At 45.8% G+C, this 57,671-nt stretch carries 52 protein-coding genes (2 of these 52 cut by a window edge); 17 read left to right on the forward strand and 35 right to left on the reverse strand.

Features of this window, described 5'->3' with window-relative positions; all coding sequences use genetic code 11:
* The 4 genes from IEY18_RS14825 to IEY18_RS14840 all read right to left on the reverse strand — a co-directional run.
* Nucleotides 1-197, reverse strand: the 5' portion of a protein-coding gene (locus IEY18_RS14825; protein ID WP_188922219.1) for a DUF4870 domain-containing protein. The gene continues 169 nt to the left of window position 1, outside the view; only the first 197 of its 366 coding nucleotides appear in the window; its start codon is at nucleotides 195-197; its stop codon lies beyond the left edge, outside the window.
* 32 nt (nucleotides 198-229) lie between these two features.
* Nucleotides 230-931, reverse strand: a complete 702-nt coding sequence (locus IEY18_RS14830; protein WP_188922221.1) for an MOSC domain-containing protein — start codon at nucleotides 929-931, stop codon at nucleotides 230-232.
* A gap of 321 nt (nucleotides 932-1,252) precedes the next feature.
* A complete protein-coding gene (locus IEY18_RS14835; protein WP_188922223.1) occupies nucleotides 1,253-1,513 on the reverse strand; it encodes a hypothetical protein in 261 nt (86 codons plus the stop codon).
* A gap of 37 nt (nucleotides 1,514-1,550) precedes the next feature.
* Nucleotides 1,551-2,396 carry a PfkB family carbohydrate kinase gene (locus tag IEY18_RS14840; protein ID WP_188922225.1) on the reverse strand — a complete coding sequence of 282 codons (846 nt, stop codon included), beginning with the start codon at nucleotides 2,394-2,396 and terminating at the stop codon, nucleotides 1,551-1,553.
* Between the two features lie 110 nt (nucleotides 2,397-2,506).
* On the opposite strand from IEY18_RS14840, the gene IEY18_RS14845 reads away from it, so the two are divergent.
* The 5 genes from IEY18_RS14845 (at nucleotide 2,507) to IEY18_RS14865 (ending at nucleotide 7,968) form a co-directional block, all read left to right on the forward strand.
* Nucleotides 2,507-2,959 carry a GNAT family N-acetyltransferase gene (locus tag IEY18_RS14845; RefSeq protein ID WP_188922227.1) on the forward strand — a complete coding sequence of 151 codons (453 nt, stop codon included), beginning with the start codon at nucleotides 2,507-2,509 and terminating at the stop codon, nucleotides 2,957-2,959.
* Nucleotides 2,960-3,246: 287 nt separating this feature from the next.
* The gene (locus IEY18_RS14850; protein ID WP_229779961.1) at nucleotides 3,247-3,552 is read left to right on the forward strand and encodes an excalibur calcium-binding domain-containing protein; all 306 of its coding nucleotides are present in this window, start codon (nucleotides 3,247-3,249) and stop codon (nucleotides 3,550-3,552) included.
* Between the two features lie 635 nt (nucleotides 3,553-4,187).
* The gene (hypB, locus tag IEY18_RS14855) at nucleotides 4,188-4,859 is read left to right on the forward strand and encodes a hydrogenase nickel incorporation protein HypB (protein ID WP_188922229.1); all 672 of its coding nucleotides are present in this window, start codon (nucleotides 4,188-4,190) and stop codon (nucleotides 4,857-4,859) included.
* Nucleotides 4,860-4,882: 23 nt separating this feature from the next.
* Nucleotides 4,883-7,576 (forward strand): FAD-dependent oxidoreductase, encoded by a 2,694-nt coding sequence (locus IEY18_RS14860; RefSeq protein WP_229779962.1) that lies wholly within the window; start codon nucleotides 4,883-4,885, stop codon nucleotides 7,574-7,576.
* 50 nt (nucleotides 7,577-7,626) lie between these two features.
* Complete coding sequence (locus IEY18_RS14865) at nucleotides 7,627-7,968, forward strand: hydrogenase maturation nickel metallochaperone HypA/HybF (RefSeq protein ID WP_188922231.1); 342 nt, start codon at nucleotides 7,627-7,629, stop codon at nucleotides 7,966-7,968.
* Here IEY18_RS14865 and IEY18_RS14870 read toward each other — a convergent pair.
* The 11 genes from IEY18_RS14870 to IEY18_RS14920 all read right to left on the reverse strand — a co-directional run bounded on the left by IEY18_RS14870 (nucleotide 7,965) and on the right by IEY18_RS14920 (nucleotide 19,631).
* Nucleotides 7,965-8,480 carry a TlpA family protein disulfide reductase gene (locus IEY18_RS14870; protein WP_188922233.1) on the reverse strand — a complete coding sequence of 172 codons (516 nt, stop codon included), beginning with the start codon at nucleotides 8,478-8,480 and terminating at the stop codon, nucleotides 7,965-7,967. The two genes, IEY18_RS14865 and IEY18_RS14870, sit on opposite strands and share 4 nt — an antisense overlap.
* A gap of 8 nt (nucleotides 8,481-8,488) precedes the next feature.
* Nucleotides 8,489-9,052 (reverse strand): hypothetical protein, encoded by a 564-nt coding sequence (locus IEY18_RS14875; protein WP_188922235.1) that lies wholly within the window; start codon nucleotides 9,050-9,052, stop codon nucleotides 8,489-8,491.
* 171 nt (nucleotides 9,053-9,223) lie between these two features.
* Nucleotides 9,224-10,561, reverse strand: a complete 1,338-nt coding sequence (locus IEY18_RS14880; protein WP_188922237.1) for a coproporphyrinogen III oxidase family protein — start codon at nucleotides 10,559-10,561, stop codon at nucleotides 9,224-9,226.
* A gap of 538 nt (nucleotides 10,562-11,099) precedes the next feature.
* Complete coding sequence (locus tag IEY18_RS14885; protein WP_188922239.1) at nucleotides 11,100-12,101, reverse strand: formate dehydrogenase subunit gamma; 1,002 nt, start codon at nucleotides 12,099-12,101, stop codon at nucleotides 11,100-11,102.
* A gap of 46 nt (nucleotides 12,102-12,147) precedes the next feature.
* Nucleotides 12,148-12,744, reverse strand: coding sequence for a formate dehydrogenase FDH3 subunit beta (fdh3B, locus tag IEY18_RS14890; protein ID WP_188922241.1), 597 nt, complete (start codon nucleotides 12,742-12,744; stop codon nucleotides 12,148-12,150).
* 27 nt (nucleotides 12,745-12,771) lie between these two features.
* A complete protein-coding gene (locus IEY18_RS14895; protein WP_188922243.1) occupies nucleotides 12,772-15,621 on the reverse strand; it encodes a formate dehydrogenase subunit alpha in 2,850 nt (949 codons plus the stop codon).
* A 15-nt stretch (nucleotides 15,622-15,636) separates the two neighbouring features.
* The gene (locus tag IEY18_RS14900; protein WP_188922245.1) at nucleotides 15,637-15,834 is read right to left on the reverse strand and encodes a formate dehydrogenase; all 198 of its coding nucleotides are present in this window, start codon (nucleotides 15,832-15,834) and stop codon (nucleotides 15,637-15,639) included.
* 108 nt (nucleotides 15,835-15,942) lie between these two features.
* The gene (locus IEY18_RS14905) at nucleotides 15,943-16,590 is read right to left on the reverse strand and encodes a TorD/DmsD family molecular chaperone (RefSeq protein ID WP_188922247.1); all 648 of its coding nucleotides are present in this window, start codon (nucleotides 16,588-16,590) and stop codon (nucleotides 15,943-15,945) included.
* A gap of 10 nt (nucleotides 16,591-16,600) precedes the next feature.
* A complete protein-coding gene (locus IEY18_RS14910) occupies nucleotides 16,601-18,274 on the reverse strand; it encodes a 4Fe-4S binding protein (protein WP_373290762.1) in 1,674 nt (557 codons plus the stop codon).
* A gap of 266 nt (nucleotides 18,275-18,540) precedes the next feature.
* Nucleotides 18,541-19,173, reverse strand: coding sequence for a DUF3306 domain-containing protein (locus IEY18_RS14915; protein ID WP_188922251.1), 633 nt, complete (start codon nucleotides 19,171-19,173; stop codon nucleotides 18,541-18,543).
* A complete protein-coding gene (locus IEY18_RS14920; RefSeq protein WP_188922254.1) occupies nucleotides 19,170-19,631 on the reverse strand; it encodes a DUF3305 domain-containing protein in 462 nt (153 codons plus the stop codon). Before IEY18_RS14920 ends, IEY18_RS14915 begins: the two co-directional genes overlap by 4 nt.
* 290 nt (nucleotides 19,632-19,921) lie before the next feature.
* On the opposite strand from IEY18_RS14920, the gene IEY18_RS14925 reads away from it, so the two are divergent.
* A complete protein-coding gene (locus tag IEY18_RS14925; RefSeq protein WP_188922256.1) occupies nucleotides 19,922-20,767 on the forward strand; it encodes a formate dehydrogenase accessory sulfurtransferase FdhD in 846 nt (281 codons plus the stop codon).
* A 24-nt stretch (nucleotides 20,768-20,791) separates the two neighbouring features.
* Complete coding sequence (locus tag IEY18_RS14930) at nucleotides 20,792-21,697, forward strand: substrate-binding domain-containing protein (protein WP_188922258.1); 906 nt, start codon at nucleotides 20,792-20,794, stop codon at nucleotides 21,695-21,697.
* Nucleotides 21,698-21,733: 36 nt separating this feature from the next.
* Here IEY18_RS14930 and rlmF read toward each other — a convergent pair whose 3' ends face one another.
* Nucleotides 21,734-22,846, reverse strand: a complete 1,113-nt coding sequence (rlmF, locus tag IEY18_RS14935; RefSeq protein WP_373290757.1) for a 23S rRNA (adenine(1618)-N(6))-methyltransferase RlmF — start codon at nucleotides 22,844-22,846, stop codon at nucleotides 21,734-21,736.
* Nucleotides 22,847-22,939: 93 nt separating this feature from the next.
* Nucleotides 22,940-23,338, reverse strand: a complete 399-nt coding sequence (locus tag IEY18_RS14940) for a flagellar basal body-associated protein FliL (RefSeq protein ID WP_188922262.1) — start codon at nucleotides 23,336-23,338, stop codon at nucleotides 22,940-22,942.
* Between the two features lie 113 nt (nucleotides 23,339-23,451).
* Between IEY18_RS14940 and IEY18_RS14945 the strand changes: the two genes are divergently transcribed.
* Nucleotides 23,452-24,027 (forward strand): chorismate--pyruvate lyase family protein, encoded by a 576-nt coding sequence (locus tag IEY18_RS14945; protein ID WP_188922264.1) that lies wholly within the window; start codon nucleotides 23,452-23,454, stop codon nucleotides 24,025-24,027.
* A gap of 34 nt (nucleotides 24,028-24,061) precedes the next feature.
* On the opposite strand, the gene IEY18_RS14950 is transcribed toward IEY18_RS14945, so the two are convergent.
* The 5 genes from IEY18_RS14950 to IEY18_RS14970 form a co-directional block, all read right to left on the reverse strand.
* Nucleotides 24,062-25,138: a response regulator gene (locus IEY18_RS14950; protein WP_229779964.1), complete on the reverse strand. Its 1,077-nt coding sequence runs from the start codon at nucleotides 25,136-25,138 to the stop codon at nucleotides 24,062-24,064.
* Nucleotide 25,139: 1 nt separating this feature from the next.
* A complete protein-coding gene (locus tag IEY18_RS14955) occupies nucleotides 25,140-29,813 on the reverse strand; it encodes a transporter substrate-binding domain-containing protein (protein WP_188922272.1) in 4,674 nt (1,557 codons plus the stop codon).
* 218 nt (nucleotides 29,814-30,031) lie between these two features.
* Entirely contained in the window at nucleotides 30,032-33,082 is a 3,051-nt protein-coding gene (locus IEY18_RS14960; protein ID WP_188922274.1) for an immune inhibitor A domain-containing protein, read from the reverse strand.
* A 1-nt stretch (nucleotide 33,083) separates the two neighbouring features.
* Entirely contained in the window at nucleotides 33,084-33,389 is a 306-nt protein-coding gene (locus tag IEY18_RS14965; protein ID WP_188922276.1) for a hypothetical protein, read from the reverse strand.
* A gap of 223 nt (nucleotides 33,390-33,612) precedes the next feature.
* On the reverse strand, nucleotides 33,613-34,203 hold the full coding sequence (locus tag IEY18_RS14970) for a YhgN family NAAT transporter (protein ID WP_188922278.1): 591 nt from the start codon (nucleotides 34,201-34,203) through the stop codon (nucleotides 33,613-33,615).
* Nucleotides 34,204-34,472: 269 nt separating this feature from the next.
* On the opposite strand from IEY18_RS14970, the gene IEY18_RS14975 reads away from it, so the two are divergent.
* Both IEY18_RS14975 and IEY18_RS14980 read left to right on the forward strand, forming a co-directional pair.
* A complete protein-coding gene (locus tag IEY18_RS14975) occupies nucleotides 34,473-36,008 on the forward strand; it encodes a metal transporter (protein ID WP_188922280.1) in 1,536 nt (511 codons plus the stop codon).
* A 65-nt stretch (nucleotides 36,009-36,073) separates the two neighbouring features.
* The gene (locus tag IEY18_RS14980) at nucleotides 36,074-36,868 is read left to right on the forward strand and encodes an NRDE family protein (protein ID WP_188922282.1); all 795 of its coding nucleotides are present in this window, start codon (nucleotides 36,074-36,076) and stop codon (nucleotides 36,866-36,868) included.
* A gap of 67 nt (nucleotides 36,869-36,935) precedes the next feature.
* Here IEY18_RS14980 and IEY18_RS14985 read toward each other — a convergent pair whose 3' ends face one another.
* A complete protein-coding gene (locus IEY18_RS14985; protein ID WP_188922284.1) occupies nucleotides 36,936-37,355 on the reverse strand; it encodes a YybH family protein in 420 nt (139 codons plus the stop codon).
* A 143-nt stretch (nucleotides 37,356-37,498) separates the two neighbouring features.
* On the opposite strand from IEY18_RS14985, the gene IEY18_RS14990 reads away from it, so the two are divergent.
* Nucleotides 37,499-38,050 carry a lysophospholipid acyltransferase family protein gene (locus IEY18_RS14990; protein ID WP_188922286.1) on the forward strand — a complete coding sequence of 184 codons (552 nt, stop codon included), beginning with the start codon at nucleotides 37,499-37,501 and terminating at the stop codon, nucleotides 38,048-38,050.
* Here IEY18_RS14990 and IEY18_RS14995 read toward each other — a convergent pair.
* Complete coding sequence (locus IEY18_RS14995) at nucleotides 38,040-39,299, reverse strand: mechanosensitive ion channel family protein (protein ID WP_188922288.1); 1,260 nt, start codon at nucleotides 39,297-39,299, stop codon at nucleotides 38,040-38,042. The two genes, IEY18_RS14990 and IEY18_RS14995, sit on opposite strands and share 11 nt — an antisense overlap.
* A 211-nt stretch (nucleotides 39,300-39,510) precedes the next feature.
* On the opposite strand from IEY18_RS14995, the gene IEY18_RS15000 reads away from it, so the two are divergent.
* Nucleotides 39,511-40,167 carry a DUF3157 family protein gene (locus tag IEY18_RS15000; RefSeq protein WP_188922290.1) on the forward strand — a complete coding sequence of 219 codons (657 nt, stop codon included), beginning with the start codon at nucleotides 39,511-39,513 and terminating at the stop codon, nucleotides 40,165-40,167.
* Nucleotides 40,168-40,233: 66 nt separating this feature from the next.
* Here IEY18_RS15000 and IEY18_RS15005 read toward each other — a convergent pair whose 3' ends face one another.
* From IEY18_RS15005 to hutC, 6 genes are all read right to left on the reverse strand, one after another.
* The gene (locus IEY18_RS15005) at nucleotides 40,234-40,704 is read right to left on the reverse strand and encodes a PaaI family thioesterase (protein ID WP_188922292.1); all 471 of its coding nucleotides are present in this window, start codon (nucleotides 40,702-40,704) and stop codon (nucleotides 40,234-40,236) included.
* A 187-nt stretch (nucleotides 40,705-40,891) separates the two neighbouring features.
* Nucleotides 40,892-42,568 (reverse strand): methyl-accepting chemotaxis protein, encoded by a 1,677-nt coding sequence (locus tag IEY18_RS15010; RefSeq protein WP_188922294.1) that lies wholly within the window; start codon nucleotides 42,566-42,568, stop codon nucleotides 40,892-40,894.
* A gap of 43 nt (nucleotides 42,569-42,611) precedes the next feature.
* Nucleotides 42,612-43,508, reverse strand: coding sequence for a type IV pili methyl-accepting chemotaxis transducer N-terminal domain-containing protein (locus tag IEY18_RS15015; protein WP_188922296.1), 897 nt, complete (start codon nucleotides 43,506-43,508; stop codon nucleotides 42,612-42,614).
* A 336-nt stretch (nucleotides 43,509-43,844) separates the two neighbouring features.
* Nucleotides 43,845-45,383, reverse strand: a complete 1,539-nt coding sequence (hutH, locus tag IEY18_RS15020) for a histidine ammonia-lyase (RefSeq protein WP_188922298.1) — start codon at nucleotides 45,381-45,383, stop codon at nucleotides 43,845-43,847.
* Nucleotides 45,383-47,056, reverse strand: a complete 1,674-nt coding sequence (gene hutU, locus IEY18_RS15025) for a urocanate hydratase (RefSeq protein WP_188922300.1) — start codon at nucleotides 47,054-47,056, stop codon at nucleotides 45,383-45,385. The genes hutH and hutU overlap by 1 nt, the downstream gene beginning before the upstream one ends.
* A gap of 69 nt (nucleotides 47,057-47,125) precedes the next feature.
* A complete protein-coding gene (hutC, locus tag IEY18_RS15030) occupies nucleotides 47,126-47,827 on the reverse strand; it encodes a histidine utilization transcriptional repressor HutC (protein ID WP_188922302.1) in 702 nt (233 codons plus the stop codon).
* Between the two features lie 326 nt (nucleotides 47,828-48,153).
* On the opposite strand from hutC, the gene hutI reads away from it, so the two are divergent.
* The 3 genes from hutI (at nucleotide 48,154) to IEY18_RS15045 (ending at nucleotide 50,810) form a co-directional block, all read left to right on the forward strand.
* Entirely contained in the window at nucleotides 48,154-49,380 is a 1,227-nt protein-coding gene (gene hutI / locus IEY18_RS15035; RefSeq protein ID WP_188922374.1) for an imidazolonepropionase, read from the forward strand.
* A 143-nt stretch (nucleotides 49,381-49,523) separates the two neighbouring features.
* Nucleotides 49,524-50,204: an acireductone synthase gene (gene mtnC / locus IEY18_RS15040; protein WP_188922304.1), complete on the forward strand. Its 681-nt coding sequence runs from the start codon at nucleotides 49,524-49,526 to the stop codon at nucleotides 50,202-50,204.
* 171 nt (nucleotides 50,205-50,375) lie between these two features.
* Nucleotides 50,376-50,810, forward strand: coding sequence for an acyl-CoA thioesterase (locus IEY18_RS15045; RefSeq protein WP_188922306.1), 435 nt, complete (start codon nucleotides 50,376-50,378; stop codon nucleotides 50,808-50,810).
* A gap of 45 nt (nucleotides 50,811-50,855) precedes the next feature.
* Here the strand turns inward: IEY18_RS15045 and IEY18_RS15050 are convergent, their stop codons facing one another.
* From IEY18_RS15050 to IEY18_RS15070, 5 genes are all read right to left on the reverse strand, one after another.
* Nucleotides 50,856-51,257: an acyl-CoA thioesterase gene (locus IEY18_RS15050; protein WP_188922308.1), complete on the reverse strand. Its 402-nt coding sequence runs from the start codon at nucleotides 51,255-51,257 to the stop codon at nucleotides 50,856-50,858.
* 106 nt (nucleotides 51,258-51,363) lie between these two features.
* The gene (locus IEY18_RS15055; protein ID WP_188922310.1) at nucleotides 51,364-53,160 is read right to left on the reverse strand and encodes an AMP-dependent synthetase/ligase; all 1,797 of its coding nucleotides are present in this window, start codon (nucleotides 53,158-53,160) and stop codon (nucleotides 51,364-51,366) included.
* 156 nt (nucleotides 53,161-53,316) lie between these two features.
* Nucleotides 53,317-54,585 carry an ABC transporter permease gene (locus IEY18_RS15060; protein WP_188922311.1) on the reverse strand — a complete coding sequence of 423 codons (1,269 nt, stop codon included), beginning with the start codon at nucleotides 54,583-54,585 and terminating at the stop codon, nucleotides 53,317-53,319.
* Nucleotides 54,582-55,433, reverse strand: coding sequence for an ABC transporter ATP-binding protein (locus IEY18_RS15065; protein WP_188922313.1), 852 nt, complete (start codon nucleotides 55,431-55,433; stop codon nucleotides 54,582-54,584). The genes IEY18_RS15060 and IEY18_RS15065 overlap by 4 nt, the downstream gene beginning before the upstream one ends.
* Nucleotides 55,434-55,446: 13 nt before the next feature.
* Nucleotides 55,447-55,824 carry a GntR family transcriptional regulator gene (locus IEY18_RS15070; RefSeq protein WP_188922316.1) on the reverse strand — a complete coding sequence of 126 codons (378 nt, stop codon included), beginning with the start codon at nucleotides 55,822-55,824 and terminating at the stop codon, nucleotides 55,447-55,449.
* A gap of 91 nt (nucleotides 55,825-55,915) precedes the next feature.
* Here IEY18_RS15070 and IEY18_RS15075 point away from each other — a divergent pair, with 91 nt between their 5' ends.
* Both IEY18_RS15075 and IEY18_RS15080 read left to right on the forward strand, forming a co-directional pair.
* Nucleotides 55,916-57,493 carry an alpha/beta hydrolase gene (locus tag IEY18_RS15075; protein ID WP_188922318.1) on the forward strand — a complete coding sequence of 526 codons (1,578 nt, stop codon included), beginning with the start codon at nucleotides 55,916-55,918 and terminating at the stop codon, nucleotides 57,491-57,493.
* Nucleotides 57,490-57,671 carry the start of an ABC transporter ATP-binding protein gene (locus IEY18_RS15080; RefSeq protein ID WP_188922320.1) on the forward strand. 553 nt of this gene lie beyond the right edge of the window, so 182 of the gene's 735 nt are visible here — the first part of the coding sequence; the start codon lies at nucleotides 57,490-57,492; its stop codon lies beyond the right edge, outside the window. Before IEY18_RS15075 ends, IEY18_RS15080 begins: the two co-directional genes overlap by 4 nt.

A 57,671-nucleotide genomic window follows, 5' to 3' on the forward strand; every position in this document is an offset into this window, starting at 1 on the left:
CTAATTTTAAAGTTCAAACAATTTTTGCCACATGCGTTTACAAACGGCATTTCATCACGCTTCATGAGCCATACAATCAGCGGTCCCAATATATTTCCCATTGGGATCATATAGCCAGCAAAGCTTGCGCCATGCAAAATCATGGCGATATTCTTTTCATCTTGATTTAGCGAGCTATGCTCCGAGTATCCTTCCATTCCTACACCTTCAACCTTTCACTTCATCTGTGCTACGTCGCCATTTGACCGGTGAGACGCATTTGCCAATTTTCAATCGTGCCATGTTCAAGCCGACAAGCCAAACTCTGGCGCCAACTTTCAGCCAAACCATCAGCTTTCAGTAACCTTTGATATTGTGCCGCATCAAACGACTCTGAAAAATAAATCGCCATGGCCTCGGCAATACTAATGTCAGACGTTCGTTGTCGCCTAAGAATTCTATCACTGCGACGAATGGTGCCTGTTTCAAATACTCGATAAAACCAACCACATCTAGCACTCTGCTGCATCTTAAGCGCAAAACCCTCATGCCCAAATTGTAAATTCAATTTAAAACACGGTGCTCTAGGCTGAGTCACTTGCACAACGACTTCACCAATTTGCAAAACATCACCAATGTTCACTTGGTTTTCAAGCAAGCCAACCGTACTGATATTTTCTCCCATACTCGGAGAATCCTTCATGGACGACAGCATGCCCCATTCATGATATTGATTATAATGTTCTCGAGGAAAATGATGCAGCACTCGGTCTTCACCACCATGATGGCGACGATCGGCTTGCCAATCACCTTGAACTCTATCTTGCTTTACGACTAAAAAGGGTTGTGGCTGCTTTTGGTCAATTGCACTCTCTAGCCCATCGACAAATTTAGTATCGCTGCCTGCAAAAAGTCCTGAAATACGATTCACTATCTGAGTAGCTTCTGACATCGAAACAACCTTCCTTAGGTTCTTGAGCACATGTAGAAACTTCATACTAACAAAGCAAATCTAAATACCAAGTGAACAGTTCTCTTGTTCAACAATCAAACAGGCAAAAAAAACCTGCACAACAGAGGGCTGCTGGCAGGCGGAATCAGAGGACCTTGGGAGCTTACATAAAAAAACATAAAGACAGCTTTAGAATACCGAGACCATGTGACGCTTCGGTGACTTATCGATGACAAAAAGATGACAGGAAAATAAAGGACATATGAGTCACGGAGTTAAAAAGCTTTAGCTGCAGAGTTTTGAGGGCTGGCTGTATGCCGATTACGCCTCTTTAAAACAGCGTTGAATCATAAAACCACAAACAGCCGCCAGACCAAAGAACAGCAATGAAAACGCCAACGCACCCAATATAAATACAAACTGACCAGTCTTATCACTTACAACAATTTCATAGATACCGTAAAACATTCCAAAACCAGCCAAAGAAAAAAATAGCAAGCCAATTAACATTGAAAAGAATACAAATGGCTTTTGCAGGCGCCTAAATTGCAACCCCATTAAAATGGCTTCGATTAGGCCCATGATGCTTCCTTAGACAAATAGCTGCGGCACTATGGCTTTACTTCATTGGTTGCAGGTATTGCTTTAAATCTATACCCGGTATAGAGCTTTCGCTGGCTACAGCAAAACTTGACCACATTGAACCTTCTTGCATCGCTTGTACGATAGAGGCCCCCGAAGTTAATCCATGGATTACGCCTGCAGCATAAGCATCGCCAGCGCCTGTCGTATCGACAACGTTCGCAGCAACGGCATCCACTTGGTCATGGGACTGTGAAGTATAAACTGTTGCACCATTCTCACCGTCAGTGACAATAAAATATTGTAATGATTCTCCGGCAATCGACATGGCAAACTCCCACATCGAGAGCCCAGTTCGCTCATACATATCCGATAAAGAAGCAATCAACACATGACAGGGACGAGCTCGGTCATCTTTGGCAAGTTGAGCAACGACTAGGCTGTAAGGCAACGCTGTACGAGCCCAACTCACAGCCCCTTCATAAGAGGAATTGATATAAAGAGCATCCCATTGTTGCCAGTTTGGTGGTGCAGGTAATTCAAAAATAGGTCGCTCTGGTCGAATAATTGTTCGTTCGCCATCAGGAGTCATGACGAGCAACATCTCGCAGGTATTTCCAGGGCGTCGTTGGATCATATGGCAGTCGATACCCTGAGTTGAAGCCTCTGCAAGCAACCAATCTCCTATCTCATCACGACCCACTTGGCTAACCAGTGCGACGCGATGCCCTGCCCATACCAGGCCAATACCTGTGTTGGCGCCACCACCACCAAGGCGTTGACCACCGTCTTGATAGTGAAATCGGCCTCCGGTTCTCAATGCCTTATTTAACAAAAGAATTCGGTCACAGTTCAAATTTGCCAACAATAAAATATTCGCCATATTCTTCCCTAATATCAGCACCTTATTTTTATATCAACGCGCTGATGAATTGCTTAGTTCCTGCTATAATCACCGGGACAATGTATCAATATACACGACCCAATTGACTCATGATGCCACTAGATAACGACGCTCTTCGCCATATTCAATGGCATCCTTATCCCGATAGAAAAGAAATGAAGGCCTTTTATAAACGCCACATGCCTTACGCTCGAATGCTCAAAAAAGAAGCTGCTGCAGGCCTATACCAAGGCCATCAGCTCATTGCATGTGTTCGTTTTCGCCCTGTCGGAAAGTTCACACTCGTCACAGGCTTGTGTGTTCATCCCAACTTGCGAGGGCAAGGGGTCGCTACAGAGCTACTGCACCGCTGCCAAGGCTTTATGGCCTATCACCAGTTTTTTGTCTTTACCGACCCGTCACTGCAAAAATTCTATCAGAGTTTAGGGTTTCACCAATCGACGGAAACACCCAATGATATCCAACAATTATACTGTCGCTATCACTCACCGGACAGACCGCTAAAAATTTTATCTTATCAAGCACCAGCGCAATTTACTTGACTTCACAGCCTAAGTTTCGCCCACAATGTATAGCGGCTTAGAACCCAAATACTTATTTCCTCAACTTTTCAGCCACTTAAATTGACTAAAAAGTAGCAATTTGTCTTGTAGGATCACAAAATTAATCTTTCAAGAGTGTTAAGTTTATGTTTCTGAAATTAAAAGCAAATATTATCAAAATCTAATATCGGATACGCTTGCAAGCATGATGATGTATGGTCAACAGTATGGTAAGTAACTGTTAATCTGTGCAAAATAGGGCTCCGATATAACACAGGAAGTGAATTTTGAAAGATTTAATTATTCTCGCCATTTTAATTTTTGCCGGCTGGAGCTATTACCAAGATCACGTTGCCGAGCAACCACTAGAACTCAGTCAATTCATTCAATCTTCCATTGCAAAATCCGATATCGAGCCCGAATACGTCAGCTCACTGTCCTCTTCACACACTGAGTTTCAATGTGATGGCAGAAAATACTGTTCACAGATGACTTCGAAAAGGGAAGCCCTCTTTTTCCACCACAACTGTCCAGGAACGCTCATGGATGGCGATGCAGATGACCAACCCTGCGAGAACTCGAATAGATTCTAAGTTTTAAATGCTTTCTCTAATGGCGAAACGGCCACTGACGATGGCCATCCTCATATTGAAGTGAACTGAGTATCGCGAACGGCAAATATCAATAAAGCACTAGTGTGCACATCGCGGAATTACCGCACCCGTCCTCTCTCATAACGCCCAGCATGCCAATTAGGGCACCGTCACAAGTTTCAGCGCTTTCCACTTTCGCCTCAGCGTTCCGGTATCAATGATTAACTATCGTGTGAATCAAATGCACTTCATTCACAGAACAATTGCCGGCAATCATGATCGTGATGGCCTTATCTAGCCCCAAATCGCTGAATAATTTACCCATAACACAGTACTGGCTTAGAGGTCATACTGCACAGGCACATTAAACTGCTCATCGAACTCATATGGGCTGATTCACCAAACTCAATGCCATTTTTGCGACTTGAGTCACGACAAACTCAATCATAACCTCGTAAATTACAAATTAGAGCATAAACTCTAATTTGTAGATAAATACAACAATTCAAAAGACCGCCACACCAACGAAAATAATAAAGGCGTGTCTATTCCAGTCTCTGTGCCCCTCAGAATCGACTTCAGCGTCCAAAGAAACATATTCAAGGTTTAAAGATTTATAAATTAAGGGGTAACCAATGGAAAAATTTAAAGTACTGGAAATCAAAGAAAGTATATTTGATAACAACGACAAGCGAGCAGAGCTGCTCCGTGCTGAGTTAAAACAAGACAAGTTGTTCTTACTTAATCTAATGTCTTCACCTGGTTCAGGCAAAACAACCACACTGGTCAGCACCATCAATCATCTAAAGGATGATCTAAACATTGGCATTATGGAGGCAGATATTGATTCAGATGTCGATGCCCATACTATCGCAAACACCGGCACAAAAGTAATTCAACTCCATACTGGCGGGATGTGCCACCTCGATGCCGAGATGACAAAGCAAGGACTCAATGGTTTAGATGCTAAATCTCTTGATCTCGTGGTTCTAGAGAATGTTGGCAACCTCGTATGCCCTGCCGAGTTTGATACCGGTGCCGTTAAAAATGCCATGATCCTCAGCGTTCCCGAAGGGGATGATAAACCACTTAAATACCCCCTCATGTTTTCCATTGTAGACGTTTTACTGATAAACAAAATCGACACCATCGGCGTATTTGATTTTGATATTGCAGCTGTTGAAGCGCGAGCAAAAAAGCTTAACCCAAACATTCAAGTCATCCCGATTTCCGCGAGAACAGGAGAAGGTATCGAGCAATGGGCTGATTGGTTACACACCCAAGTTCACGCTTGGCAAAACCACTAGTCTAGGGAAAGCGAGGAATCCATATGAAAATGGTCAAAAGCAAGGTACTTGACTTTGCCAACAAGATTAGCCGCACAAAGCGCGGTTCTCGAAACGGCGTCACCAGTGACGACCCAGAATATAAAATACTCGAGCCGATCCTATCCGAAGAAATGGCAGAAGTCGCCTTATGCTTAGAGTTACGCAAACCCAAGTCTGCCCAGCAAGTTGCCTTATTGTGTGGCAAGCAAGAAGCTGAAACCGAAAAGCTTCTGTGGGAAATCGCCATGGTCGGTGCCGCATTTGTCAACGAAATCGATGGCGTCGACCAATACTGGATTGATGTTTGGGTTCCCGGTCATATGGAAATGATCGTCAACAATAAAGAGCTGATTCAAAAATATCCGCAACTTGGCGAAGCTTTTGATGCTTTTGGTAAGAAGAAAGGTCCTTTAGCTGCGGGGAATATTCCCGTTGGCTCTGGCCCAATGCGGATCATTCCCATCCAAACAGCCATCGATGGCGAAACCAAAAGTGCTTCGTATGAAGAAGTATCTAAATATCTGAATGACAATGATATCTTCTCCCTCTCAGACTGTGCTTGCCGCACATCGCGCGAGGCAATGGGTGAGGGGTGCGGCCACCTAAAAGAAGATATTTGTATTCAAATGGGGCACGCGGCTGAATACTATATTCGTACTGGGCGCGGCCGAAAAATAACTCGAGACGAGGCTTTTGAGGTCATTAAAAAAGCGGAAGATAATGGTCTCATGCACAGCATGCCCAACTTTGACGGCTCTGGAGAGACCCATGCCATTTGTAACTGCTGCGGCTGTGGATGCTTTGCTTTAAGACTCGCAAGTCAATGGCAAAATCCTGACATGATCCGTTCAAACTATGTTGTAAAAGTCGATGCTCAAGAGTGTGTTGCTTGTGGCGAGTGTGTTGAGGTTTGCCCAACCAATGCGCTACGACTTGGGCAAAAACTATGTACAGCACAACCAGAGAAACCGAAAAAACGCGATCTGCCTTACGATACGAAATGGGGCCCAGACAAATGGAACCCAGACTATCGAACAAATAAACAAGTCGTCGCAGAAGGCGGTTCAAGCCCTTGTAAAGCCGAATGCCCGGCCCATATCGGCATTCAGGGCTACATCAAATTGGCCTCGCAAGGAAAGTATCGAGATGCTTTGGAGCTCATCAAAAAAGAGAATCCTTTTCCAGCAGTCTGCGGGCGAATTTGTCCGAAAAAATGCGAATCCGACTGCACCCGGGGCGATATTGATAATCCAATTGCCATTGATGACATTAAGAAGTTTATTGCCCAGCAAGATCTCAATGCGGAGACACGCTATGTGCCAACAAAAAAGCACCAGTACGACAAAAAAATAGCCGTGATTGGGAGCGGCCCAGCGGGTTTAAGCTGTGCTTACTTCCTTGCGGTTGATGGTTATCAAGTTACTGTTTTTGAGAAGCAACCAGCCCTTGGCGGAATGCTCACACTGGGCATCCCCTCTTATCGACTTGAAAAAGACGTCATTCTCTCTGAAATTGAAGCCCTCAAGGAATTAGGCGTCGAATTTAGATTAGGTATTGAAGTCGGCCAAGACGTAACACTTGATGCACTTCGAAAAGACGGATATAGCGCTTTTTATATTGCAGTTGGCGCGCAGTCAGGACGCAGCCTCGGCCTTAAGGGAGAATCCTCAATAGGCGTCACCACGGGCGTGGATTTCCTCCGCCAAGTCAACTTGGGACAGCAAAGCGAGCTGTCAGGACAAGTTGTCGTAATTGGTGGTGGTAACGTCGCGATTGATGTGGCACGCACAGCAACGCGGGCCGGCGCAGACGATGTACAACTGTTTTGTCTTGAAAGTCGGGCGCACATGCCTGCACATAAAGAAGAAGTGGAGGAAGCATTAGCGGAAGATATTTCCATCCATAATGGCTGGGGTCCCAGACGTATCATTGAGGAAGATAGCAAAGTCACGGCTGTCGAGTTTGCACAATGCCTACGTGTACTCGATGAAGCGGGTAATTTCTCTCCCGAATTTGACGAGCAACATACGCAAGTTATTGCTGCAGACCATGTGATTTTATCGGTCGGCCAAGCAATGCGCTGGGGAAGGTTACTCACAGGCAGCAAGGTTAACCTCAACCCAAATCAAACTGTAATTGCCGACCCCATTACTTATCAAACGGGTGAACCCGACATATTTGTCGGCGGCGATGCTTACACCGGCCCTCGGTTTGCCATTGATGCGATTGCTCAAGGCAAAGAAGCTGCGATTTCAATTCATCGATTTGTGCAGCACGGTCAAAGCTTACTGTTGGGACGAATACAGCGCAACTACCAGTCTTTCGACCGGCAAGCGCTCAACTTAGATGGCTACGACAACAGTCCAAGGCAAGAGATTGCTGAAGTCGACGGCCAAGAGTCGAAGAAAACTTTCAGAGATTTACGCGGCACTTTAACCCAACAGCAAGTTCAGCAAGAAACCCTGCGCTGCTTAGACTGCGGTGTTGTGGTAGCGGACGAGTTTATGTGTGTGGGTTGTGGTGCATGTACAACCAAATGTCAGTTTGATGCGATTTCTTTGGTACGTGCCTATGATGCTGATGGCGCCGATTTGAAAAATGTCAAAGGGGTCATTATCAAGCATGCCTTGAAACGCAAAGTTCGTATTGCAATGAAAGCCCCAATCAAACGCATTAAAACCATGTTAGTCGATTGATCGCATGAGCATGGTGCAATGCACCATGCTCAATTTAAAGGAGCCTAATTGTGCATGAACTCGGCGTCGTCATAGAAGTTGTTAAAACAGTGAGTGAGTTTGCTAAAACTCACCAATTACAGAAAGTAGATACGATTGTACTGCAAATCGGTCAACTCTCTTCAATGATCCCAAAATACATTGAAGATTGTTATCCCGCAGCGGTTGATGGGACACCGCTTGAACACACCAAGCTAGCGATTGAGGTCATCCCAGCGGAAGCGATCTGCAAGCAATGCCACCAGATTTTCAATATTTTACAGCATCAATCCAAGTGCCCAGATTGCCAATGTGAAGACTGGGGAATGCTCAGTGGCAAAGAGTTTTTAATTAAAGAAGTGATTGCCTACTAATGTAAGCTATTCGAGTGAGCCAATAACTCATTCAATGTATCAGCAATCTCTCCGATTACACTTTCGCCATATCCAACACTCTGCATTGCAATACGTCCTTGCTGGTCAATTATTACTAAATGCGGGATACCTTCTACCTTATATTTCTTTCCTATACGCCCTTTGGGATCATGGCTTAAAGTCAGTTGCGTATCTTTAAAGACCTTTTTAATCTTGCGGTAGGTCTTTCGATCTTCGCGAAAATTAACCGCAATAACTCGAACTTTATCTAGACCGAGGTGATTTTGAATATTATCTAATATGGGTAGTTCTTTTAAACAGGGACTGCACCAAGACGCCCAAAAACTTACAACAATAACTTTTCCTTCTAGCTCTGACACATAAACCTTACCACCATTTGCGTCTTTGCCTAAATAATCAGGAGCCTCACTACCAATCTCCAATAGTGTTTCACTCGCATGAGCACTTATCGAAATTGCCAAAAAGATTAAAGCTACAATTTTTCTAATCATTTTTATCCTTAAATATTTATTCCGTTAGACTCGCACAAATAACCATTTGATAATGAAGAACTAAAGTGCTGTGCAGTCACTGAGGATGCCCCTTTCGCCTCTATAGTCGAACTCTTTAGGCTTTCGAACGTATGCCCTGACTCCAACAAAACATCCTGTGCCCAAAACACGCCTTGAACACTAAGTCCGAATAAGGCCAATATCACCAACCCAAAAACATAAACTCTGAACCTTGCCTTAGTGCCATAAACATATGCTGTTGGTCGCAATACCTTTTCACCAGGCGGCGGAAACTGCTGCGATTGATAAACCCGCCAACTGAGTGGCCCAAGCAAAATACTAAACACAATAACGGCTGACAAGGGCAAGCCAACAAATACTCCATATATCAATAACTCTGCGCCAGTTGCCCAACCATAGTCATGACAGTGAGCCACTTCGGCATAAAGAGTTAACCAAGGAAAAAACCAAGTTTCAGTGACAAAAAGTAATGGCAATGCCCAGCAAAGATGCTTCGCAATCAGCAACAGCTTTTCCTTCACGCTTAACATTGGGGCATATTCAGACTTCAATCCATCTTCCTTTTTGAGTGTGCTTACGCCCTAGAAGGCAACAAATTACGAACAAATCAGTGGCTGAGTGATTCACCATGTCACGGCAAAGTATTCAACTACGTCAGAATGAAAACGGCAATAAAAAAGGCCGAAATTCACATTTCGGCCTTTTCAAACATTCATCAGAATTTACATATCACAAGCTTGCAAAGGCTTACGCAATTGCGCACGGACATTGTCCATCCCTGAGTAAAACTCTTTCATCATCAACAGGCCCATCATTTTACCGTTGTCGGTAACGATTAAGTTATCTGGATCTGTTGGATCATTTTTCAATGCGCCGATGGCTTTCATTGAAGTCATTTCTTTGAATAATGCGGTATCTAAATTCACGCCAAATGTTTCACGGAAATATTTGCGCGAAAGGCGACCAGAGAACATGCCCAGCAAGAAGCGATATTGCATCACATCTTTCTTGCTGTAGTTCTTCTGTTGCTCAACACCCATTTTTCCAGCGGCAATTCTTTCATGGTATTTGCGAAGCGAAAACGTATTCACGTGAAGCGTATCGTTTAGGAAGCTAAACGATCCAGAGCCTACCCCTAAGTACTCATCATAGTCGATAACATACTCATCAAACCCTTCATCGTTAGCTTTACCAAATGCCCACGCAGAAAGCTGATTATACTGACCGTTCAGGCTATTTAGAATTTGACGATATTGGTTGGCCATATCCGCTTGATCTGCTGCTAACTTACCCTTCACGCTTTTGCGGGTTTGGTGAGTAATCATCAGTGGGTATGTGGTGATTTGACGCGGATCTAATCGCGATGCCATATCCAAATCATGCTGAATAATCTCTTCCGTTTGGCCACGGAAGCCAAAAATCAAATCAACGTTGATAATGGGAAACAGCTCTTTGGCCGCCATGATTTTGTCGAACGTTTGTTGACCACTACCAAACTTTTCAAGTCGGTCCGTCATTTTCAAAATGCCATCATCGAAACTTTGAACACCCACAGACATGCGGTCAACTAATCCCTCAAGCTGTTTAAATTCGGGGCTATCTAGGTGTTGAGGATCCGACTCACAAGAAACCTCTTTAATGCTTGGGAATAGCTTTTTGGCATACTCAATGGTTCGCGCGAGCTCATCTTCTAGGACTGTCGTCGTCCCGCCACCGATATACATGGATTCAAAGTCATAGCCTAAGGCTTTAACCATATCCATCTCTTTACGCAAAGACACAAAATAAGCGCGAGCTTTATCTTCTTTAAAAATAAAACGGTGGAAAGTGCAGTAAGAGCAGAGGGTATGACAGAAAGGTACATGGGCATACAACATGTACTTTTTGCCCTCTACCGGTGCAGGCATGGTATCGGCAGACAGAGTGTCGAGTCTTAGGTTCTTATCGACATAATATTGCATCACCCGTTCCATCGAGCTCAACATCCAAGTTGGCACCGTAATATTGGCTTCGTATCCGCCGGCAAACTTGGTGTCTAGAGTTTGGATAATTGATGACATAAGGGTTCCTATCTTAGGTAATTATTTATACTGCCTTTTACTGTATTAGTGAGTGCGAATATCTCCCTAACAGAGGTTGCAGACTAACTGCAATCTTTTTTTTAAACCGTGAACTGGTTACAAGTTACGCAGCGCTAATTAGCGAATGTTAATATTTGCTAGCTCAACCACACTTTAGTAAATGCCAAATTTGACGGATCGCTCACAAAACTATTCCAAATGGTTTTTATGGCAAAAGCCTTTTGTTAATTAATGACCACAAAACTCGAAAAAACAGGACTTTTGTTTAGTTTTAGGGCGATAAATACTACAAAACTTAGCATTTTGCCGTTTTTCACTGTTGAAGCCAGCAAATCAATAGCGAATAAAGATCAACCACTGGAATAGTTTGCAGGCTGGGTCACACTATTTGAGCACACCCTCAAGTTTAGACAATGCTAAACAAAGACGCTGTCTATGACTCCACAAATGCAAGCAAGGTCGCAAAAAAATACCCACCGATTTGGTGGGTATCTTCAGCTGGCGATGTCGTTACAAATTACTCTTTATAACGAATGGAGCCATTCTCTTTGATTTCATCGTACCAAAGGTTGTGGTGTTGTATCGCCCAGTTTTCATCACAATAACCAGACTTCATACATTCCATTCCCCCTTCACTCAATGCCGTAGCCATCCAAATATGCACGATAGTAAATGCAATAATGATGATGGCACTCGTAGCATGGATCAGCAATGCCGCCATCGACGCTTCTCTTGGTAAGTCGAGCCCCGGCAACACCAACATGGCACCGGAAATACAAATGAACAAACCAAATATAGTGAGCGTCCAAAACCACATTTTTTCACCCGCATTGGCAAATCCACTATCAGGATGTTTGCCTTTGAAGGGGCCAAAATTAATGTAACCACCAACAACAAGGAACCACTTTAAGTCGTAAAGCTTAAATGTCTGCAAAGGCATCCACTTCACAACACAAAGTACCCAAGATACAAAGAATACTGGACCAGACCAGTCGTGAATAAACTTACTCGCACCAATTAACGATGCCCAAAGTCCATCCCCAACATAGGGTTGTAACACATGCTTACCTAGCATAATGTTTAAACCAGTGACAATCAGCAACAGACAGGAAATCGCCAAAACCCAATGCAACTTCACATCTGATTTTGACCAACGTTCCACCATCTTGCCCGAATATCCATGACTCAGTTTCGACGGCCCGTTCACGAGGAAAAACACTAAAAACACGGCAAAAACACCCAAGACAGTAAAGCCCATCGCAGGTGTTAAATACTCGTTCTTAATCTCTTTTCCTTGGTTACCGGCAACATTGATGAGATTGCCACCTTCTAGACCTTGGTCAGTGCTATAACCGGATTCTCCGGCTTTCACTGCTCGCCAAAGGTCAGCGTCACTCATCTTCGCTGTTCCCTGCTGCTTACTGTTTTGCTCATCGACGGCCATCGTGGTTGGCGCAAGCCCCAACCCCATGACAAGTACGAGTAAGGTCAACAAACTACGCAGCGATTTAGTTAACATAGTCACTCCTTGTCGGGCTACAGCAATAGCTGTAGCCCTAGCTGCATTAGTTTATTTCGCCAGTTTTAGGGTTATAACCCCAAATGACATTCGGATTACCGCGAGCAGATACACGTTCACGATAGATATCCGAAACAATGCCTGCGTCCCCTGCTAACAAGGCTTTGGTTGAACAAAGCTCTGCACACATAGGTAGCTTACCTTCAGCAATACGATTCGAACCGTACTTCTGACGTTCCTCGCTTGAATGGTTTTCCTCAGGTCCACCGGCACAGAAAGTACATTTGTCCATTTTGCCGCGGCTACCGAAAGCTGTCTTTTTCGGGAATTGCGGTGCACCAAATGGACATGCATAGAAACAGTACCCACAACCGATACAGGTATCTTTATTGTGAAGCACAATGCCATCTTCTGTTCGATAGAAGCAATCAGCAGGACAAACGGCCATACACGGTGCATCTGTACAATGCATACACGCAACCGAAATTGAAGCTTCCCCAGGCTTACCATCATTAATGGTCACTACGCGGCGGCGCTGAATGCCCCACTCTAACGCAGAATCGTTTTCGTTCTTACAAGCTGTGACGCAACCGTTACACTCGATGCAGCGCTTGGTGTCACACAAAAATTTCATGACTGCCATAATGGCTTATCTCCTCATCAAGTGTGGTTAGGCTTTGCTGATCTGACACAAGCTAGACTTCGTCTCTTGCATCTGAGTCACAACATCATAGCCATAGGTCATCACCGTATTGGCTGACTCTCCCGTGACATATGGAACCGTTCCCTCTGGATAGTGCTTATCTAGTTTTTCACCTTCAAATACACCTGCAAAGTGGTACGGCATAAAGCACTCACCCTCGATTACACGTGGTGTAACCATAGCTTTGACAGTAATCTTGGCACCTTCTGGGCTATGGACATGAACGTCATCGCCATCTCTTAAGCCACGATCAGCTGCATCAGCAGGGTTGATCTCGATAAACATCTCTTGCTGTAACTCTGCAAGCCATGGATTCGAACGGGTCTCTTCACCACCGCCCTCATACTCAACCAAACGTCCAGTCGTAACTGCTAACGGGAAGTCTTTGGCAAAGTCTTTTTCTTGAATTGACTTATACAAGGTTGGAAGGCGAGCAACCATACGATCTTCATATGTTGGATATTTCGCCACAAGATCGCGGCGTGGTGTGTACAGTGGTTCACGGTGAATTGGGATATCATCTGGGAAATTCCAAACGATACAGCGCGCTTTCGCATTACCGTAAGGCATACAGCCATGCTTAATCGCAACACGTTGAATACCACCAGAGATATCTGTTTTCCAGTTTTTACCCTCAGCATGCTTTTTCTCTTCAGCCGTGAGTTCATCCCACCAGCCAAGTTGCTTTAACATCGTATGGGTAAACTCTGGGTAACCGTCTTGAATTTCAGCGCCAACTGAATACGAGCCTTCTGCCAAAATATTATTGCCATTGTGCTCAACACCATAACGCGCTCGGAAGTTACCGCCACCATTCTTCACTTCACGATCCGTGCGGTAAAGAATTTGTGAACCAGGATGCTTCATCTCTGGCGTACCCCAACAAGGCCAAGGTAAACCATAGGTTTCGCCTCGAGCTGGACCACCGGGTGCTTCAAGTGAATTGATATCAAAAGTGCCCCAGTTTTCTTGGTGCATCTTCAAACGTTCAGGGCTTTGACCTGTATAACCAATAGTCCACATGCCCTTGTTAAATTCACGGGTCATATCTTCAATCAACGGCTCAGTACCATTGACCTTGATATGCTTACAGAACTGGTCAGCAATTCCGACTTTCTTCGCAAGCAGGTACATGATTTCATGATCTGGCTTAGACTCAAATAAAGGCTCAATAACCTTCGTACGCCACTGAAGAGAGCGGTTTGATGCAGATACACTGCCATAGGTTTCAAACTGAGTTGCAGCGGGTAACAGATACACCCCATCTTTACGGGTATGCATGACGCCCGCCATTGTTGGGAAGGGGTCAACAACTACGACGGTATCCATCTTGTTTAGTGCTTCGCGCACCTCACGACCACGGGTTTCAGTGTTAACCGATTGCCCCCAGAAGAAAGCCATTCGAATATTGTCTTTCTGAGCTATTTTATCTTTGTCTTCTAGCACACCATCATGCCAACGAGAACAAGGGATACCCGTAGAGGTCATTGGATCTTGCCCTAGACGTTTCTCTTGGTCAAAACGAGCCTTCACCCACTCATAATCTAAATCCCACACATTACACCAGTGCTTCCACGAACCGGTCTTCAGACCATAGTAACCAGGCAATGTATCGAACAATAAGCCAAAGTCAGTTGCACCCTGCACGTTATCATGACCACGGAAGATGTTAGTACCACCACCCGATTTACCCATGTTGCCAAGCGCTAGCTGCAAAATACAATAAGCGCGGGTATTCGCGTTACCAATGTGGTGCTGCGTACCACCCATACACCAAACTACAGTGCCAGGACGATGTTCAGCGAGCATTTTCGCAACGCGATACATTTGTGCTTTCGGGATCCCGACTACATGCTCAACTTCTTCTGGGGTCCATTTCTTCACTTCTTCGCGAATACGCTCAAGGCCATAGACACGTTGACGAATGAAGGTTTCATCTTCCCAACCATTTTCAAAGATATGCCAGAGTAAGCCATAGATATAAGGGATATCCGTACCTGGACGAATATGTACATACTCATCTGCTTTGGCAGCCGTGCGAGTAAAGCGAGGGTCAACGACAATAATTTTTGCGCCACGCTCTTTACCTTCAAGAACATGTTGCATGGCAACAGGATGTGCTTCACTTGGGTTGGAACCAATGAACATCATTGCTTTCGCATTACGAATATCGTTAAACGAGTTAGTTTGCGCACCATAACCCCAAGTGTTAGCAACACCGGCTACAGTGGTAGAGTGACAAATACGAGCGGAGTGATCGACGTTATTCGTGCCCCACATCGCTGCAAGTTTACGGTACATGTAGGCTTGTTCATTCGAGAACTTTGCACTACCCATAAAGAATACAGAATCTGAGCTCGCTTCTTGGCGGATCTTTAACATCTGATCGCCAACTTCATTAATGGCTTGCTCCCAAGAAAGCTTCTTCCACTTGCCGCCTTCCAGCTTCATTGGATATTTAAGGCGCTTAGCACCATGGCCATGCTCACGAAGCGCTGCACCTTTTGCACAGTGACCACCAGCATTGAATGGATGATCAAACGCAGGTTCTTGACCGGTCCAAACACCATTTTGGACTTCAGCGTAAATACCACAACCTACAGAGCAGTGGGAACAAATCGTACGTTTGATTTCAGTTGGCGCATCATGGGCAACATCTTTTGCCTCTGCTTTGCGCATCATTCCTGTACCGAGCATGGATGCTGCAGCAATACCACCAGTTGTAATACCAGCAGATTTTAGGAATTGTCGTCGGTTTAGACCTAAGCTCGGCTTATCTGCCGTTACCGCTTGATCTGATTTGCGGGTTAATCGCATTAGATTCTCCTTGTATTACTTACCACGTAAAGTGGCATAGTAGTTACGGATATGGTCGGTCTCGCGGTAACCATCACCTTGATCTTCAGGCGCTTTTGCTGCCGGGGCTGCTGCGGCTTGACCACTCATCGTGGCAGCTGCACCTGCCGCGCTGCCAAGTGCCAGAGCTTTCAGTAGTTGACGGCGGCCCATGTCAGAAGCTTGCTTCTTCATAGTCTCTCCTTGTTTTGGGGATAACTCCCCACCTCAATTGTTTTATTGACACCTTTATTATTGGTATCAGGGCAATAAAACGGTTGCGTTACACCAATCCCCACGCAGCTATACTGCTTGAGGTTCGATTTCTTCATTTCCAGGACAGTTCACTGGAATATCCATGTTGAGTTGCTCAAATACATTCGCTTCCGCAGCAAAAAATGCGGCTGCAACCTGGGCAACGGCTTGATAAAACTGGGCGCTAGGTGCGCGCGCGAGCTCTTCACAATAACGGCTAATCCACCCACCGATATGACGTTGGTAAAATGCAAGTTGGCGATAGCTTGGTGCTTCTAGGATCAAGCTACTCATAACTTCACATAGTGCCGCAACGTGATCTTCTGGCTCCTTCACTTCATCTTGACGTTCAAACCCCATTTGCATTAAATCTTGCCGTAATGCAGCAAGAGGCGTATCCATCAACGAGCCTGCAAGGTACCAACTGGCGTATGGAAGGATTTCACCAGTGCCGACACCAATAAAAATATTTTGATATTCTTCAGCTAAATCTTCACCAGAACATTTTCCAGCAGCTTGCTTGACCGCAAGCCATGCCTTGGCAATCTCACTTTCATCAGTTACATCGATATCGAGCGATGTTAAAAATGACAGTAACTCGGCACTTGGGGCCGAGCGAAACATTGCGGCTAGCAACTGGTATATATCAGCTCGAAGCTGATCATTTTCTGAAATTTCTCTTTGATTTTGGGTCATAACAGATCTCTTAATCCAATTGCTTTTCTGGGTTATCTAAAATATCGGCAAACATATCTTTAACGCGGCAATCGCCACACATTTTTAAGCGTTCACTATTGGCATCAAATGCACTATGGCTACCAACCATCCCAAGCATTTTTTCTACCATAGACTTGGTTGCAAAGGGCTCACCACACTCAATACATTCAAACGGTTGCTCTTCATGCAAGATTTGTTGTTGCTGACGCGCCTGTGCATCGAAGTTCACTTGCGCAGTTAAGCTAATTACGGTTTCAGGGCATGCATTAGCGCATAAGCCACACTGCACACAATCCTGTTCAACAAACTTCAATGCTGGGAGGTCACCACCATCTTGCAGGGCTTGTGTTGGACAGATGGCGACACACGACATACACAAGGTGCACGACTCGGCATTTACATTCACTTTTCCGTAAGGAATATTGTTCATCAGCATTGTATTATCGACATTAGCCACCTGTTGATTCAGGTGATCGATAGCCGCATAAATGGTGGCTCGCTTACTACTGGGGGCGAATTCCGCACCACTAAAAACGGGCCAATCTCGACTCACACTTAACAGCGAATCGATGCCTGCTAACTCGTGAGGGGAGATAACGTTCAACCGCTGCTGTGGTTGGCCAATTTCTTCCAAAATCCGACTAACGAGTAGGGTCTCCCCGGCTAACATTTGATTCAATGTCGGTGGTGTTGCTGGGGTATTCAGGATCAAGACTTGACGCGCCCCCCATGCAAGTGAGCTGAGCCAATGTTCAGTGCTAGCAACTGTAATTTCTTCTAGGGCAACAGGAATAATGTCTCCGGCGAGCGCATCAGTAACTAATTCAGCCCCTAGGTTCTCATCATGAAATAACACGACGGGAGCAACATTGGTTTGAGCTCGGAACGTTGAGATGATTTTTTTCAGGTACTGGCCAAGTGCCGCTGGAGTTGGTGCATCATAACTTAGTGCACCAGTAGGACACGCATTGCTACAACTACCGGCGCCGTGGCAAAGGTAAGGGTCGATCTCAATTTTTTGCTCGATACTACTAATTGCATCGGCTGGGCAGAAGTTTAGACAGCGTGAACAGGCTTCAATACCATTACGGTTGTGGGCACAAACATCAGCATTCACCTTGATGTAACGCGGTTTTTCGAACTCACCAACAAGATCAGGAATTTGCGCAAGTGCGTCGGCTAATTTCTGCTGATCTTGACCGACATAAAAATAGCCTGGCGGCAACATTTCTAGGTTTAAGCACGGGGATTGGCTTAGATCTAGGATTAAGTCGAAATGCGGTTTACGAATGGCAAGAGTACTGAGTTCAGCGGCGCCCCCATCGACATCAACAACCACTTGAAACTGACCAAGGAATCCTTTAATTGAAAGCAAATGGCTATAGTAGCTCTCAACATCTGGAGCGGCCTCAACGACTTTTTGCAAGTGGGCTTCATCTTGGTTCGTAATCGCCTCATTTGCCAAAATCGAGCAGCTCGCCATTTGCTGTAATTTGTCTGCGGCCAACCGAGCTAAATCCTCAGGGCCAATGACTAATACATGGCCTTGCGTTTGATAGCTCACAGTTGGCGGAATCAAATTCTGTAGAATTTGCGTCCGTGCTAAAATTTGTTGGCGAACTAGCTTCAACTCGCCTTTAGGTTCATTGCTATTCTCGTTTATGTTCACACTCTATTCCTGAACAAAAATATTGCATCAAAAGTTTCAGCCCAGCCATGACGAACCATCGTTTGCTTCTCTGTCATGCTCTCAATCTGGGTTGAGCGGTAATACAAATTATTTCTGCTTGAACCCAACCCTTGTTGAGTAAAAGCAAATTATCTATCGATTTTTATTAACTTTTTTCTTTCGTTCGTATCTGCCGCAACGGTTATTCAACAGCAATTCACGTACCAAAAATATGGGATTCAGAACCCCCTTAAATACCGTTAAACAACAGGGTCATCTGCAACAGCTACTACATCTGGTTCATTTTGGCTCACGACCAAGCTCTCATCAGTCAAATTGTCCGACGAGACCAAGGTATCGTTTTGTTGAATTTCGGGTGATTGCACATCAACGTTTTCGGGCGACGATTCGCCCCCCTCAACAGACACGTCATTAGCAATTAAAGCCTCTTCCTCTTCTTCAGACTCATCTTTTGTAACATGGCGGAAAACTTTCTGTGCAAGCTCCGCCGAAACGTCATCGGCTAAAAGCGGTTGATTGGTATAGTCCAATGCATATTCCAATAAACCATCAATTTCGTTGTAGTGGGGTTGCTTCCACAAAGCTCTTAATGCGGCTGCTTTTTGTGTTGGGTCGACATGCTCTGCCATAAAGCTAGCAAAGCTTCCACCAACCTCGATTGACTCCGGGTCGGGTAATTCTTCAATGTCAGCCAATTGAGTCGGCTGCTCATCTGCATCGAGCTTGACGTCCGCTGGATTTTGCGAGCCCTCGATTTGTGCTGAGGTTTTCGCCTCTTCCAGCTGATCAACCTCAAGCGTTCGCTCTTCCTCAGCAACCGCTTCTTTGCGTTCACGCCAGCGACTCAAGAATCCTTTAGGAGAATCTGTCATGAGGGCTTTTCTCCACGAGCTTCCGCCAACTCTTTTCGACGGTTTACGTGCTTACGGCGATGTGCTGAAATTTCGACTTCGCCATGGCGCGTGATAAATGCTTCTATCCAACAAGCGATGGCGCTGGGTAAAAGAATACTGAGGACTGGTGTATCGGCTTCAAGGCAGCCCGCTGCGACATTTTGATCAGCAGAAACCAAAGATGGCACCCATGTGCCATCCTCTAGCTCATCACAAACGATGTACAGCATGGCATTGTCCATATCTAAATTGATTCGGTAACTACCACGTTCATCTTTATGCAGTTCTAATAATACGAGATGCGCGCCACTTGGCGGCTGGTTGGTTGCGGGAACAATTTGGTCAAGCTCCCAAGTATCGGATGTCCAACGCCCCATTTGCTTGGTCACTTTCTTTAATGACACATACATGGGCCACTGATTATCTGTATGTTGCATGGCATCTCCGTTTTCGGTCGCAAATCAGCCCACTGGCTTTCACGACTGCTAGCTCTAATTTCCATGAACAGCAATTTTGATGCCAGCACGATTTCAACCCAAAACTTTGAAGCTAGTCATCATAACAACTTCTATACTAGGACATTTTGTCCAACACGCAAGATATTGTTGGACAAAGCGGTTTGCGTTAGATCACATAAATCAGCAGATCACGTATTTCATCAGATAAACGCACCCAAGGCATAAAAGTTGCTATGATTTGATATCTTAAATATTTGCCGAATTTGCTGATGACGATATCAAACAAGAAATTATCCTTAATTAAAACGTCTGCAGAAGTGCCGCTCACGATTCAAGTTCAAGCGGTTGATGAAAAAGGTCACCTCGTTGACAAGTCGGTTGCCTGCGAAAGGCCACTAACGGTGTATTTAAACTGGCGACCCATCGTGACCTTAATGACGCTAGGCGCTAAGCCCGAAGCACTAGCGCTTGGCTACTTAAAAAACCAAGGGTTTATCAGTGATACAAATTTGCTAGAGTCGGTGATTGTTGATTGGGATGTTGAATCTGCGGCGGTCATTACCCAAGAGACCACTGAAGATTTAGAGAAGCAATTGTCAGAAAAGACAGTTACGACGGGCTGCGGTCAAGGAACAGTCTATGGTGGCTTTATGCAGGGGCTTGAATCTATTCAGCTACAATGCCCTCCCATCAAGCAAAGCACTTTATATGGCTTACTTAAAAATATTAGCGCTTTCAATGAAACCTATAAAAATGCAGGCGCGGTTCATGGCTGCGGCCTTTGCGAGGGCGAAGCTATTGATGCTTTTGTGGAGGACGTTGGCCGACACAATGCCGTTGATACGCTTGCGGGTGATATGTGGCTCAACCAAGTGGACGGTGCCAACAAATTGTTTTACACCACAGGACGCTTGACCTCAGAAATGGTAATTAAAGTTGCCAAAATGGGTATTCCAGTTTTATTGTCTCGAAGTGGCGTGACCCAAATGGGCCTAGAGTTGGCACAAAAGCTCGGCATCACCATTATTGCACGAGCCAAAGGTCGGCACTTTTTGATTTACCATGGCGCTGAGAACATCGAATTCGATGTCATGAACGCCGCCCAGAATAAATAATGAATAACAAAGCTAGGACAATCCATGACTGACGCCAGTGAACTGGTCTACATGAGCGCAAAGCAAGTTGCTGAATACTTAGATTTAAATGAAAAGAAAGTCTATGCCATGGCAAATGAGCGTATTTTGCCCGCAACAAAAATTACAGGTAAGTGGCTATTTCCAAAGTTCTTAATTGACCGTTGGATTATGGACTCCTGCCACAGCGGCATGCTCTCTGATAGGCTATTAATCACTGGTAGCGATGATCCGCTCCTTTCGATGCTGGTCGCGCGTTTAATGTCTCAGGTTGGTAGCCAAGAATTAATTAGCTACAGCGCGACCGGTTCTCGATTAGGTTTAGACTTACTCGCAAAAGGCTATGCAGATGTGTGTACACTGCATATGTGTAATATTGAAGACCGAGCAACTCGGCACCCTGCGCTCCTGAAAAGTTATCCGAGCCATCAACAGTGGATCTTGCTACACGGCTATTCCCGACAGCAAGGGCTGATGGTTCGCCCTGATATGCACCACCAATGTCAGGAAGAAGATAAAGTACCGCAATATCCATGGCGATGGGTCGGACGCCAAGCAGGCGCGGGCAGCCAACAGCAGCTTGAACAATGGCTAACAAAGCACGATGCAAACCTCGAGCAGCTAAACCGGGTGATGACCGCCTATAGCGAACGTGAACTTGCTGGTTACATTGCAAGAGGTGATGCTGACATCGGCTTTGGCTGTCAGTCCGTGGCCAATGAAAGTGGCTTAAGCTTCGTGCCTTTAGTGGAAGAATCTTTTGACTTTGTGATGCCCCAGAGCATCTATTTTCGACGTCAGGTCCAAGCTCTTTTTAAAATGCTCGCCAGTACTCAAACCCAGCAAGTGGCGCATATGCTCGGCGGCTACAATTTAAGCCAATGTGGTGAACTTATTTGGAGTCCGAATTAAACTTGGAGGGTGACCCCGAAGCACAAAACGTGAGTGTTACGCTCTAAATTTCGCCCAAGTGCGACGCTGCTGCGGATCTAAAAATGTCCAGGCTAATACGCGAGTCATTTTATTTCCTTGAGACATGTCTATCACTTGAACCTGCTGCGCTGCCAACTTTTCAAGCCACATTTGACAAGGTTTCAGATTTTCTTTTTTTGAAACCAAGCTAGAGAACCATAAACATTGCGCAGAAAACTTCGCGCTCTCGTGGATCATATTGTGCAAAAATTGCTTTTCACCGCCGTCACACCACAGCTCTGCTTTTTGTCCACCAAAATTCAGCGACGCATTGGCACGATTAGGTGTCTGTATTCCCTTTTTCTGCCTATTCGCCGTGAGATTTGCATGTTTACGCGCACTTCCTGCGGCAGCTTGTGCCAAGGACTCATGAAACGGTGGATTACAAAGCGTCAGATCAAACCTTTCATTGGGTTGAATAATCCCATCAAAAATCTGCGCAGCGCTCTGTTGATGCCGAAGCTCCAATTGCTGTTCAGTTAATTGATTGTGCCTTTTCAGTTGCTCAACGTTCGTAAGTGACAGAGGATCAATATCAGAGGCGACAAAACGCCAACCATACACAGCATGCCCGAGGAGTGGGTATATCCCATTGGCGCCAGTTCCGATATCGAGAGCCTTTACCTGACCTCCTTTTGGGATCTTGCCAGAGTCCGCCAGTAAATCGGCAACATAGTGTAAGTAATCGACCCGCCCAGGCACAGGAGGGCACAAAAACCCATCCGGTATATCCCAATCATGAATTCCATAGTGCAAAGAAAGTAGTGCTGCATTCAAGCATTTCACAGCTTGCGGGTCAGCAAAGTCAATCGACAGCGCGCCAAAAGGGGAAGGTCTGACAAAGGGCTTGAGTTGGGGAGCATGTGCCATCAGCACCTCAAAATTGTAACCCATTTTATGAATGTTTCGAGGGTGCAGAGGCTTTGCTGAGGCGGTCTTCCCAACGGAACGCTGAGCAGTTTGACGTCGACTCGCTCCTTGTTTGTGCTGCCGAGTGCGAGAAGCGTTGGCTTTTGGCTTTTTGTTGGCTGCTCGACGCGATGCCGCATCATTTTTTGAGGGTGTGTTTTTTGTTGAGGGCATGTGCAAACCAGATAAAAGCAGAGGAAGCCTGTTTCAGGCTGAACAATATGGCCTCGGGTACTGACAAAACTTGATGCCGTCAGCACCCGAAATTGAGCGTTAGTCGTAGAGGTACTTGGTGAAGAGTAAATTCACAACAAGTGGTCTGCCTGTTTCCGCCTCAAGCAAGCGATTCAAAGTGTCGTAACATTCACGACGTATCTCTTCACGTCCTGTCATTGACTTCACTTTATCTTCCGTTTGATTACCCAGAATTTCGACGATAGCCGAACGCAGTAACGGGTCATGATGCTCAAGTCGTAATAAGTCATCTTGTTCTTTTACCATAAGCTCAACACTAAGCCGCACGAAACCGAGCTTCTTCCCCGTTGAGATATAGTTAGTCACTATATCGGGTTCGAACCCATAATATGCATATTCTTCCAGCTCTTCGTCTTCGGCAAACGCGTTAAACGTTAACGAAATGAGCATCAACAACATGAGTGTGATTTTTTTCATAACAGCTTTGACCTTTTCAGCAATTCTAAGAGCTGGCTTGCACTTCCAATCTACCTGAGCGTCCGACAACATGCTAGACTGCTTCAGTTCGCATGTATTGTACCGAGTTATGGATGAATGTAACCAGCTTAAGCTTCCCTTATGGTGAATCAATTCAATGGTTTTCGCCAGATAAAATCGCTCAGTTACCCGATAATCCGCTAAAAGAATGGATTTTAGCGAAGGGGAGTTTAACGAAGCGACTTAAAAAGTGCGGAACCCACTTTGAAGTAAAGGTGCTTGGCGAAGACTTTTTGCCGCCATTAGAAGGCGAATACCCAAATCAAACTCAGGTATGGGTGCGGGAAGTACTTTTGTGTGTAGACTCCGAACCTTGGGTGTTTGCCCGAACTCTCATCCCAGCGCAGCTGTTTTCAAGTCGAGAGCAAGACTTTGTCAATTTGGGTACACGCTCTCTCGGTGAGTTACTGTATGCCAATGACAATTTTGTGCCGGGCAAAGTCGAAGTGGCACATTTTTCAAACCAAAGCCGCTTAGCTCAACTCGCTAGCACCCTATCTCAACCCACCGCGGAATCCCTGTGGGGACGCCGACGTTACTTCTGCTATCAAGAGCATCAGATGATTGTTTGCGAAGCTTTTTTACCGAAAGCACAGCAAGCAATACAACACCTCAAACTGCCGCAATAAATGATGGTGAACACCGCCTGCAAACGTTAAAGGCTTACTCGTCATCGGCAAATTTTTGGGCAATTTCGATAAACTGTGGTTGCAGCGCAATAAATGCATCGACAATTGCAGGCTCAAAGTGTCGGCCTCTACCCTCTAAAATTATCTCACTCGCAGATTCATAACTAAACGCATCCTTATACACACGACGATTGATTAACGCATCATAACAATCGGCCAATGCCATCAACCTCGCGGAAAGCGGTATCGCATCTCCCGATATTCCCAGCGGATAACCCGACCCATCCCATTTCTCATGATGGCCAAACGCAATCTCTTTCGCGACCGCAAGAAAGCTCGACGAACCATACTCTTGCTCGGCTTTTTCAAGTGCGTCGAGCCCAAAGGAAGCATGGCGTTTCATCAGCTCCCACTCTTCCGGCGTTAACTTGCTGGGCTTTAATAAAATTGAGTCTGGCACACCCACTTTACCTAAATCATGCAATGGCGCTGACTTGTATAAGAGATCAATATAAGTTGGTGTAAGTTGCTCTTGATATTTAGGGTCTTGGCTTAAATAATTTGCCAGCAGGCGCACATAATGCTGCGTTCGACGCAGGTGCTTTCCGGTTTCGTTGTCTCGGGTTTCTGCTACCGTCGCCATACAAAAAATTGCCACATCCTGTGTTCTAGAGATTTCTTGTGTGCGTTCAATAACTTTGGCTTCCAATAGTAAATTGTGCGCTTGTAATCGCTTTTTAGCACGCGACAAATCTAAATGCGTCGCCACTCTGGCTTTCACTATTGGCAAACTAAAAGGCTTTGCAATATAGTCCGCAGCACCGATATCAAAACCATAAATTTCCGAGTCTACATCGCTCTTCACGGTTAAAAATATGACTGGGATATCGCACGTGCTAGGGCTGTCCTTCAGTGCTTGGCAAACTTGGTAACCATCCATTTCTGGCATGACAACATCCAGTAGCACTAAGTCAGGTTCAAAGCCTTTCGCGATGCGGTCCAAAGCTTGCTGGCCATTTTTAGCAACAACGACTTTGTATTGCCCAGCTAATAACTCGACGAGTACATCAATGTAAAAGGTTTCATCATCGACGATTAGGATACTATCCATTTCAGTATTCATTTTTTTTGGCACCCTTAATTTGCTGACTCAGGAACTCATTGACAATATTGAGTGCATGGTCAAATTCAAACTCACCAATTTGCTCTGATAATAAGCTGAACAACTCTGGTGGGATTTGCCCCTGAAGGGCTTTTATTTGTGATCTTGCCGCAGGATCACCTTTGGACAGGCTTTCAGATAAGGGATGCAAAACCGATTGCAATTGCTCTGGGTTTAAGTCGGCATCATCGATAGCTATCACCTTGTCCTGTGACGGGTCACCATACTGACTTGCAGCAAGCGCCTCAAATAGTTCAGAAAAATGATAGCGGAACATCTTACATTGCCCCTGTTCAAATGCGGGCTCACCAAGGGCAATAACTTGCTCAAAATCGCGAGCAGACTGCTCCAATGGCTTCGCGCCAATATTGCCCGCGACTCCACGGATGGTATGAACAATTCGTTTCACATCATCAAATCGCCCCTCATTTTTGGCACTTTCAATCTGCTCCAGATCAAGCTTGTGACGCTGATAAAAATCAGCGACTAACTTTGTATAAAGTTGATCATTGCCACCGACCCGATTAATGCCCCATTTCACATCTAACCCTGCAACTTGAGGCATTGATAGTTGCAAACGTTCTGAATCTCGGCTGGTTGGTGAATTTTTTACTGGCTGCAGCCATTGGCTAAGCACAAAGTACAAACGCTCAGGGTCAATCGGCTTTGCAATATGGTCGTTCATCCCCGCTTCAAAGCAACGTTGCTGGTCATCCTTCATGGCATGCGCCGTCATTGCAACAATTGGCAACTCTGCAAATCGCCCCTGCTTCCGGATCGCTTTTGTGGTCGCAAAACCATCCATTACGGGCATTTGTATATCCATTAACACAAGGTCAAAAGCCTGCATTTCCAATATATTGAGCGCCTCTTGACCATTGCTCGCGAGCACCGCATTGATACCGATTAAACCAAGCATTTCTTTGGCGACAACCTGATTAATGGGGTGGTCTTCTACAAGCAAAACCTGCCCTTGCAAAGGCGGTTGATTCACAGACGCAACCGGATTGGCGGTGCCCCCCTGCTGATGGAATACTTTCATGATGCTGTCAAAAAGTAGTGATGCATTAAGCGGCTTGATAAGGAAGGCATCAAGCTGCTCATGTTCAGCTTGCTGCATCACGTCTTCACGACCGTATGCCGTCAGCAGAATAATAGCGGGCATCACTTTTAACTGCAGATACTTGATACTTCGGCTTGCTTCAATGCCATTCATCCCTTGCATTTGCCAATCCATCAAAATCAGCTGATACGCCTGCTCATTGTCGTTGTGGTTCACGCGATGAACAGCCTCAATAGCCTCCATTCCTGAAGAGACCACATCAACTCGGAACGAGAAAGAGCGTAAAGTTTCAGCATTAATTTGTCGGGCAAAAGCATTATCATCGACGACAAGAACCCGCATCCCACGTAACTCGGCCGTGATAGGATAAGCCTCTTTACGGCTCGGTGCCGACAATGTCGCTAAAGAGAGCTCAAAGCAAAAAGTACTGCCTGAGCCTTCTTGACTCGTTGCTGACATGGTGCCCCCCATAAGCTCCACCAGCAACTTACAAATACTTAAACCCAGCCCCGTCCCGCCATGGGTTCTTGTGTAACTATTATCCGCTTGGGTAAAAGGTCGAAAAAGCTTTTCCAATGCTGCTTCAGAAATCCCGACTCCAGAATCAATCACTTCAAACTTGAGCCTTGCCTGCTGCTCACTTTGTTCGACCAAGCGAATTTTTACGATCACCTGCCCTTGTTCTGTGAATTTCAAAGCATTTTGGGTCAGATTGATCAAAACCTGCTCGATTCGAAGCGGGTCTCCAACCAAAGTGTCAGGAATTTCAGGGTCGATATCTAGATAAATGTTGAGTTGTTTTTCAGATGCTTTTAAAGCAAATAAATTGGAAATATTTGTCACAATATCATTGAGTTGAAAAGGGTGAACCTCAACATCAAGCTTACCTGCTTCTATTTTAGAAAAATCAAGAATGTCATTAATGACCTTTAGTAGTGTTAATGAGGCCCGCTTTATTTTCCCTGCATAATCTTGCTGTTTTTCATCTAAACTTGTCGAAAGTAACAGGTGCGTCATACCAACAATCGCATTCATAGGTGTACGAATTTCATGGGACATATTCGCTAGGAATTGGCTTTTAAAATGACTGGCTTGATCTGCAGCCAACTTTGCTTGAGCCAGTGTTTCGCGACTTGCAGCAAGGTAATCTTTTGATTGCTGCAATTTCCGGTTCCATATGAAAATGACAATAAAAATAGGTGCTATAACCAAGCAAGTGAGGAGTATTGCCCGCTTGATCAAATAGCTACTTGCTTGATGTTCAAACTCAACCACAAACCAGCGATGTTCAATATCTTTTATTTGTTGTGTACTTAAACCATCAATCGCCATATTTAAAATGGGGATCAATTCTGGCCAGTCCTTTCTAACGCCTATCGTATGTTCAAATTGGTAAGCGGTCGGTGCAGCAACCTTAATGTTGTTAGTTCCTTGCTCCGTCATAGACCAAGTCGTCGCGCCGAGCGCCCCAATAAAAGCATCTACTTTACCTCGGCTTAACGCTGCCAGCGCCGCCTCTGTATTTTCATAGCTTACGAGCGCCAACTCGGGGTAGTCTCGCCTTAGTACACTTTCAACGCCATACTGATCGACCACACCAATTTGATGGCCACTGAGATCATCAATACTAGAAACAAATTGCGTTTCCTCTTGTACAAAAATCATGTAAGGGCTGCGCATATACGGCTTGGTAAACAACAAATGCTCACGCCCTTCGGTCGTTGGTGACAGCAATGGCATCAGATCGATACGACCTTGTTTTAAGTTGTTTAACGCACTTTTACGACTTAAATGGGTATTCGTTGAAAGCTCTACATCCAATTGCTCAACCAACAACGCCATGATCTCAGCTGACATCCCTTGGTGCCGGTTTTGCTCATCAACAAACTCATAGGGGGCTTGATGCTTATTCACACCCGCTCGCCACTGTGGGTGCTTATTCAGCCATAAGCTTTGTTCGAAACTTAATTTCAGAGGAATCGATTGTTCAGAAAGCGGATGATTCACCCACTTTTTAAGGATGGATTGCCGCTCTGCCACCGTAATACTACTCAGTGCTTTGTCAATAATTGTCGACAGCGGTCGCCACTCTGGGTCTTGATGAACCGCAAACCGCTGCAAGGAACGGGGAAAGCCAGGGTCACCGGACAGCTCGATATTGGTTAATTGTAAATTGTGCTGCAACCAAGAGATCACAGCTTGATTGCCGATGTATGCGTCTACTTCACCAAAAGACAAAGACTTCAGCGCTTTTGCAGTCGTAGGGTACGTCTGTAACTGAATTTGAGGGTAACGCTCGATAATCACATCATACAAAAAGAACCCGTCTTCAATGGCAACTTTTTTACCATTGAGTTGTGCTAGCGTCGTATACTTTTCACCGTTACGCTGACTGGCTATGACCTTTACCGCGCCAAAGTAAGGAGAGCTAAACCATAAGTCTTGTGCGCGCCTTGGAGTTTTCACAATCGTCGCCGCAAACTTGATTTTTCCTGCTCTCAATTGGGCCAACATATCCTTAAAGCTTCGGAACTTCTTAGGAACCAGTTTAACCCTCAACTTCTTTGCCAACAGCTTGACATAATCATTGGCAATTCCCGAGTGTTCTCCGCTTTCAGCAAAAAAATCTACGGGAGGCCAGCGGCCATCGACCCCCACTTCAATCACTGGATGTTGCTGTAACCATCGCTTTTCTTCGGGGGTCAAACGATCAATAAAACGTTGCGAAATTTTGTCATTTTCGGATTCGACATATTCCCAATGAAACCCACTCCATTTAGCCGAAATGGCATCTTTACTGTGATTGGTTACCAGCTGCGCATAGCGGTCAATTTTCTGAATTAACTTTTGGTTCCCAATGCGCACCGCAGCATGATAGCCCCGGTCATAAATAGACTTCTCTAATCGATTAAATTTGACCTTACTTGGGTGAGATTGCAGATAACGCTGAAGATATAACCCCTGACTAATAAAAAGCTGCACTTCTCCCCGTACCGCAGCTTCAAACAGCTGGCGATATCCTGAGTAGGTTTTAATATCGGCACTCGGGTAGTTTTCTAGCAGCCATTGGTGATGGTAACTGTTCAGTGTGACGCCAACGGTGTAAAGGTTGATATCATCGATAGATTCAACTTGCGCTAAAGTTGGGTGGGAAAAAAGAGAATAGGCACTGTGTAACAACGGCACCGAGAATGCCATCTGCTTGGCTCTTTTAGCGCTTTGAAATACACCGGCTATAACATCAATTTCCCCTTGCTGAAGCCAAGCTTGAGTTTGTGCATTCGTACCCGCAATAAACTCAACGTCCGTATTTGCCACCTCTGCCCAAGTTCGCCAGTAGTCGATTAAGACCCCTTTTGCTTCCCCGAGATCACCTCTGTACTGCAAGGGCGCACTATCGACACGGTAACCAATTTTGATCGGTTGCTGGGCTTGACTAGAAAAACTCACCAGCAACACATACAGAAGCAGGCCAATAATTAGCCCCCTTCCATTATTTAACTCTCTGAACAAGAATGAAAAGTATCGCAATTCAACCATTCCTTGGGGACGCGTATCCACTATAATATGCCTGTTACACGCCTATTATTTCCGTTTACATCACAATTTATAGGTTAAATTGTCAGCAAGCGCACGGTCAGCTTTAAAAATCGAGTTGTTATCCGCTAAAAGTTTGACCCGGATCTGATTAATCCTTTGTTCACAAAATAAAAAAGCACCTACAAGAGGTGCTTTAGAACGAATGAAACGGCTAGCTTTTACTGTTTACTTCGGCTATCTCAATTCCAGCGTCTTCTGAACACTAAAAGAGATAAAAGAACCAATATTCCACCGCCTAAGCTACCGCCAGAGCTTTTAACACTACTCGATGTCGTTGGCGGAGTAACAGGCGCAGACACAGTCACTGTGAGTATCGCCGTACTGGTTTCGTTTTGCGTGTCGGTCACCGTCAACGTCACAATATAAGTCCCCGCAGCGCCATAGGTATGCGATGGTGCTTGCGCAGTGCTTCCCGTACCATCACCAAAGTCCCATAGATAACTTAAGCTCCCTAGGCCACCTGAACTCGTATTCGTAAGCGTTAAGCTTAAATCCGTCGAACTCGCCGTAAACCCTGCCGTCGGAACAACATACACTGTGACACTTTGGCTAGTGCTTGCTTGCACACCATCATTATTTGTGACGGTAAGTGTAACGGTGTAAGTGCCACTTGCGTTGTAAGTATGTGAGGCATTCGCTGAGGTTAAAGTATTGCCGTCGCCGAAATCCCATAAATAGCTACTAATCGACGATGAGCCCCCTGTTGATGTAGATATGAATTCTACACTTAAGTTATTCGTACTCAGACTAAACTCAGCAACAGGTAACACTGAAATCGTGACAGACTCCGTTACGGTAACACTGGCATCCGCACTATCAGTCACCGTTAAGGTAACGTTATAAGTGCCTGCCGCAGCATAAGTATGGCTTGGAGACGCTTGCTCACTTACTGCAGAGCCATCACCAAAGTTCCAAGAATAACGATAAGCTGGCTCCCCACCTGAAACCGTAGACGTAAAACGAGCAGTTAACCCTTCAAGGCTTGATGCAACTGTTGCTGCTAGTGGCAAATCGCCATTTAAGTTGAATCTTACCGTGGCTGTGCTCGAGTCAGTCGCTTGTTCAATCACATCCATCGTTAACCCAAGTGTCGACAAAATCATGCCGGATTGAGGTTGAGATGGACTTGAGTAATCCAAAGCATCATCAAATCTTGAAACTGCCGTTAAGTGGTTATCATTTGCATAGGCCGTTTGATCGTTCATGCTAAATGCAGCGTCTCTTATTTGAGTCTGTGTTCCACTTGAGCCGATCATGTTTTGGTCAGCATCGATAACCCCAATCAAACTCGTACCAGGGTGAACAGAAACGTTATTATCGGCATTACTGAAATCTTCTAGCCACAGCAAAACACCGGGCTCATAACCCATCAAACGTAAATCCGAGTCAACGCCTTGATAATTACGCAATTGCACAATATAACGCCGTGCAGCTCCTGGACGTTCAGAACCAATTCTAACAAAGCCATTTAAACTCACAGCATTTGCGGCCTCAGCACCATCGCTAAATAATGTTGCAGCGCCTTGAGTAACCAGAATGTCATCGACAGCAAAGCCATATTCTGAAACAGACTCATCCGTTACATAATGAATACTTATGGTCACATTGCGTCCCGCATAGCCGCTTAAGTCATAAGCTAAATCTACACGATTATTTGGCGCTGCAGCACCAGTGATACTACTAGAACTACCTGACAAATAGTTTGTCGAATTATTACGAGGATTGATCGCTTGCGTATGGTTTCCAGCAACCGGAACACCATCTACCATGACCTGCAAGTAATCCCAATCTTGCTCAATATTCCAGTGCGCTTTCATCTCTAAAGCTAATGGGGTCGCATTCGGCAAGTCCACATCAAAATTAAGCACATTATTCAGCAAATTTCCTTGATCAGAATAGTACTGGTAACTTCCTGAAATTGGCGCTTCGAATGGGATCGAAGCACTCGGTAATGCAACAGACAACTGGTTTACTGTACCCGCTTCATGGTTTACAGCATTGTTAATACTAAAGCTGGTTGGGTTATTGGTAATATCCGCGAGTTCAACATCTTGTTCTTTAATCCAATTCCCTTTGTACTTTTCTTGCAAATAGGAGCGCGCATACGGGCTAAAACCACTAGGGCGAGTTCCGGCGAGTGCACCAACCCAGCTGCCACCCGACATTAATGACCATAAACCGACCGGGGAGCCATCACCTGTATTGGTTGTATCATATTCATCCGGCAGGCCAAGATCATGACCAAATTCATGGACACAAACTCCCGCAGCGGCATCAATCGGCTGGATGGTATACCCATAAGCCTTCATCGATGTACCAGGTATGGTGTAACCTCGATCTTGCTGATTGATAAAAAATCGGTGCGACCAGATAGCATCATCCCCTAACACCCCACCACCGGCTTCCTCGCCGATACTAGAATGAAACAGCATAATGTGATCAATAATGCCGTCAGGTTCGTCAATATTTCCGTCGGAATCTAAATCATAGGGGTCTTCCACATCATAAGAAGCCAATTCAGTGGCAGTCATGTCCGCCACTGCAGCAGTGACCGCTTCTTGTACTAATGTTTCAACCGCAACATCACCATCTCCACTCGAGCCGTTTCCACCATAAAATGCCGCATTATTTGCAGCCCGATACCAACCTTTTACATCTCCGGTGAAGAAAAAAGTTTGCCCTGACTCTTCTTGGAAGTACTGATAACCCGACTGTAAATTTTGCCCTTGAGGACCTGTGAATCCTGAAGTAGAAAACAGCAAGTCTCTGTAATGATTGATTGGATAGCTTGGATAGTACATATCCGTATCACCGACCGAGAGCCGGTTGTCATTATTTGGAAGATCAGGAAAATCAATTAAAATCCCGAGTACTTTCACCGTTTTTTGAATCAACGCATCGCCAGGAGGTGTTGCTCTTTGGCTTAAGCGTTTATCAGCCTTCTCAAGTTGAATTTGTGCCAATCGACGCTTTTCAGCTTCCACTTCCAATCGACCAGCTTTAGGCGTCGCGCCAGCATGAAGCGTAAAGGACCGAATTGCTGCGGCTTTCTCTACTTGCGTTGCGTCAACAGCAAGCTCCCCACGCTTCATTAGCCAATAAAGAATTTGCTGTTCGTTTATCACACCGGCATCTGCTGGTGTCCGTTCAATTGGCGCAGCACCGACGTTGCCGGTAATTGCCAGCATGAGACCTAGAGCGCCGCCCATTGCGACTGGATATTTCTTCATTCTATGACTTCCCTTTGATGTCTTTCCCACAGCGCTTAAAGGCTTCTTGACGCATTTGAATATATTCAGCGACTTTGGCATCCGCTTGCTCTGGCGTCATATCCGCTGTGATATAACCATTTTTGATGAGGTTTTGCTTTAACTTAGTCGTATCACGGATAGGTGGCATGGCATGACATGGTAACGGCTTTACTACTTTCGCCGTTTGAGTCTGAGACTCAGTTACGGGTTGTGATGCCTGTTCTGACGAATGACAACCGCCAATCGCTATCATCACTAACATCCAAATTGTGTGTATTCGCTTCAAAATGCACTCCTTTAACAGCTTTGACACAACAGGGTAACAATAGTTTCCAAATTGCCTCAATAAGTTCTTCCTACAACTCCAGCTCTATTCAGCTCGGGTTCAGTTAACTTTTCAAGCTTAGTCGCTACTTATCCGTTTAAGATTAAATATGGCTCACAAAAAAAGCCAGTTGGTGACGAAATAACACCAAACTGGCTCTAAACACTTAGCGAAATAAAAAGAGTTAGTTTTGCCCAATGTATGAAGAGATACCATCAAGGAACATTTGCACAGAAATCATCACGAGCACCATCCCCATTAAGCGCTCCACAGCAGTTAAGCCTTTCTCCCCAAGCAATCGGCTAAAGACCTTATAAAACAGTAGGATGATCGCACTCAGCCCCCATGCTATGAGAAGAGCGACCGTCCAATCCAGCATGCGTTCACCATCGGTATGTGCCAAAAGGATCAGCGCAGCAAGAATTGATGGCCCGGCCATCAAAGGAACCGCGAGCGGTACAATAAACGGTTCTTCACCTGCAGCGAGCCCCACAACACCACCCGGCTGTGGAAATATCATTCTAATTGCGATTAAAAACAGAATGATACCGCCAGCAATACTCACGGATTCAGAGCGCAAGTTCAGCACACTTAGCATCGCTTCGCCGGTATACAAAAACAGCAGCATGATAACCAAGGATATGAGCAACTCTCGAACGAGCACACGGCGACGCTTTTTGGCATCGATATGTCGCAAAATAGACGCGAAAATAGGTAGATTCCCGAGGGGATCCATAATAAGAAACAGCATCAAAGCTGCAGAGAGGATATCCATAAAAAGTCATCAGAGTAAAATCAACACAATCCTATATTGTATCTCTTTTTCAACATGCAGAGACAGTTATTTACTGCCAAAACTTTAAACCACCGACCCTGAGCCTCCCACAAAAGAGCGATAGGCATTTTTCTGCGACGGCTCAACCACTTTTAGCATCAAAAACTTATATTTGAGTCAAAAAATAGCAAATTTATTCTGTAATCTCTGCTCCACCAATCGAATGCTGATATACTGTGCCGTTCGTAAATCGTCTGCGCTTGGAAACCATGCTTTATCTTATTTCTAGCTGTATCGCCTTATTGCTAGGGCCGATTTTTTATCGATTTTTTGCCACAAATAATGGTCTTCATAAAGGGCTAGACGGCTTTATATTCGTCTCTCTCGGAGGCTTGGTCCTCGTACATATTCTCCCTGAGCTACTTGAACATGGCGGCCTGCTAGCGATTTTCTTTGTATTGCTCGGCTTGTGGGGTCCAACGGCAAGCGAAAAAATATTTCATAAATACAGCGAGATAACGCACAACCTCACCCTAGTGCTCGGTATCGGTGGCTTGCTACTGCATACCCTAACTGACGGTGGAGCAATGGTTCTTGCACAGCAAGAACACAATTCAAATTTGCTGGCTTTAGGTGTCATTTTACATCGACTGCCCGTCGGTGTTGCTATCTGGTGGTTGCTCAAACCACAGGTTGGCACACGTTGGGCCAGTGCGGTTATTGCGAGCATGATGGTGTTGACCGCAATAGGATATTTTGCGGGAGAACAATGGCTTACACAACTAAGCCTAGACAACACTGCTTACCTACAAGCATTTGTTACCGGCTCAATCCTCCATGTCGTGGTACACCAACCCCACGGACAGCCGGATACAGGGGATTCCGGGCGATTCAAGTACCAAGCGGGCGTTGGCAGCTTACTGGGATTAGGTTTACTGTTTGTTTTACTGATGATGGATTCGGGTGGACACGAACACCACCATCATGAAAGTAGCTATGAGCACCTTATTGACTGGATGCTTACCATTGCTCCTGTGCTGCTCCTTAGCTATGGCATTGCTGCTATACGCTTCCATTTCGGCCAATCACCAACCACATCTTCAAGACGCTCACTATGGCTGCAAAGGCTATGTGGACCTGAAGCGCTGGTTATTAGCTTGGTACTGCTTGGGCCAATTTTTGCGCTCACTCAAACTGCCAGTTTATTGATGATTGGTACAATACTTACACTGACAAAAGCAATGCCAACGGATCCACACCTTGACACCCCGAGCAGCCCGATACGCTTCGGTTTTGCTCATCTTATCGATCGAAGTGCACCTTGGGTATTGCTCAGCTTAATTCTTGCAAACTTGATTGGTCACCCTTCAGTACCACTAGCAAACCCATACGCCCAAGTGGCAATTTTGCTGATGGTCTTTTTACCGATGCGATTCTGCAACCTTGGTGCCGCTGTACTCGCCGTTGCTTTGGCCTATAGCGGCTGGGAACCGATTGCCGTGTTCTTACCCCTCATTGCCGCACCGTGGTTGAACATTAAGCAACTCAAACTATTGAGTCCGCTGCAAGCTATCGCTGCTATCGCCGCATTACTCGTCAGCTTATACGTCGCCAACATGTGGATTGGCCATTGGCAAACCCTTTTCGCTTTTCCATCCTTTATCCAAGTGGTGTCTTTAAGTATCTTAGCCATCCTATTTGCATTAAGCCTACTTCGCCTAGGTCCGAGAGACTTTTTAGGCAAACTCATGGTCATTCGTGGTAAACCGCACGATCACCATCATGACCACGGTCATCACCATTAAATTTACGCTTCTATTTTGATCACCAAGGGGCTAAGTTATAAACATCGCCCCTCAAAGCTCAGCCTATGTGTATTCTCTTTATTGGTTTGAATTGCCACGCAACATACGACCTCATCGTCTGTGCTAACCGAGATGAGTTCCATCACCGCGCAACTGCACCTGCGGACTTTTGGCCACCGAGTAAACAGCTGCTGGCTGGCAAGGATCTGCTCGCTGGGGGCACTTGGCTTGGATTAAATCAACTAGGCCAAGTCGCTGCGCTCACGAATATTCGAGATCCTCAAGGGCAAAGCAATAATATGCGCAGCCGCGGCGATCTTGTCGTAAAAGCCCTGACATCTACAACGATATCTCCTGACTGGCTGCGGCAACATAGCAAAGCCTATAATCCATTCAACCTTGTATTCCCACATCAGCACCAGCTGTGCTGCTACCACAGCGCAACTCACCAATTAACAAACTTAGCTGACGGATTTCATGCCATTAGCAATGGCGCTATGGATGACAAGTGGCCCAAAATGGCGAAAGGAGAACAAGCACTCGAAGCATATATTCAACAAAACCAAACGATTTCAATCGATGACCTGCTCTCCATCATGCAAGATGAATCTCAACCGACCGACGACCAATTGCCTGAAACTGGCGTCAGCCTAGAGTGGGAACGTCGCTTATCTTCTATCTATATCCGCCATCCCGAGTATGGAACTCGTTCGACATCAGTGATTTTAAGAAGCCGTCAAGGCCATTGTCAGTTTGTGGAAGTTAGATACGACGGAAAGGGGCGACAACTCGGTCGCCAAGTATTTCAGTTTGACAAGGAAGAAGATAAGGGCGTTCGAACAGAGCCCTTTGACGGCTAGCGATATTTCTGTCCTCGTCAACAATCACTCGCTTAAAGCATTGCGGAACGCCAATCAGTAGGCAGTATTACTCCGAAGTATGGTCATGGGTTATCAACCACTGCTCTTCAATTTTTTCCATCAGCAAAGTAAAAACACCTTTGGGATTGTCTTTTTGGCGCGTAAGTTCCCAACGCCCTACCACAATGGCAGCGACATCACTGAGTAACTGGATATGATGGATGGTAAACTTGAGCTCACCAAGTGCTGCTTTATTAGGATAATGTTTCTTATAGGCTGCAAGCGTCGGCTCCCAGCCATATCGAAAGTCATTTTGAGTCACAAAGCGCATGTGCTCACTCTGCCAATATCCTTTCATATAGGAATCCAAATCTCCTTGGTTCCATGCTTGTTGCTGCGCCGTAATGACCTGGGTGATTTCTTCTTGCGGGGAAGCTGCCAAACTCAAAGGGCTGAGCAAAACCAAAGCCCAAATAAACTGTCTCATCGTCCAATCCTTTGTTCTCAATAAATCTTTGACTAAAAAGTGCTTGAACTCACTTCTCAATGTGGCACCACATTTGAAGCGATAATCTAAGATAAACTACAATGGTAACTAGTCAATTCTACCACTATTAACATTGAGCACTTATGTTCCAAGTCATTTGCCGTTGGCTTTTAAAAATCTGCGGCTGGAAAATCGAAGGCACTTTACCCTCACAGTCTAAATACATCATGATTGTTGCACCCCATACAAGCAACTGGGACTTTGTTCTTGGTGTGATCGCACGTGGAGCCTTAGGTACACCGATAAATTTTTTAGGAAAGCACCAGCTATTTCAGCCGCCATGGGGATGGTTCTTTAAAGCGCTTGGAGGCCATCCAGTTGATCGGCGTAAAAACAACAACCTCGTTGATGCTGTTGTTGAGCTTTTTCAATCCAATCATACATTTAAACTTGCATTGGCCCCTGAAGGCACTCGGAGCACTGTCGAGCGTTGGAAAACTGGCTTTTATCATATTGCCGCCAAAGCAGAGGTTCCGATTATCAAAGTAGGCTTTGATTTCGCAAACCGCCAAGTCATCTTATGTCAGCCAATGTATGTCACCGGGGATATAGAAAATGATATGCGGGCAATTTTAAGCTTCTATCAAGGTATTTCTGGCCGGAAACCGAAAACAATTCCAGACTTCAAGTCTTAGCCACAAGTTGGCGCATATCAGTACCCGCAGGGCGCTGAAATACGTTTAACTCAAACTCTGACAAGATGGCGAAAATATGATCAAAAATATCGGCCTGAATATCTTCATAGATCGCCCAGCGAGTATCATTAATAAAGAGATATACCTCTATTGCCACCCCTTCTGCTGAAGGGGCTAATTGACGCACCAATAGGGTCATATCTTGGTGAACTTTGGGATGCTGCTTTAAATAGGCAAGCAAATAAGCTCGAAATGTACCGATATTTGTTAATGTTCTACCATTGGTCACTAACTCTCCAGCCGGAAGCTGACAGTTGACAGCATTAAGTTCATCTTGTTTTTCACTGAGGTACGCTTTCAACAAGTTGATATGCGACAGCCGCTGAATATCTTCCTCGGTAAGAAATCGAATACTCTGAATATCCAAAGCGACAGAACGCTTGATACGACGCCCACCAGATTCCGACATGCCACGCCAATTCTTAAAGGCATCAGACACCAAGGCATAGGCTGGAATCATGGTAATTGTGTTATCCCAGTTGCGGACCTTTACCGTCGTTAATGTCACTTCAGCTACATCACCATCCGCTCCATATTTAGGCATTTCAATCCAATCTCCAGGGCTCACCATACGATTGGCAGCAAGCTGAATACCGGCAACAAAGCCTAAAATTGTGTCACGGAAGACGAGCATCACTAAACCGGTTGCCACACCTAAACCACTTAAAAAATAAACTGGAGATTCATCGGCAAGTACAGAAATCGAGACAATGATCCCAACAAAAAAGAGAAATAGCTTAAATAGTTGCACAAAACTTTTAATCGGTAGGCGACGGCTAACCAGATTCACATCGGCAATTTCATTGGCTGCATCCAGGCACACGTATACACCGTTGATAAGCAAAATCACCACCCAAACACTGAGTACGCGATCAGCAAGCATCGCCGCCAAAGGGAACATTGTTAAGGCCATCGGGATCAACAGGTTCAATACTAATGCAGGTACAAGCATGGCGAATTTCTCAAGCACCTTGTGGCGCATGAATACATCGTCCCAAGTCACTTTAGAACGCTGAATGACTAGATTCATTGCGCTCACCACGCCACGCTTTACAAAATAGTAGGAGCCAATTGCCAGTAGCATACAACCCAATAGGGCCATTGAAGTCGACAAGCCATCCGTCGCCTGTCCATTGATACCCATTGAGGTGAGCCACTCTCCAACTTGCGAGCGTAATTCCTGATCCACTGTGATACTCCCTGCATCTTGATTGCACATCGTTACTGCTGGCTAACTTAGCATAAGTTAACTGCTGACACCCGCTAGAAATCCTAGCCGACGGACTTACGCCTTGTCACCCCATTTAAAGGAAATAAAGATATAAAATCAGCAAGAATCCATAGCATCTCAGTGCGGCAAGGTTTATCGTAAGGTCGTCTATTGATTGAAGGTTTCCAACATGACAAAAATTATCTATCAATGTTTTTTATGGATCAGCTTATTGCTGGTCAGCTGGGCAACAACTGCCGCCAACATTGCGACTGTTACATTAGAAAATGGCGCAACCGTCGTGCTTAAAGATGACTTTACTTGGGAGTACGTCATCCTCACAAAGCCCTCCCAACCAGAGTCCCAAGTGACACCTGCGATTGCAGTTGCACCTCAAGCGTCCGTAAGCCCAAGGTCCGGACAAGAAACCCCACCAGCGGCAACGCCGACAAATCAGGCCCCCCACGCTAGTGATATTCAGCCTATGAGTGCAGACCACTTATTGCAATCAGGGTTGCTGGCAAGTGCCGCCAAAGATGGCGTCAAAGTGCGTTATGAAAAGTCGACATGGCGTGATGATGAACTCGGGATGCAATTTGAGCTTGCAAGCAACAACTCTGATGGCGTCGTGACTGTCGAAGTAGAAGTAACCTTCTATGATGACGCGGGTCACCAACTTGACCAGCAAGTCATGAAAGCTTGGCAAGCGAGTTATCGCCAGCCAGAAACATACCTGCGCAAAGGGCAAACCCGTAGCAGCCGGATCATATGGGTTGAAGACATCGATAAGCGTCGTTGGAAAAAAGAAATGCTCCGTTTAAAGGTGCTCGAAGTTGATACACGCTAGCCACACAACGAACGCCCTCTAGTGGCCTGCTAACGCAGGCCTCATCGTGTGACAGATACAAGCATCTCACGACAGAGTCATCGTCTCGGGCATTTTTACAGCAATAACCTGCCCCTTCGCACAGACGACACCGTCGGCAGTTAACTGAATATCAACGACCACCTTTTTAGCTTTCACCTCAAGAATGGTCCCCACCAACTGCAATGGCACTCCCATTGGCGTTGGCGCAAGATAATCGACGTGCAATGCTGCGGTTACAAACCGTAACGCCGGTAAACTCCCGAGCGCCCGACCTTCTGCTTGATAGGCAGCGGCTGCAGCGCTACCCGTTCCGTGACAATCAATTAAAGAGGCAAGTAAGCCGCCATATACAAATCCCGGAATCGCTGTATATTTTTCATCAGGCGTGTAATGGGCAATTGTTTGTTCCCCCTGCCAATAACTTTTTAGCTGATGACCTTGCGGGTTATTTCGTCCACAACCAAAACAGTGGCTTAATTCATCTGGATAACTATCTTGAAATGCAATTGTTTCCATGGGGCTTCTCTGTTGGATAACTAAGCTCCACCCTAAAAGAGAGTGAACACTTGAACAACACAGACAATGGTCTTAATCCAGAAGTTAACAACCTAAATTACCATGAATAGATCGCGACAAAAAAAGGAGCCGAAGCTCCTTTTCATCCCATAAAGAATGTCATTCACCTAATCTTACCCACGCCAAACTACACCTTAAATTGAGACAACTGCTGCGCGAGCGTTTCACTTACGTGATTCAAAGACTCACAGGTTTCAACAGTATTGGCCACTTGTGTCGTGGTGATATGACCCAACTCATTAATCTGGATAATCCGCTGATTCAGCTCATCCGTCACCGAAGTTTGCTCTTTGGCAGCATTGGCAATTTGAGTATTCATTTCTGTAACCGTATGCATTGAGCCTGTAATTGCATCCAACGAGTCGCTCGCTAATTGTGCATCGCTAAGTGTACTCGCACTGGCAGCATGACTAGACTCCATAGCCGTCACGGCTTGCTTAGTTAACGACTGAATTTCATCAATAATGTTTCGAATATCTTTCGTGCTGCTCTCTGCTTTGGCGGCTAAAGAACGAACCTCGTCTGCAACGACCGCAAAACCACGGCCTTGCTCTCCAGCGCGCGCCGCTTCAATCGCCGCATTGAGAGCCAATAAGTTTGTTTGCTCAGATACCGATTGGATCACATTGACGACCGAATAAATTGCAGTGGATTTTTGATTCAGCGTATCAATAACCGCAACGGCACCTTGCACCTCACTCGCCAAGCCTGACACAGAGTTCAATGCATTATTGACGACTTGTTTGCCTGAGTCTGCATGCTGATTCACTTCAACAGCAGCATCTTCTGCACCAATAGCATTTTGGGCGACATCTTGAGACGTCACGCTCATCTGGTTAATCGCTGTCGCGATTTGTTCAACTTCTTGTTGCTGATCAATCAATGCACTGTTGCCATCGTTCATGGCTTGCAGCGTTTGATTCGAGGCCAGTTGAAGCTCTTCCATGGATTGTCCAACTTCTATCAGTAGTTGTTGGATTTTCTCCACAAAGCGATTAAAGGCCCCCGCAATCAAGGCCATTTCATCTTTGCTACCACTTTCTAATCGCTGAGTCAGATCGCCATCGCCGTCAGCAATATCTTGCATCAAACTCACTGTATTATTGATAGGCAACACAATCGCGCGAATCAACATATAAATGACAAAGGCTGCAAAGGCTGCCACCAGCACTAACGAAGTGACAAAAGAAGTTTGTTGCCACTTCACTTCCACCAGAGCTTCAGCGGCTAATGCTTCAATTTCATCACTGGTTTTTTTAGTGGATTGGCTTACGGCAACCTGCTCTTGCAAAAAGCTATTCAACTTAGAGACTTGAACGGCTTCAGCTGACAATTGATTGCTAAATTCATCCATGTTTTTTGACGATTCAACAATGTTTATCAGCGCTTCACGCCGCAAACGCTCACTGATATCCCCAATTTCATCACTAACTTCTTCCAAAATAGACAGCGATTCGTCGTCATATACATCTTCGGAAAGTTCTTCAATCGTTTCGATGAGCTCCGCCAAAGTCGAATTAATATCATCGACCTTGGCAGATATAAGCTTTGTGCGTTGGTTGGCTTTTTTAATGCCATCGACAATTTGCAACATGTCAGCATTCACAATGCCCAGCTTTTCACTACCCTGTGCTGAACCTTGCGTTGTTTTTTCAGCACTTTGCGCACTGCTCTCGGCAGCAACAACAACCTGCTCAAAACGATGTGCTAAACCACCATAGGACATCATCGCCCCTATACTAATGCCAAGGAGTAACACACACAGTAAAGCACCACTGGCATATAACTTTGTTTTAATTAGCATAAGGGCTCCCAAACCAATCCTTTAACAACCACTGACCATCAAACTATTTCGCAGCTTCTTTCTCATATAACTTAACTGCCGCGTTCATTTGCTTCAAAAGCGGTAAGTTCGACGCTGCAACCTGGTTAATTTGCTCAGCTGAAAGGGCGGTTGTTTTATAGTCAGCACCTTTTTCCACCAGTGGCTTAAACTTCACCCACAAGCCGCTCACAACTTCCAATTGATCAAGGATATGTTGTGGTTTTGTCCCCGGAAGACCCAACACCTCATCACCGTCTTTTAGGCCTTTCAAGGTGCGGTCAAACAAAGAGTAGGTTTCAAGAAGGTTTAACTTATTTTTTTCAACATCATGGCCCAGCGCAATCAAGAAAAATTCTTTGCTCATTTTTTGCGACAACATCCGCTGCTTCCCGGATAAGTTGAGCGTTGCAGCCAAACCTGGCGCGGCTTCTAGGCCACTTTTCTTGGCTTCTTTCTCATAAAGACCAACGGCTTTGTTCATCTGTTTTAACAAAGGTAGGTTTTTTGCAGCAATCGTAGATAACTGTTCTTGGCTGACTGCTTTTGAAGCTGTGATAGCTTGAATTGCTGGGTAAAACTCTGCCCAAATGCCAGCAACCTTATCCAGTTGACGCACAATGCGCTTGCTATCCGTTGCGGGTAATCCCAACGAACTATCGCCATCTTTAAGACCTTTTAGAGTCTTATCAAATAATGCCGAAGTGCCAGCTAGGTTTTTTAAGTTTTTCTCTGCATCAACATTCAAGGCGATCAAGGCAACTTCCTTGGTCATTTTCTGAGTCAGCATTCGCTGCTTGCCAGAAAGGTTCAATATCACCCCATAATCTGCAGCGGAAGGTGCAGCATAACAAGCCGTCACACTAGCAAGAGCCAGTCCACACAATACAAACAAGCGAACAACCAAATTGTAAAGCTTCATCGTTAGCGCCTCTCTTTGTTAATTCAATCCTATTGATTTAAATAAAAACTATAGTTCATAAAACTCTAATGCGACTTTTGATTTACAAAAATCATAGCTAGCATATACCAAGCTATCGGCGAGGTTATTTGAAACATTAGGTCTAAAACTCAAATTGCGACTTTGCTTACAAATCAAAGGGATTACCTAAATATTTAGCAGAATTTGAGTGACATCCCTATAGGAGATAAGTAGGAGGCGCGAAAGCCGATGAACAATCGAACAATTGGCATAAAAAACAGCCGCCCCTTTGCATAAGAAACAGCTGCTATAGAGTACCTTGAAAAATTATCGCTTTTAACAAGGCTGGCTTGGCAGAACCCCTTTTGGCAAATATAGAGTATAGCTGCCACTCGCAATGAGTTTCGTTGCGAGCGCGATATCAGGACCAAAATAACGGTCTCGGTCATAATAGGCAACCAATTCTCTCAGTTCCGCCTTTGCCGATGCAATCGCCGGGCTTGGCTGGTGCGGCCGACGAAAATCAAGCCCTTGTGCTGCGGCCAGTAACTCAATAGCTAAAATACCTTGAGTGTTTTCTACCATTTCCCGCAATCGCCGGGCAGCGAACGTTGCCATGGAGACATGATCTTCTTGGTTTGCTGACGTCGGTAAACTGTCTACAGAGGCTGGGTGCGCATAGGTTTTATTTTCTGATGCCAACGCTGCGGCGGTAACCTGCGCAATCATAAAGCCAGAGTTTACGCCGCCATTATCGACCAAAAAGGGCGGTAAATTCGACAAACTAGAATCAATCAACAAGGCGATTCGTCGCTCAGCAATTGCACCGAGTTCCGCAATCGCGATTGCCAAATTATCTGCGGCCATAGCCACTGGCTCTGCATGAAAATTGCCACCAGAAATAATGTCACCACTATCGGCAAACACGAGCGGGTTATCCGTGACGCCATTGGCTTCGATTTGAAGTACATCTGCTGCCTGACGAATTTGTCCTAAACAAGCGCCCAACACTTGCGGCTGACAGCGCAAAGAGTATGGGTCTTGTACTTTGTCACAACCCGCATGGCTTTCGCAGATCTCTGAACTGTCTCCCAATAAGTGCCGAAATACGCGCGCAGAATCAATTTGTCCTTGCTGGCCTCGAACTGCGTGAATCCGATCATCAAAAGGACTGCGGCTCCCCATTGCCGCCTCCACACTCATCGCACCAACAACGGCTGCGCAGGCGTACAAATCTTCACTGCGAAAAAGCCCTTCAAGCGCAAATGCTGTCGAAGCTTGTGTGCCATTTAACAGCGCGAGGCCTTCTTTCGCGGCGAGTGCTAGAGGCTCTAGCCCTGCAATTTTAAGCCCTTCTTTTGCTGAAAGGACTTGGCCTTGATAACGAACCTGCCCTTCGCCAATAATCGGTAAGCTCATATGCGCCAGCGGCGCCAAATCGCCAGAAGCCCCAACAGAGCCCTTTTCAGGCACACACGGATAGACTTGCTTATTCAACAACTGGATTAGAAACTGAATCACGCTCAAGCGGATGCCAGAATAACCTCGGCTAAGCGAGTTTATCTTAAGCACCATCATTAAACGCACCGTATCATCCGGCATAAACTGCCCAATACCCGCTGCGTGCGACAGTACAATTGACCGTTGTAATAACTCTAAATCTTGCGGAGCAATTTTAGTATTCGCCAACAGCCCAAAGCCCGTATTAATTCCATAAACCGTGCGTTGCTCATCTAACACTTGCTGCACCATCTGAGCGCTTTGCTCAATTGCCGGCAACGCTTTATCTGCCAAGGAAAGCGTCACAGGGCTTTGGCTAATCGCACGCAATTGCTTTAATGTAAGCAGCCCAGGCTGAAGCTCTAAGCTATCCATCACTTCCCCTCCATCATCGGCAGGTCTAATCCTTGCGCGCGCGCACAGCGCTGCGCGATATCATATCCTGCATCGGCGTGGCGCATGACGCCGGTTGCGGGATCATTCCAAAGAACACGCCCGACACGCTCTGCAGCCGCTTCGGTTCCATCACAAACAATGACGACACCAGAATGTTGACTAAAGCCCATACCGACCCCACCACCATGATGCAAAGACACCCAGGTTGCGCCACTTGCAGTGTTCAATAGTGCATTCAATAAAGGCCAATCTGAAACGGCATCAGAGCCATCCATCATGGACTCAGTCTCACGATTGGGGCTTGCCACAGAGCCTGAGTCTAAATGATCTCGACCAATCACAACCGGTGCTGACAGTTCTCCAGACTGAACCATTTCATTAAATGCCAATGCTAGCCTCGCCCTATCTTCGAGACCTACCCAACAAATCCTTGCCGGCAAACCTTGAAAAGCAATACGCTCACGGGCCATGTCCAACCAGTTATGGAGCTGTGGATTATCAGGGATCAGCTCTTTCACCTTCGCATCGGTTTTATAGATATCCTCAGGATCACCAGAAAGGGCAGCCCAGCGAAATGGGCCGATGCCCTCGCAAAATAGAGGGCGAATATAAGCAGGGACAAACCCCGGAAAATCAAAAGCATTTTCCACCCCCTCTTCAAACGCCATCTGCCGAATATTGTTACCATAATCTAAAGTCGCGGCGCCGCGTTCTTGCAACATCAACATCGCTTTAACTTGTACCGCCATGGATGCCTTTGCAGCCATCACAACCGCATCTTCATCTTCAAGGCGGAGCTTTGTGGCTTGTTCAAGGGTCCAGCCTTGGGGCAGGTAACCGTTTAATGGATCATGGGCCGAGGTTTGATCGGTAACAACGTCCGGCGTAATCCCCCTTTCAACAAGTTCAGAAAAAACATCCGCAGCATTCGCCACCAAACCAATGGAAACAGGCGTTCCTTGTGTTTCAGCTGTGGTCATCATCGCCAATGCTTCATCTAGAGTGTGGGCTTTTTTATCGACATAGCGAGTTCGCAAGCGAAAATCAATACGGGTTTCATCGACTTCACAAACCAGAACAGAAAAACCTGCCATTGTTCCCGCAAGAGACTGCGCCCCGCCCATGCCACCAAGGCCACCAGTAAGGATCCACTTTCCTTGAGCAATACCATTAAAATGCTTACGCGCAACCGCCGCAAACGTCTCATAGGTTCCCTGCACAATGCCTTGCGTCCCAATGTAAATCCAAGAACCTGCGGTCATCTGCCCATACATGGCCAAGCCTTGCTTATCGAGCTCATTGAAGTGTTGCCAGTTTGCCCAATGGGGAACTAAATTTGAGTTCGCAATGAGTACTCGCGGTGCGTTTTGATGGGTTTTAAATACACCAACAGGCTTACCAGATTGAACCAAAAGAGTTTCGTCATCTTCTAAGCGCTGCAATGTTTCGATGATTTTGTCGTAGCATTGCCAGTCTCTTGCGGCTCGTCCAATCCCGCCGTATACCACGAGGTCTTCGGGGCGCTCGGCGACATCTGGATGTAAATTATTCATTAGCATTCGCATTGGCGCTTCTGTAAGCCAGCTTTTGCAACTGAGTTCGCGGCCATGGGGCGCAATAATTTGGCGGCTAGGATCATGTCGGTTGTTCATGTTTATTCCCTCTTTCAAGCTGGCTTATTCGGCAAATGAATCGTGGTGAATTCAAGTCTTTTGTTGTCGCTAAATCTGAATTTGGCCACCCAAACGAAAACGGCTACCAGGGTGAAGGAGTCTTGCAAAACTCACTGCACCTTGGCTCGACCAAGTGCGTCGCGTAATCAGTAAACAGGGCTCAGTTGAGTCGATCGCTAATTGCTGCTGCTGGCGCGGTGACGCGGTCACTGCCTCGACTGTGTGTTGCCCTTGGGTTAGCGGTGCTATGCGCGATAAATATTCATGGGGCGTTTGCGCCTGAAAATCTTGTTGTAAATACTCTGGAATTAACAACGGATTGACATAGCGCTCTTCCAGTTGAATCGGCTCCCCTTGCTCGGCATGCACCAGCAATGAGAAAAATACAGAAACTCCCTCTTCTAAACCAAGAGCGATTGCTGTAGCGGCATCTGCTGGGATACGTTGCAACTGCAATTGAGTCACACTATAGCCATGACCTCTTTGCATAATTTCGTCGGCAATATTTCGAATTGCCATCATTGAAGACTGGGATTTCAGTTCACTCACGAAGGTTCCTAAACCTTGTGAGCGCACCAACACGCCCGCTTCACATAGCTCTGTCACAGCACGCCTTGCTGTCATGCGGCTACAATTAAACTGAGTAGCAAACTCATTTTCGGACGGAAGGCGTTGATGTGCAGGCCATAGCCCTTGCTCTATCTTCGCCGTAATATGCATTTTGATCTGGTGGTATTTCGCTTTACTCATCAACCTGACTCATTGAAAAGCAGCATGATTAGCTGCAAGGCTCTCTAAAAAGATTTCGTTTGGATTTTTGACCTGATTAAAAACCCCGCTATAATCCTAGCTTGTATATACAAGCTTGTGCAAGTCACTTCATACTCGCAACCTGATGCGACTTGCAAAGCCAGAAAGTGTTCATGTTGATAGGCGTATTTCGAACAGGTGAGCGCTATTGATTCACATCGCCACAATCGAGCGTGTTTACGACTCTAAATCAGGCCAAAAACTCAGGGTGAACAAGATTTTGGTCAACGGATAAAAAAGGAAGGCAGCCCATGTCGTCAGACCCAATGTTGTGGGACCAAGTCTGGATAGATATCAATATTGCAACCATGCAAGCCGATCATTCCGAGCCTTATGGGGCGATTAAGGATGCTGCACTTGCTGTGAAAGGCGATAAAGTGGTGTGGGTGGGGGCTCGTCATGCATTGCCTAAATTCGACAGCCTGTCCACGCCCATTTTTCGTGGACGAGGGGGATGGATCACCCCAGGGCTTATCGATGCTCACACCCATTTAGTATTTGCGGGTAGTCGAGCTGATGAATTTGAAAAACGCCTACAAGGCGCAAGCTATCAAGAGATAGCGCAAGCAGGGGGCGGCATATTGTCCACCGTCCAAGCTTGTCGTCATGCTTCCGAATCAGAACTCTTTGAGCTAGGTAGGCAACGCCTGAACGCTCTTGCAAGAGAGGGGGTCACTACCGTCGAAATCAAGTCAGGGTATGGCCTCGATACAGCAACAGAATTAAAGCTGCTGCGTGTAGCAAGAGCGCTCGGTGAACATCATCACGTTGATGTTACAACCACATTCCTTGGTGCCCATGCTTTTCCCGCCGAATACCAAGATAATCCGAACGGCTATGTCGATCTCATTGTCGACGAAATGCTTCCGGCAGTGATTACAGCCAATCTGGCGGATGCCGTGGATGTCTTTTGCGAGTCTATCGCTTTTGACTTACAGCAAACCAAACGTATCTTGCAAGCAGCAAAGGCTGCCGGACTTGGCATTAAGCTGCATGCAGAACAGCTTGCAAATCTAGGTGGCAGTGAACTTGCAGCCGAATTGAAAGCACTATCGGTTGACCATCTTGAGTACCTCGATGAAGCTGGCGTCAAAGCCTTACGTCAAAGTGGCACCTGTGCCACGCTGCTGCCGGGCGCTTTTTACTTTTTACGGGAGACACAACTGCCCCCCATCGATTTACTCCGTCAATATCAAGTTCCTATGGTGGTGGCTAGTGACTTTAATCCTGGCTCATCGCCTCTGTGTTCGAGCTTACTGATGCTCAATATGGCATGCACTTTAATGCGTTTAACACCGGAAGAAGCCTTATGTGGTATGACTCGCAATGCAGCAAAGGCACTGGGGCTTGAACAAACAATTGGTGTCATTGATGTTGGCATGCAAGCAGACTTTTGTTTGTGGGATATCGAAAGCCCTGCGGCACTTGCTTATAGCTATGGTGTAAATCCATGCCAGCAAGTGATTAAAAAGGGAGAGATAATCCCCCGATAATTTAACAATTCAACGCTGAAAAGCTAGCCAAAGCCATGAATACAGCTTAGGATCGGAGTTAACTAGTCAATAAAATAGAAACCTGACTTGCCGCACAGTTTTTTACAAGGCGCCAGTAAGGGTTATTGGAGAATCTGAATATTATGGGTATTAGAGCCATCGTTGTAGACACTGCCGGCACCACAACGGATCTGAACTTTATTCAGGATGTGCTATTTCCTTATTCTGCTGAAGTACTGCCTGAGTTCCTCACCAAAAACCAAGACAATGTTTTGGTCGACATCTGTATTTCTGATGTCAAAGATATCGCACTGGAACCTGAAGCGAGCCTTGAGCGAGTGATTGAGATCTTGCAGCAATGGGTAGCAGAAGACCGCAAGGTCACGCCATTGAAGACATTACAAGGGATGATCTGGCAACAGGGTTATCGCGATGACAAGTTTAAAGGGCATATTTTTCCAGACTTTATTGATGCAATTAAACACTTTAAAGACAACAACGTCCGAGTTTATAGCTTCTCTTCTGGTTCTGTCGACGCACAAAAGCTGCTATTCGCCCATAGTGACGGCGGCGACCTTACTCACTTATTTGATGGTCATTTTGATACACGCACAGGGAATAAGTTAGATAAGCAAGCCTATTCGAATATCCTAAACACGGTCAGCATGACCCCGAAACAGGTTTTATTTGTTTCAGATATCGTCGAAGAGCTCAAGGCCGCTGATGCTGCGGGCATGCAAACCTGCCAAATGGTTCGCAGCAGTGATCAAAGAACAGGCGACTTTAAACAAGTCACAAGTTTTGACGCTTTAAAAATTAGCTAATTACTCAGAACAACCAAATAAAAAGGGGCCTAAGGCCTCTTTTTTATTGGTTTCAATTCAGCTCAGTCATCTTCGCATCCCCAGAGACATGATTAATTTTACAGCGCTGCCCTTGCCCAACCTAAATAGAGACTGTTAAGCTGAACCTTTAGATTAAACGAGCGTTTGAAAATGGAACAATTTCTAAGCCAATACCCTGTCCACACAAGAATAAACGTCGCATGGGGTGAAATGGATGCCCTACAACATGTTAATAATGCGGTGTATTTTCGTTATTTCGAAACGGCGCGAATCGATTTTTTTGGCCAGCTAGGCCTTCTCGAACAAGGTCAGAAAATGCAGATTGGGCCGATAATCAGTGAGAACCAAGCCCGATACCGGCGTCCTGTCACCTTTCCGGACAGCCTACTTGTCGGAGTAAATATTAGCGATATTGGGCAAGATAGATTTTTAATGAATTATGCAGTATTCAGCCAAGCCCAGAAGGTCATCACGACCACCGGAAGCTCATTGGTCGTGATGTATGACTTTAAAACCGGTCAAAAAATGGATCTGCCCCCTGAGCTCGTCGATGTATTAAAGGCTCAAGAAGCAGCAAAAGCTTAGCGGTGCTGCCGATATCTCAAACGCCGATTGCAACGCTAAATCGGCTTATTTTCCCGTCAGCTGCGCCAGCCTTTCCTTTATGTCTGTGGGGATAATTTGACTACACTCTTCACCATAATCAAAGTGCACCATCGAGGTGGTCGCTTGTGCAGTCAATTTACCCTGCTGCCAGCAACTTTGACTCACTTCAAAACTTGAGTTACCAACACGACTAATCCAGGTTTTGACTGTGACAGCTTTTCCGTAGAAGGTTGGCGCGGCGAACGAAACATTGAAGCCTGCCAAAATTAAATTCCAACGATGTAGCTCAAGTTCAGGATTAAATATTTCGAAAATCGGTTCTCTAGCCGCTTCAAACCATACGGGGATCACCGTGTTATTAATATGACCTAAACCATCGGTCTCACTAAACCGAGGCTGAATATCCATTTCAAAAAAAGTTGTCATTTAAGCACTCAAACAAAGCAGATACATCAGCAAAAGGTAATGTATTGCGAATATGAAGGCAACAAAAAAGGCACCCTAGGGTGCCTTTCAAATTCTTGCTCTAAGGTTAAATATTGCCATACATCGCGTTAATCTCGCGAGCATATTTACGATAGATCATCTTGCGTCGTAATTTTAATGTTGGCGTAATCAGCCCTGACTCGGTCGAGAATGCTTCAGGCAGCAGCGTAAACTTCTTGATTTGTTCAAATCCAGCTAACTCATGCTGTAGTGCTTTTAGTCTTTGCTCAAAATGCTCAACGACATGGCTATGACGCAGCAACTCAAGGGGGGACTCGTAGTTCAACCCTTTATCTTTTGCCCAAGCTTCTAGCGACTCAAAGGCGGGTACAATCAACGCAGTGACATAATTACGCGCATCGGCAACAATCGCGACCTGCTCAATGAATGGGCAACAACCAACCTTCCCCTCAACCCGTTGCGGCGCAATATATTTACCGTTTGAGGTTTTCATCAACTCTTTAATGCGATCCGTGATAAATAAGTTACCATTTTCATCTAAATGGCCAGCATCTCCGGTTTTAAACCAACCCTCTTCAAATGCTGCTTCTGTATCTTGTGGACGATTATAATACCCACGCATCACAGTGGTTCCACGAACAAGGATTTCATCATTCGCGCCAATTTTAACTTCCACTTCAGGCATAACTTGGCCATTTGAGCCAAGCACTCGGTTGTCTAAAGTATTACAGGTTACCGTTGCCAAGGTTTCCGTAAGCCCGTAGCCACACAAAACGGGAGCTCCTATGCCCTGGAAAAAACCAGCAATTTTAAAATCTAATGAAGCACCGCCACAGGGCATAAACTTCATACGACCACCCAGCACATCCTGCAACTTGCTATAAACGAGCTTATTGGCGAGCGCCCATTGCACACTTAATCTCATAGAACCTTGCGCGCGACCTTGCTTAACTTCAAATTGACGTTGACCGACAGACATCGCCCACGCAAACATTTTTTGTCGTGAACTTGGAGCGGTGATCACTTTTTCTTGCACCGCACTATATATCTTCTCAAGGAAGCGCGGCACGACACACAATGTATGTGGTCGAACAATCGTCAACGCATCTTTTACTCGCATCGGGTCATTAAGATAAACATTCTTACCACCGCGACACAGAGCATAGGTTGTCCAGCCACGTTCAAATACATGGCTTAACGGTAAGAAGGCTAAAGAGACATCACCGGCAACGAAAGGCAGTTTTGTATCATGTTGGCGAACCATTGAAGCAAAATTACGGTGATCAAGCATAACGCCCTTAGGATCCCCCGTAGTACCCGAGGTATAAATCAAGGTATACAACTCATCGAGGTCATCTTTTTGCATGCGTACAGCAAGCTCATTCACTGTCGCTTCGGAGACGCTCTGTGCTAACAAGTCATCAAAGTAGGTATGTGCACTATCCGTAAGCGTAACGGAACGGTCAAATACAATAATGTGCTCGACGCTAGGGCATTGTTGCTGCAGCTCGCAAGCCATTTGATATTGTTTCTCATCGCCTGCAAAAATAAATTTGGCTTCAGAGTCGTTGACGATATAAACCGCTTGATCTTGGCTACTTGTGGGGTAAATCGGCACGATGACACCGCGAGCTTTTAAGAGGCCGACGTCAGCACAGGTCCACTGTGGACAGTTGTGCGACATAATCACAGCGCGATCTTGACGTGCTAACCCGAGCTCAATTAACACCTGTGCGACCTGCTCAGTGATTTGACCAAACTTGCGCCAGCTTACGCTGTCCCAAGGGGCGGCCATTTCGAACCCTTCCAGGGCGATTTTGTCTTCCAGGACTTTGACTTGCTGCTCTAGCAGACGAACTACATGAAATTGCTCAAGAGACATGAATGGCTTACCTTTTTTAGCGTACAGGTGTTCACAAATTGCGAGTATTCTACGCGATTCGCGCTCAAACACTAAGAGTTTTTGCTCTATTTGTGTTAAATCTGCTACAAAAGCCACCATTTTGTTACAGATAAGGTTGCCGTCGCATCTCTGCAACTAAGGTTGCAGGATATCTTTACGCCACAATTGTGTTTTCCCCCAAAGCAACGCACCAATTGCTATGCCGCTCAGGCATAGATTCACAGCAATAACCCACCCATTGGAATGACTCTCATCCCTAAGCAATAACAGCACCCAGGACACCCAAGCAGATTGCACAATAACCACCAACATCGTGAGAGTAATTTGTTTGGCATCACGACTCACACAACCTAGCCCAAGCACAAAGCTACAACCCCAAAATGTACTGAGAATTATATGGCTATAAATCATAGTGCCTGCTGGACTCCCCATGACCGCCAACACAGCAATAATTAACACCACACTTCCCATTAACACCGAAAGCAGTCGCAATTGTGCGGTAAAAAATGCGCCAACCATACCTTGGCGACCGCTATAACCCGGCATCATCCACAATAGTTCAGTTGCTCGCCAACGCTGTACTCGGCTCCAATGCACTAAAGCACAGATAAGCATTGAAAATTGCGCCATCAAAAACAGAATCGGAATATCCAATGCAAAAGTGGCTCCCACAGCTGCAAGCAAAATCGCAACGAGAGGTAGGCCAATAATCATCATACTTAGCATGGGACCAATGAAGAAATTCACCGGATGTAGAAAACGCTCCACTCGATTCACAACATTGCCAGATCGCAAGTTCGGTAGCCAAAACCAGCCCATTTCCATTCCATTTAAGTACACAGGTCGCGCCTGCTCCTGCCAAGAAGCTTGCTGATAATGCCTAGCAATGAGAATTAAAAAAGTACCAATAGACAGACACGCTAACAGCCAAGTTGAGACTGGAAATGCCAGAATCACCATGTCCATAAAAGGGATGCAAAGGTAAAGAAAGAAGGAGGCGAAAAATGCTTTAGGTCGCCGCAAACACACATAAACAAATCCACTTCCCAAAGCCGCGGCAACCAGCACATAGGTGAATGCTTGAGTTAGTATTGCTACCATTGCGCACATGAAAACAACTACAGCGCAGATCAGTAACGCCTGCTTGAGCACTAGACGCTGATATTGCGGCACAATATTCGCCCACTCCGTGGCATTGAGTCGAATAAACTGCCAAGCGATTGCCGCACTGGTCGACACCACACACATGGCCAACAAAATACCAATGGTTTCGAAGTCGCCCCCAAAACTTATCAGCACTGCCAACGCAAAACCCAGTAGACCGGTTCCTAAAAAACTGACACTGCCCAGATCATAAAACCAGAGCCGCATCACCCCACGCAGTATTGAACCATTTGGCATCATTGATGAAGCTCCAAAAACAATTGTTCAAGATTCAGCGATTCAACTTGGCAAGGTGTGGTAAATGCTTGCCCCTGATAACCATCCACCAGCAGCTGGCAATCCTTACGTTTTAATATGGTGAGGCCGGCGGGCAAATCATGCGGTGGCGATTGTTCAAACTTAATCAGTCGAACCTCTTCACGCAAGGCATCAATTTCTTTAAATAGCAACAAGTCGCCATGACGCATCAAGGCGACATGGCTCGCTACTCGCTCCAAATCTGAAGTGATATGGGAAGAAAACAATACCGCAGACCCTGAGTCCAAAGCCAAATCAAATAGATCAGCCATAAACTGCCGCCGAGCTATCGGATCAAGGCTCGCCACTGGCTCATCGAGCACCAATAATTTTGGTCGATAAGCCATAGCCATAATTAAAGCGAGTGACTGCCTTTGCCCAATAGAAAGGCGCTGTACTTGCTGTTGACCATCGAGCTCAAAACGCTGCAACCAATCCTGCTCCAACGCAATATCCCAATCCGGATAAAAGCTACGGTGTAAATCCAGTGCTCGTTCCACGGTAAACCCTTCATAACCAAAAGACTGCTGTGCCACATAGCCAATTTGCTGTTTTGCATCGCTAGTTAACTGCAAGGGATTCTCCCCCAAAGTTTGCACCTGACCGCTATCCACCGCCACAATACCAAGGGCACTACGTATCAATGTAGATTTACCAGCACCGTTTTGACCCAATAAGCCAACCACCATGCCAGCAGAGATTTGAAAGCTAAGTTGACTCAGTGCTCGTTTTGACTCAAATGACTTACAAACTTGATCAAACTTTAAAATGGGAGTTGCAGTTGCTTGCATAACGAATCATTCCTTATTTGTTTGACCAGCGCTTTTGTAGCAAAGCTTGTAACGTTTCTAGAGGGATCCCGAGCTGTTGCGCTTGGGCAATGAGCGCGTCGATTTGCGGTGTCATGAGGGTGGTTTGATCTTGAGCCGAGTTAGACTCTCTTGCGGCGACCCTTGTCGGTTGACCACGGCGGCGCTCCAGCCAACCTTGCTCCACAAGTTGTTGAACAGCGCGCGAAACGGTCATCGGATTGACCGCAAGGTGCTCTGCCATTTGTCTTACAGACGGTAACACTTGTCCGCTTTGTAACTGGCCACCCACAATCAACCGAACCACTTGCTCAGTTAATTGTCGATAAATGGGTTCACCACTACTGGGGTTGACATTGAGTAATTCTAACATTAGCCTTTACACACTGTATTAATACATTGATACACCGATACACTTATAAATTACCACAGTGTAGGCAAATATCAAATAAGGAAATCCTCCCATGCATAAAGGGAAAATGAATCTCAGCCGCTTAGCGCCACCAATACGTCGCTCCCTAGCCGCTTTAGCGCTGATGGTCTCCACGGCTACACTCATTTCAAGCGCTCAAGCAGCGCCAGAGTCTACGAGCAATCATGCCCAGTTCGTCACTCAGCCTTGCTATATAGACGGTCTATCAGAGCGACTTCAATGTGGCTATATCACCGTACCTGAAAATCCAGAGCAACCAAACGGAAAAGTGATTGATGTTCATTTTGCCGTATTACCCGCAATAAAAAATACTCACCCTCAAGAAGCACTACTTGCAATAGCCGGTGGGCCCGGGCAATCAGCAATAGAGAACGCAGCAGGGTTTGATCGTATGCTAAATAAGGTTCGCCAGCAGCGGGATATTTTACTCATTGACCAAAGAGGCACCGGCAAATCGAACCTTTTACAGTGTGAGGGCGAAGGTTTTGAAGGAGCACTGGCGATTGACGAAAGCACATTTAATACCGCTGAAGAAACTCAGAAGTGTTTAGATACCCTCACAAAAGATGGCACTGACGTTCGCCAATACGGGAGCATCAATGCGCTGCATGACTTCGAAGCGATACGCACCCATTTAGGCTATAGCAAGTTACATATCTATGGTATTTCCTATGGCACGCGTATGGCGCAGCTTTATATGCGCCACTATCCACAGCATTTATTAACGGTGACTCTTGATGGTGTGGTTCCTATGCAACAAAGTGTGATTGCGATTGGGGATGCCATTGAGCGCGGCTTTGACAAACTACTACAAGATTGCGAAGCCAATACCCTATGTCAGCAGCAGTTTCCTCAATTAGCAGTTGAGCTATCGTCAGTAAAAGCAGACCTCGCAGCACAAGCAACTATTAGCCAAGTCAACGACCCTTTAACGGGTGAAACGACTCAGTTAACGATGACCCTCAATAAATTTCTTGGGGCACTCAGAATGGCGCTCTATAACCCGAATGTTCGCGCATTAATACCCCATGCAATCCATCAAGCCGCCCAAGGAAACTATCAAGCCATCATGGGGCTGTATGCCATGACCATTGATAGCACAGGTATCGCAATGGGAATGCATACTTCTGTGGTATGTGGCGAAGACTGGCAGCGCATTAGTCCAGAGTTTCGAGCCCAAGTAACGCGCAGCTATTTTGGTAAAGAAATGCTCAGCTCATTTGATCAAAGCTGCAATGTTTGGCAGATGCCAGCAGCTCCTGCTGACTTTTCAGCTGCGATTGACAGTGATATTCCGACATTAGTTTTGTCTGGTGAGCTCGATCCAGCAACCCCGCCGAGCTGGGGAGAAATGGCCATGGAAAAGCTGAAAAATGCCAAGCACTTTATTGCTCCCTATGCCACCCACGGCGTTGCATATCAATCGTGCGGCAACGACCTCATTCACCAATTGGTGACACAACTGAGTGTCGAGACACTGGATGCAAGCTGCTTAGACAAAGATGTTAGCCGCAATTTTTATCTCAATGCCAGCACCGTTGAGGCCGTTCCAGCCAATACAGTGACCAACAGCACCAAGGAAACGCCAAGTGCAGGGGCTCAGCTATGATTAAAGTATCAAACCTTTCTAAAAAAATCGGTGATGTACAGGCATTAGACGATTTAAGCTTTACCGCGGAAGACGGTAAAATCACCGGACTTCTGGGCCCCAATGGTGCAGGCAAGACCACCTGTTTACGTACAGTATTCGGTCTACTTAAAGCCGATACCGGCAAAGCAGAAATTAA

It is taken from the genome of Shewanella gelidii, assembly GCF_014647855.1.
GTDB lineage: Bacteria > Pseudomonadota > Gammaproteobacteria > Enterobacterales > Shewanellaceae > Shewanella > Shewanella gelidii.

Coding starts and splice junctions, on each gene's coding strand:
- hypB (WP_188922229.1), top strand. CDS start 4,188: ATGGAAAAATTTAAAGTACTGGAAATCAAAGAAAGTATATTTGATAAC.
- IEY18_RS15015 (WP_188922296.1), bottom strand. CDS start 43,508: ATGAAGCTTTACAATTTGGTTGTTCGCTTGTTTGTATTGTGTGGACTG.
- IEY18_RS14975 (WP_188922280.1), top strand. CDS start 34,473: ATGCTTTATCTTATTTCTAGCTGTATCGCCTTATTGCTAGGGCCGATT.
- IEY18_RS14860 (WP_229779962.1), top strand. CDS start 4,883: ATGAAAATGGTCAAAAGCAAGGTACTTGACTTTGCCAACAAGATTAGC.
- IEY18_RS15065 (WP_188922313.1), bottom strand. CDS start 55,433: ATGCAAGCAACTGCAACTCCCATTTTAAAGTTTGATCAAGTTTGTAAG.
- hutU (WP_188922300.1), bottom strand. CDS start 47,056: ATGAACAACCGACATGATCCTAGCCGCCAAATTATTGCGCCCCATGGC.
- IEY18_RS15050 (WP_188922308.1), bottom strand. CDS start 51,257: ATGACAACTTTTTTTGAAATGGATATTCAGCCTCGGTTTAGTGAGACC.
- IEY18_RS14940 (WP_188922262.1), bottom strand. CDS start 23,338: ATGAAAAAAATCACACTCATGTTGTTGATGCTCATTTCGTTAACGTTT.
- IEY18_RS14845 (WP_188922227.1), top strand. CDS start 2,507: ATGATGCCACTAGATAACGACGCTCTTCGCCATATTCAATGGCATCCT.
- IEY18_RS14905 (WP_188922247.1), bottom strand. CDS start 16,590: ATGACCCAAAATCAAAGAGAAATTTCAGAAAATGATCAGCTTCGAGCT.
- IEY18_RS15070 (WP_188922316.1), bottom strand. CDS start 55,824: ATGTTAGAATTACTCAATGTCAACCCCAGTAGTGGTGAACCCATTTAT.
- IEY18_RS14830 (WP_188922221.1), bottom strand. CDS start 931: ATGTCAGAAGCTACTCAGATAGTGAATCGTATTTCAGGACTTTTTGCA.
- IEY18_RS14885 (WP_188922239.1), bottom strand. CDS start 12,101: ATGTTAACTAAATCGCTGCGTAGTTTGTTGACCTTACTCGTACTTGTC.
- mtnC (WP_188922304.1), top strand. CDS start 49,524: ATGGGTATTAGAGCCATCGTTGTAGACACTGCCGGCACCACAACGGAT.
- IEY18_RS14990 (WP_188922286.1), top strand. CDS start 37,499: ATGTTCCAAGTCATTTGCCGTTGGCTTTTAAAAATCTGCGGCTGGAAA.
- IEY18_RS14980 (WP_188922282.1), top strand. CDS start 36,074: ATGTGTATTCTCTTTATTGGTTTGAATTGCCACGCAACATACGACCTC.
- IEY18_RS15075 (WP_188922318.1), top strand. CDS start 55,916: ATGCATAAAGGGAAAATGAATCTCAGCCGCTTAGCGCCACCAATACGT.
- IEY18_RS14915 (WP_188922251.1), bottom strand. CDS start 19,173: ATGACAGATTCTCCTAAAGGATTCTTGAGTCGCTGGCGTGAACGCAAA.
- IEY18_RS14880 (WP_188922237.1), bottom strand. CDS start 10,561: ATGTCATCAATTATCCAAACTCTAGACACCAAGTTTGCCGGCGGATAC.
- hutI (WP_188922374.1), top strand. CDS start 48,154: ATGTTGTGGGACCAAGTCTGGATAGATATCAATATTGCAACCATGCAA.
- IEY18_RS14870 (WP_188922233.1), bottom strand. CDS start 8,480: ATGATTAGAAAAATTGTAGCTTTAATCTTTTTGGCAATTTCGATAAGT.
- IEY18_RS14970 (WP_188922278.1), bottom strand. CDS start 34,203: ATGGATATCCTCTCTGCAGCTTTGATGCTGTTTCTTATTATGGATCCC.
- IEY18_RS14930 (WP_188922258.1), top strand. CDS start 20,792: ATGACTGACGCCAGTGAACTGGTCTACATGAGCGCAAAGCAAGTTGCT.
- IEY18_RS15005 (WP_188922292.1), bottom strand. CDS start 40,704: ATGGAAACAATTGCATTTCAAGATAGTTATCCAGATGAATTAAGCCAC.
- IEY18_RS14925 (WP_188922256.1), top strand. CDS start 19,922: ATGACGATATCAAACAAGAAATTATCCTTAATTAAAACGTCTGCAGAA.
- IEY18_RS15060 (WP_188922311.1), bottom strand. CDS start 54,585: ATGATGCCAAATGGTTCAATACTGCGTGGGGTGATGCGGCTCTGGTTT.
- IEY18_RS15000 (WP_188922290.1), top strand. CDS start 39,511: ATGACAAAAATTATCTATCAATGTTTTTTATGGATCAGCTTATTGCTG.
- IEY18_RS14945 (WP_188922264.1), top strand. CDS start 23,452: ATGAATGTAACCAGCTTAAGCTTCCCTTATGGTGAATCAATTCAATGG.
- IEY18_RS14985 (WP_188922284.1), bottom strand. CDS start 37,355: ATGAGACAGTTTATTTGGGCTTTGGTTTTGCTCAGCCCTTTGAGTTTG.
- IEY18_RS14950 (WP_229779964.1), bottom strand. CDS start 25,138: ATGGATAGTATCCTAATCGTCGATGATGAAACCTTTTACATTGATGTA.
- fdh3B (WP_188922241.1), bottom strand. CDS start 12,744: ATGGCAGTCATGAAATTTTTGTGTGACACCAAGCGCTGCATCGAGTGT.
- IEY18_RS14840 (WP_188922225.1), bottom strand. CDS start 2,396: ATGGCGAATATTTTATTGTTGGCAAATTTGAACTGTGACCGAATTCTT.
- IEY18_RS14960 (WP_188922274.1), bottom strand. CDS start 33,082: ATGAAGAAATATCCAGTCGCAATGGGCGGCGCTCTAGGTCTCATGCTG.
- IEY18_RS15055 (WP_188922310.1), bottom strand. CDS start 53,160: ATGTCTCTTGAGCAATTTCATGTAGTTCGTCTGCTAGAGCAGCAAGTC.
- IEY18_RS15010 (WP_188922294.1), bottom strand. CDS start 42,568: ATGCTAATTAAAACAAAGTTATATGCCAGTGGTGCTTTACTGTGTGTG.
- IEY18_RS14895 (WP_188922243.1), bottom strand. CDS start 15,621: ATGCGATTAACCCGCAAATCAGATCAAGCGGTAACGGCAGATAAGCCG.
- IEY18_RS14835 (WP_188922223.1), bottom strand. CDS start 1,513: ATGGGCCTAATCGAAGCCATTTTAATGGGGTTGCAATTTAGGCGCCTG.
- IEY18_RS14900 (WP_188922245.1), bottom strand. CDS start 15,834: ATGAAGAAGCAAGCTTCTGACATGGGCCGCCGTCAACTACTGAAAGCT.
- IEY18_RS15045 (WP_188922306.1), top strand. CDS start 50,376: ATGGAACAATTTCTAAGCCAATACCCTGTCCACACAAGAATAAACGTC.
- IEY18_RS14920 (WP_188922254.1), bottom strand. CDS start 19,631: ATGCAACATACAGATAATCAGTGGCCCATGTATGTGTCATTAAAGAAA.
- hutH (WP_188922298.1), bottom strand. CDS start 45,383: ATGGATAGCTTAGAGCTTCAGCCTGGGCTGCTTACATTAAAGCAATTG.
- hutC (WP_188922302.1), bottom strand. CDS start 47,827: ATGAGTAAAGCGAAATACCACCAGATCAAAATGCATATTACGGCGAAG.